The organism is Dactylosporangium sp. NPDC049140, from assembly GCF_040648435.1.
This window is the reverse complement of record NZ_JBEZDS010000050.1, coordinates 1-56,220: the sequence shown is the minus strand read 5'-3', so window position 1 is coordinate 56,220 and position 56,220 is coordinate 1. Positions and strand designations below refer to the sequence as shown.

General features: G+C 73.8%; 54 protein-coding genes and 1 pseudogene (1 of these 55 only partly in view). 16 read left to right on the top strand and 39 right to left on the bottom strand.

All coding sequences use genetic code 11. The features are described 5' to 3' along the window. Positions 1-2,164: the 3' portion of a glycoside hydrolase family 3 C-terminal domain-containing protein gene (locus tag AB0B76_RS47485; RefSeq protein ID WP_360389170.1), read on the top strand. The gene continues 1,166 nt to the left of window position 1, outside the view; only the last 2,164 of its 3,330 coding nucleotides appear in the window; the start codon falls outside the window, past its left edge; its stop codon occupies positions 2,162-2,164. Here the strand turns inward: AB0B76_RS47485 and AB0B76_RS47480 are convergent, their stop codons facing one another. From AB0B76_RS47480 to AB0B76_RS47445, 8 genes are all read right to left on the bottom strand, one after another. Continuing rightward, entirely contained in the window at positions 2,165-2,794 is a 630-nt protein-coding gene (locus AB0B76_RS47480; protein WP_360389167.1) for a hypothetical protein, read from the bottom strand. It lies immediately after the preceding gene. Position 2,795: 1 nt separating this feature from the next. Continuing rightward, positions 2,796-4,649 (bottom strand): ThiF family adenylyltransferase, encoded by a 1,854-nt coding sequence (locus AB0B76_RS47475; protein WP_360389164.1) that lies wholly within the window; start codon positions 4,647-4,649, stop codon positions 2,796-2,798. Between the two features lie 2 nt (positions 4,650-4,651). Beyond that, positions 4,652-5,206, bottom strand: a complete 555-nt coding sequence (locus AB0B76_RS47470; protein WP_360389161.1) for a hypothetical protein — start codon at positions 5,204-5,206, stop codon at positions 4,652-4,654. Positions 5,207-5,228: 22 nt separating this feature from the next. After that, complete coding sequence (locus tag AB0B76_RS47465) at positions 5,229-6,038, bottom strand: hypothetical protein (RefSeq protein WP_360389158.1); 810 nt, start codon at positions 6,036-6,038, stop codon at positions 5,229-5,231. Positions 6,039-6,132: 94 nt separating this feature from the next. Then, complete coding sequence (locus AB0B76_RS47460; protein ID WP_360389156.1) at positions 6,133-7,878, bottom strand: Hsp70 family protein; 1,746 nt, start codon at positions 7,876-7,878, stop codon at positions 6,133-6,135. A gap of 5 nt (positions 7,879-7,883) precedes the next feature. Further along, the gene (locus AB0B76_RS47455; protein WP_360389153.1) at positions 7,884-9,107 is read right to left on the bottom strand and encodes a hypothetical protein; all 1,224 of its coding nucleotides are present in this window, start codon (positions 9,105-9,107) and stop codon (positions 7,884-7,886) included. 153 nt (positions 9,108-9,260) lie between these two features. Then, the gene (locus AB0B76_RS47450) at positions 9,261-9,821 is read right to left on the bottom strand and encodes an isochorismatase family cysteine hydrolase (RefSeq protein WP_360389150.1); all 561 of its coding nucleotides are present in this window, start codon (positions 9,819-9,821) and stop codon (positions 9,261-9,263) included. Positions 9,822-9,849: 28 nt separating this feature from the next. After that, entirely contained in the window at positions 9,850-10,281 is a 432-nt protein-coding gene (locus tag AB0B76_RS47445; protein WP_360389148.1) for a MarR family transcriptional regulator, read from the bottom strand. A 115-nt stretch (positions 10,282-10,396) separates the two neighbouring features. Between AB0B76_RS47445 and AB0B76_RS47440 the strand changes: the two genes are divergently transcribed. Continuing rightward, entirely contained in the window at positions 10,397-11,848 is a 1,452-nt protein-coding gene (locus tag AB0B76_RS47440) for an MFS transporter (protein ID WP_360389146.1), read from the top strand. Between the two features lie 10 nt (positions 11,849-11,858). Here the strand turns inward: AB0B76_RS47440 and AB0B76_RS47435 are convergent, their stop codons facing one another. Beyond that, positions 11,859-12,674 carry a transglutaminase-like domain-containing protein gene (locus AB0B76_RS47435; RefSeq protein WP_360389143.1) on the bottom strand — a complete coding sequence of 272 codons (816 nt, stop codon included), beginning with the start codon at positions 12,672-12,674 and terminating at the stop codon, positions 11,859-11,861. A gap of 31 nt (positions 12,675-12,705) precedes the next feature. After that, positions 12,706-15,864 (bottom strand): NACHT domain-containing protein, encoded by a 3,159-nt coding sequence (locus tag AB0B76_RS47430; RefSeq protein ID WP_360389140.1) that lies wholly within the window; start codon positions 15,862-15,864, stop codon positions 12,706-12,708. Between the two features lie 112 nt (positions 15,865-15,976). On the opposite strand from AB0B76_RS47430, the gene AB0B76_RS47425 reads away from it, so the two are divergent. Next, complete coding sequence (locus AB0B76_RS47425) at positions 15,977-16,831, top strand: MoxR family ATPase (protein ID WP_360389137.1); 855 nt, start codon at positions 15,977-15,979, stop codon at positions 16,829-16,831. Between the two features lie 3 nt (positions 16,832-16,834). Here the strand turns inward: AB0B76_RS47425 and AB0B76_RS47420 are convergent, their stop codons facing one another. From AB0B76_RS47420 to AB0B76_RS47405, 4 genes are all read right to left on the bottom strand, one after another. Next, positions 16,835-18,538, bottom strand: coding sequence for a glycoside hydrolase family 13 protein (locus tag AB0B76_RS47420; RefSeq protein ID WP_360389134.1), 1,704 nt, complete (start codon positions 18,536-18,538; stop codon positions 16,835-16,837). After that, on the bottom strand, positions 18,535-19,380 hold the full coding sequence (locus AB0B76_RS47415; protein ID WP_360389131.1) for a sugar ABC transporter permease: 846 nt from the start codon (positions 19,378-19,380) through the stop codon (positions 18,535-18,537). Before AB0B76_RS47415 ends, AB0B76_RS47420 begins: the two co-directional genes overlap by 4 nt. Continuing rightward, positions 19,377-20,861, bottom strand: a complete 1,485-nt coding sequence (locus tag AB0B76_RS47410; protein WP_360389128.1) for an ABC transporter permease subunit — start codon at positions 20,859-20,861, stop codon at positions 19,377-19,379. Before AB0B76_RS47410 ends, AB0B76_RS47415 begins: the two co-directional genes overlap by 4 nt. 85 nt (positions 20,862-20,946) lie before the next feature. Further along, entirely contained in the window at positions 20,947-22,182 is a 1,236-nt protein-coding gene (locus tag AB0B76_RS47405; protein ID WP_360389258.1) for a maltose ABC transporter substrate-binding protein, read from the bottom strand. A 207-nt stretch (positions 22,183-22,389) separates the two neighbouring features. On the opposite strand from AB0B76_RS47405, the gene AB0B76_RS47400 reads away from it, so the two are divergent. From AB0B76_RS47400 to AB0B76_RS47390, 3 genes are all read left to right on the top strand, one after another. After that, positions 22,390-23,397 (top strand): LacI family DNA-binding transcriptional regulator, encoded by a 1,008-nt coding sequence (locus tag AB0B76_RS47400; protein ID WP_360389255.1) that lies wholly within the window; start codon positions 22,390-22,392, stop codon positions 23,395-23,397. Positions 23,398-23,730: 333 nt separating this feature from the next. Further along, entirely contained in the window at positions 23,731-25,287 is a 1,557-nt protein-coding gene (locus tag AB0B76_RS47395; RefSeq protein ID WP_360389126.1) for a glycoside hydrolase family 13 protein, read from the top strand. A 145-nt stretch (positions 25,288-25,432) separates the two neighbouring features. Continuing rightward, positions 25,433-27,523: a carbohydrate-binding module family 20 domain-containing protein gene (locus AB0B76_RS47390; RefSeq protein ID WP_360389123.1), complete on the top strand. Its 2,091-nt coding sequence runs from the start codon at positions 25,433-25,435 to the stop codon at positions 27,521-27,523. Between the two features lie 58 nt (positions 27,524-27,581). Here AB0B76_RS47390 and AB0B76_RS47385 read toward each other — a convergent pair whose 3' ends face one another. Beyond that, positions 27,582-28,076, bottom strand: coding sequence for a MarR family transcriptional regulator (locus AB0B76_RS47385; protein WP_360389121.1), 495 nt, complete (start codon positions 28,074-28,076; stop codon positions 27,582-27,584). A gap of 57 nt (positions 28,077-28,133) precedes the next feature. On the opposite strand from AB0B76_RS47385, the gene AB0B76_RS47380 reads away from it, so the two are divergent. Genes AB0B76_RS47380 through AB0B76_RS47370 form a run of 3 tightly spaced genes read left to right on the top strand, consistent with a single transcriptional unit; the run spans position 28,134 to position 29,712 of the window. After that, positions 28,134-28,919, top strand: coding sequence for a hypothetical protein (locus AB0B76_RS47380; protein ID WP_360389118.1), 786 nt, complete (start codon positions 28,134-28,136; stop codon positions 28,917-28,919). Between the two features lie 34 nt (positions 28,920-28,953). Then, the gene (locus AB0B76_RS47375) at positions 28,954-29,283 is read left to right on the top strand and encodes a nuclear transport factor 2 family protein (protein WP_360389116.1); all 330 of its coding nucleotides are present in this window, start codon (positions 28,954-28,956) and stop codon (positions 29,281-29,283) included. A 9-nt stretch (positions 29,284-29,292) separates the two neighbouring features. Then, the gene (locus AB0B76_RS47370; RefSeq protein ID WP_360389113.1) at positions 29,293-29,712 is read left to right on the top strand and encodes a DUF1810 domain-containing protein; all 420 of its coding nucleotides are present in this window, start codon (positions 29,293-29,295) and stop codon (positions 29,710-29,712) included. Here AB0B76_RS47370 and AB0B76_RS47365 read toward each other — a convergent pair. Genes AB0B76_RS47365 through AB0B76_RS47355 form a run of 3 tightly spaced genes read right to left on the bottom strand, consistent with a single transcriptional unit; the run spans position 29,709 to position 31,249 of the window. Then, positions 29,709-30,368, bottom strand: a complete 660-nt coding sequence (locus AB0B76_RS47365; protein WP_360389111.1) for a lysophospholipid acyltransferase family protein — start codon at positions 30,366-30,368, stop codon at positions 29,709-29,711. The two genes, AB0B76_RS47370 and AB0B76_RS47365, sit on opposite strands and share 4 nt — an antisense overlap. Next, positions 30,365-30,937 carry a TetR/AcrR family transcriptional regulator gene (locus tag AB0B76_RS47360; RefSeq protein WP_360389108.1) on the bottom strand — a complete coding sequence of 191 codons (573 nt, stop codon included), beginning with the start codon at positions 30,935-30,937 and terminating at the stop codon, positions 30,365-30,367. The genes AB0B76_RS47365 and AB0B76_RS47360 overlap by 4 nt, the downstream gene beginning before the upstream one ends. Before the next feature lie 9 nt (positions 30,938-30,946). Next, positions 30,947-31,249, bottom strand: a complete 303-nt coding sequence (locus AB0B76_RS47355) for a hypothetical protein (RefSeq protein WP_360389106.1) — start codon at positions 31,247-31,249, stop codon at positions 30,947-30,949. A 212-nt stretch (positions 31,250-31,461) separates the two neighbouring features. Here AB0B76_RS47355 and AB0B76_RS47350 point away from each other — a divergent pair, with 212 nt between their 5' ends. Further along, positions 31,462-31,881, top strand: coding sequence for a TetR/AcrR family transcriptional regulator (locus AB0B76_RS47350; protein WP_360389103.1), 420 nt, complete (start codon positions 31,462-31,464; stop codon positions 31,879-31,881). Positions 31,882-31,886: 5 nt separating this feature from the next. Then, entirely contained in the window at positions 31,887-32,240 is a 354-nt protein-coding gene (locus AB0B76_RS47345) for a hypothetical protein (RefSeq protein ID WP_360389100.1), read from the top strand. Between the two features lie 3 nt (positions 32,241-32,243). On the opposite strand, the gene AB0B76_RS47340 is transcribed toward AB0B76_RS47345, so the two are convergent. After that, positions 32,244-33,035, bottom strand: a complete 792-nt coding sequence (locus tag AB0B76_RS47340) for an expansin EXLX1 family cellulose-binding protein (protein ID WP_360389098.1) — start codon at positions 33,033-33,035, stop codon at positions 32,244-32,246. A gap of 33 nt (positions 33,036-33,068) precedes the next feature. On the opposite strand from AB0B76_RS47340, the gene AB0B76_RS47335 reads away from it, so the two are divergent. Further along, a complete protein-coding gene (locus AB0B76_RS47335; RefSeq protein WP_360389095.1) occupies positions 33,069-33,779 on the top strand; it encodes an HD domain-containing protein in 711 nt (236 codons plus the stop codon). A gap of 19 nt (positions 33,780-33,798) precedes the next feature. After that, entirely contained in the window at positions 33,799-34,113 is a 315-nt protein-coding gene (locus AB0B76_RS47330; RefSeq protein ID WP_360389092.1) for a hypothetical protein, read from the top strand. Here the strand turns inward: AB0B76_RS47330 and AB0B76_RS47325 are convergent. Together AB0B76_RS47325 and AB0B76_RS47320 are read right to left on the bottom strand one after the other, a co-directional pair. After that, entirely contained in the window at positions 34,091-35,410 is a 1,320-nt protein-coding gene (locus tag AB0B76_RS47325) for a hypothetical protein (RefSeq protein WP_360389089.1), read from the bottom strand. The genes AB0B76_RS47330 and AB0B76_RS47325 overlap by 23 nt on opposite strands. Before the next feature lie 45 nt (positions 35,411-35,455). Continuing rightward, positions 35,456-37,045 carry a HEAT repeat domain-containing protein gene (locus tag AB0B76_RS47320; RefSeq protein ID WP_360389087.1) on the bottom strand — a complete coding sequence of 530 codons (1,590 nt, stop codon included), beginning with the start codon at positions 37,043-37,045 and terminating at the stop codon, positions 35,456-35,458. Between the two features lie 19 nt (positions 37,046-37,064). Here AB0B76_RS47320 and AB0B76_RS47315 point away from each other — a divergent pair, with 19 nt between their 5' ends. Then, positions 37,065-37,346: a hypothetical protein gene (locus AB0B76_RS47315; RefSeq protein ID WP_360389085.1), complete on the top strand. Its 282-nt coding sequence runs from the start codon at positions 37,065-37,067 to the stop codon at positions 37,344-37,346. A 6-nt stretch (positions 37,347-37,352) separates the two neighbouring features. On the opposite strand, the gene AB0B76_RS47310 is transcribed toward AB0B76_RS47315, so the two are convergent. From AB0B76_RS47310 to AB0B76_RS47235, 16 genes are all read right to left on the bottom strand, one after another. Then, positions 37,353-39,125 carry an FtsX-like permease family protein gene (locus AB0B76_RS47310; protein WP_360389082.1) on the bottom strand — a complete coding sequence of 591 codons (1,773 nt, stop codon included), beginning with the start codon at positions 39,123-39,125 and terminating at the stop codon, positions 37,353-37,355. Beyond that, positions 39,122-39,781, bottom strand: a complete 660-nt coding sequence (locus AB0B76_RS47305; protein ID WP_360389079.1) for an ABC transporter ATP-binding protein — start codon at positions 39,779-39,781, stop codon at positions 39,122-39,124. Before AB0B76_RS47305 ends, AB0B76_RS47310 begins: the two co-directional genes overlap by 4 nt. After that, positions 39,756-40,304: a PadR family transcriptional regulator gene (locus tag AB0B76_RS47300; protein ID WP_360389076.1), complete on the bottom strand. Its 549-nt coding sequence runs from the start codon at positions 40,302-40,304 to the stop codon at positions 39,756-39,758. The genes AB0B76_RS47305 and AB0B76_RS47300 overlap by 26 nt, the downstream gene beginning before the upstream one ends. Before the next feature lie 39 nt (positions 40,305-40,343). Further along, positions 40,344-41,636 (bottom strand): hypothetical protein, encoded by a 1,293-nt coding sequence (locus tag AB0B76_RS47295; RefSeq protein WP_360389074.1) that lies wholly within the window; start codon positions 41,634-41,636, stop codon positions 40,344-40,346. Positions 41,637-41,654: 18 nt separating this feature from the next. Further along, positions 41,655-42,671 carry an NAD-dependent epimerase/dehydratase family protein gene (locus AB0B76_RS47290; RefSeq protein ID WP_360389071.1) on the bottom strand — a complete coding sequence of 339 codons (1,017 nt, stop codon included), beginning with the start codon at positions 42,669-42,671 and terminating at the stop codon, positions 41,655-41,657. Continuing rightward, positions 42,671-44,116, bottom strand: a complete 1,446-nt coding sequence (locus tag AB0B76_RS47285) for a cation:proton antiporter (RefSeq protein ID WP_360389068.1) — start codon at positions 44,114-44,116, stop codon at positions 42,671-42,673. The genes AB0B76_RS47290 and AB0B76_RS47285 overlap by 1 nt, the downstream gene beginning before the upstream one ends. Further along, positions 44,113-45,381 (bottom strand): hypothetical protein, encoded by a 1,269-nt coding sequence (locus tag AB0B76_RS47280; protein ID WP_360389066.1) that lies wholly within the window; start codon positions 45,379-45,381, stop codon positions 44,113-44,115. Before AB0B76_RS47280 ends, AB0B76_RS47285 begins: the two co-directional genes overlap by 4 nt. After that, positions 45,371-46,648, bottom strand: a complete 1,278-nt coding sequence (locus AB0B76_RS47275) for a hypothetical protein (protein ID WP_360389063.1) — start codon at positions 46,646-46,648, stop codon at positions 45,371-45,373. The genes AB0B76_RS47280 and AB0B76_RS47275 overlap by 11 nt, the downstream gene beginning before the upstream one ends. Before the next feature lie 10 nt (positions 46,649-46,658). Continuing rightward, positions 46,659-47,363, bottom strand: coding sequence for a hypothetical protein (locus AB0B76_RS47270; protein WP_360389060.1), 705 nt, complete (start codon positions 47,361-47,363; stop codon positions 46,659-46,661). Further along, positions 47,360-48,586, bottom strand: coding sequence for an ATP-grasp domain-containing protein (locus tag AB0B76_RS47265; protein WP_360389058.1), 1,227 nt, complete (start codon positions 48,584-48,586; stop codon positions 47,360-47,362). Before AB0B76_RS47265 ends, AB0B76_RS47270 begins: the two co-directional genes overlap by 4 nt. Then, positions 48,583-49,665 (bottom strand): glycosyltransferase family 2 protein, encoded by a 1,083-nt coding sequence (locus tag AB0B76_RS47260; protein ID WP_360389055.1) that lies wholly within the window; start codon positions 49,663-49,665, stop codon positions 48,583-48,585. Before AB0B76_RS47260 ends, AB0B76_RS47265 begins: the two co-directional genes overlap by 4 nt. 30 nt (positions 49,666-49,695) lie before the next feature. Next, complete coding sequence (locus AB0B76_RS47255; protein WP_360389052.1) at positions 49,696-50,451, bottom strand: hypothetical protein; 756 nt, start codon at positions 50,449-50,451, stop codon at positions 49,696-49,698. A gap of 72 nt (positions 50,452-50,523) precedes the next feature. Beyond that, positions 50,524-51,324 carry a hypothetical protein gene (locus tag AB0B76_RS47250; protein WP_360389049.1) on the bottom strand — a complete coding sequence of 267 codons (801 nt, stop codon included), beginning with the start codon at positions 51,322-51,324 and terminating at the stop codon, positions 50,524-50,526. 3 nt (positions 51,325-51,327) lie between these two features. Further along, positions 51,328-51,690, bottom strand: coding sequence for an SgcJ/EcaC family oxidoreductase (locus tag AB0B76_RS47245; protein WP_360389046.1), 363 nt, complete (start codon positions 51,688-51,690; stop codon positions 51,328-51,330). A 32-nt stretch (positions 51,691-51,722) separates the two neighbouring features. After that, the gene (locus tag AB0B76_RS47240; protein ID WP_360389043.1) at positions 51,723-52,730 is read right to left on the bottom strand and encodes a hypothetical protein; all 1,008 of its coding nucleotides are present in this window, start codon (positions 52,728-52,730) and stop codon (positions 51,723-51,725) included. Further along, positions 52,720-54,273, bottom strand: a complete 1,554-nt coding sequence (locus tag AB0B76_RS47235) for a hypothetical protein (RefSeq protein ID WP_360389041.1) — start codon at positions 54,271-54,273, stop codon at positions 52,720-52,722. Before AB0B76_RS47235 ends, AB0B76_RS47240 begins: the two co-directional genes overlap by 11 nt. A gap of 20 nt (positions 54,274-54,293) precedes the next feature. Between AB0B76_RS47235 and AB0B76_RS47230 the strand changes: the two genes are divergently transcribed. Next, the gene (locus AB0B76_RS47230; protein ID WP_360389038.1) at positions 54,294-54,512 is read left to right on the top strand and encodes a hypothetical protein; all 219 of its coding nucleotides are present in this window, start codon (positions 54,294-54,296) and stop codon (positions 54,510-54,512) included. 2 nt (positions 54,513-54,514) lie between these two features. Here AB0B76_RS47230 and AB0B76_RS47225 read toward each other — a convergent pair whose 3' ends face one another. After that, the gene (locus AB0B76_RS47225; protein WP_360389036.1) at positions 54,515-55,096 is read right to left on the bottom strand and encodes a response regulator transcription factor; all 582 of its coding nucleotides are present in this window, start codon (positions 55,094-55,096) and stop codon (positions 54,515-54,517) included. Between the two features lie 15 nt (positions 55,097-55,111). Continuing rightward, the gene (locus tag AB0B76_RS47220) at positions 55,112-55,432 is read right to left on the bottom strand and encodes a hypothetical protein (protein ID WP_360389033.1); all 321 of its coding nucleotides are present in this window, start codon (positions 55,430-55,432) and stop codon (positions 55,112-55,114) included. A gap of 457 nt (positions 55,433-55,889) precedes the next feature. On the opposite strand from AB0B76_RS47220, the pseudogene AB0B76_RS47215 reads away from it, so the two are divergent. Further along, a pseudogene (locus AB0B76_RS47215) lies at positions 55,890-56,220 on the top strand (hypothetical protein); the annotation flags it as partial.

Genomic DNA, 56,220 nt, shown 5'->3' with positions numbered 1-56,220 from the left:
CGGCGGCAGCGCGGCGGTCAACGCGCCCTACCTCGTCACGCCCTACGACGCGATCCACGCCCGCACCGCCTCCGCCGTCTACGCGCCCGGCATCGCGGCCGCCGACGGCGCCCTCCCCCCGGTGCCGGCGAGCGCGTTCACCGGGCTGACGGCGGCGTACTACAACAGCACCGACCTCTCCGGCGCCGCGGTGCTCACCCGCGCCGAGAGCACGATCGACAAGGTGTGGGGCGGCGCCTCCCCGGCCCCGGGCGTCGCGGCGACGAACTGGTCGGCGCGGTACACCGCGACCCTCCACCCGACGGTGAGCGGCACGTATCAGTTCTCCCTGACCAGCGACGACGGCAGCCGGCTGCTCGTGAACGGCCAGCAGGTGATCAACAACTGGTTCAACCAGGGCAGCACCACCCGCACCGGCTCGGTCGCCCTCACCGCCGGGCAGAACGTCGGCGTCGAGGTCGACTACTTCCAGGGCGGCGGCGCGAGCAACCTGACCCTGGGCTGGTCCGCGCCCGGCCAGTCGGTGCACGACCAGGCGATCGCGGCCGCCCGCGGCGCCGCCACCGCCGTGGTCTTCGTCGACAACTTCGAGTCGGAGGGCTCCGACCTGGCCGGCATCGACCTGGCCGCGGCCCAGAACCAGCTCGTCGCCGACGTGGCCGCGGCCAACCCGAACACCGTCGTGGTGGTCAACAGCGGCTCCGCGGTCACCATGCCGTGGGTGAACAGCGTGAAGTCGGTCGTCGAGGCATGGTACCCGGGCCAGGAGGACGGCAACGCCCTCGCCGCCCTGCTCTACGGCGACACGGACTTCACCGGCCGCCTCCCGGTCACGTTCCCGGCCCGCCTGGCCGACGTCCCGGCGAGCACGGCGGCGCAATGGCCCGGGCAGAACGGCCAGGTCCAGTACTCCGAGGGCCTGAAGGTCGGCTACCGGTGGTACGACGCCCAGAACTTGGCGCCGCTCTTCCCGTTCGGCCACGGCCTGTCGTACACCTCGTTCGCCTATGCCGGCCTGTCCGTCGGCACCCCGGACGCGAACGGCCGCGTGGCGGTCGCGTTCGACGTCACCAACACGGGTCCGCGGGCCGGCTCCGAGGTGCCGCAGGTGTACGTCGGGCCGCCCGCCGCCACCGGCGAGCCCCCGAAGAACCTGCGCGGCTTCGCCCGGGTCACCTTGAGCCCGGGCCAGACCCAGCGCGTGACGATGACCCTTGACGCGCGCAGCTTCCAGTACTGGGGCACCGGCTGGACCACGGCCGCCGGCACCCACCAGGTCTACGTCGGCGCCTCTTCGCGCGACATCCGCCTGACCGGCCAGGCGACCATCGGCGGCACGACACCCACCGAGACGCCGCTGCCCCGCACGGAGTGGACCGTCACCGCCTCGTCCTCGGCCGGCGCGGACGTCCCGGCCCGGACCGTCGACGGCAACGCGGCCACCCGCTGGTCGACCGGCACCCCGATGGCCAACGGCCAGTGGCTGCAGGCCGACCTCGGCTCGGCCCAGACCTTCGACCGCCTGCGTATGGACTCGGCGGGCAGCGCGGCCGACTACGCTCGCGGCTACCAGATCCTGGTCTCGTCGAACGGGACCGCCTGGAGCGCCCCGGTCGCCACGGGCACGGGCACCGGCGCGCTGGTCACGGCCACGTTCCCGGCCCAGACGGCCCGCTACGTCCGCATCGTGCAGACGGGCACGTCGACGAGCTGGTGGTCGGTGGCCGAGCTGAACCTGGACACGTCCGGCACCGTCCCCCCGGCCGGTGGCGTCCTGCCCCGCACGGGCTGGACGGCCACGGCCTCGGCCACGGGCGGCACCGACGTCCCGGCCCGCGTCCTGGACGGCGACGCGGCCACCCGCTGGTCGACGGGCACCCCGATGACCGGCGGCCAGTGGCTCCAGCTGGACCTGGGCGCGGCGCGGACGTTCAAGGAGCTGCGCATGGACTCGGCGGGCAGCGCGGCCGACTACGCCCGCGGGTACCAGATCCAGACCTCGGCCGACGGGGTCACCTGGGGCGCGCCGATCGCCACGGGGGCGGGATCGGCGGCCCTGGTGACCGCGACGTTCCCGGCCACGACGGCGCGCTACGTGCGAGTGGTCCAGACCGGCACGTCGACGAGCTGGTGGTCGATCGCGGAGGTGAACCTGTACGCGTGATCAGCGCCGGCGGACGGCCTGGACCATGGTGAGCAGGATGAGCACCGGGTACAGGCCGTACGCGACCAGGCGCAGGCGCTCGCCGTACCAGCCGCCGAGGTCCAGCAGCGCCGAGGCGCACCAGCCCGGCACGTGCCGCGCGCTCCACTCCCCCAGCGGGTCCGGCACCCACTCGGGGAAGCGGGCCACGACGGCGGCCGCGAGCACCCCGAGCCAGGCGCCCAGGCGCCCCAGGACCATCGTCAGGGCGAACGCGGCGACCAGGCACAGCAGCGCCAGCGCGGCCTGGGCCCGGGCGGCGTACCGGCCGACGTCGTGGCCCTCGTCCGGCTCGTACCCGTGGCCGAACCAGGTCTGCCACACCACCCCCACGAGCCAGATGACCAGCAGCATGGTCAGCAGCGTCCAGCCGCCGCGCTGCAGGCGGATCCCGAACTGCCCGCCGCCCGCGGGGCGTTGGGCGGCGCGCGGGGCCGGGCGCGGGGTGGAGCGGGGCGGCGGCGCCACCTGGGAGTCGCTCGGCGGGCGCGGGGCCGGGGCCGGGGCCGGGGCCGGTGGCGGCGGTCCGGGTGCGTCGCCCCGGGCGCGCCGGGCCGCGTCGCGGATCTTGTTCAGGTCGTCGTTCGTCATGTCAGTCGGCGCCGGCCGGGTTCAGGGTCGGCTGCTCGGCCGGGGGCCGCTGGGTGACCAGGCCGAACTGGGCGGCCTGGTCGGGCGTGAGGTGGCGCAGCAGGGTTTCGGTGCTCGGCGGGGCCGGGGCGGCGAGGGGGGTGCTGCGCCCGGCCGGCTCGCCGCAGACCGGGCACTCCGGCTGCGGCTGGGCCGACATCCAGATGCTCTGGAACGCGTACTGGCCCGGGACGCGGCCGAGGACGCGGTGGAACAGCTCGTAGCGCGGGACCATCGCGAAGGCCACGGTCGCCATGTGCCGCTGCCGGGGCTCCTCGAGGAAGGCCCGCAGGCCGCCGCCGTCCCCGTCGCCGTGCAGCAGGGCCAGGCCGAGCTTGGCGCCGGCCGCGCTGACGAAGTGGATGTCGGTGAGCAGGCCCGGCTCGGCCTCCAGCCGCCCGGTCGCGTAGTCGGTGCCGCGGCGTACGCCGGGCGCGCGGTCGATGCGCGCGTTGCCGGTGCTGCACTGCCAGCAGGGGCCGCCGGGGTAGGTGACGATCACCTCGCCGCCGGCCGCGCGGGCGTACAGGCCGATGAAGACGGCCGGCGTGCCCGACCAGTAGGCCAGGTGGTTGAGGCGCTGCTGGGCGTGGTTGTCGTCGGTCGCGGCGACCACGAGGCCGGCGCCCTGGACCTCGGCCAGGAGCGCCGCCCGGTCGAGGTCGTCGACGGCGGCGGCGTGCCGGTCGACCCGCACGGCCGGATTGATCGCCCGGAGCCGCCCGGCGAGAGCGTCGACCTTGGGCCGGCCGACGTCGGCGGTGAGGTACCCGGAGCGGCCGAGGTTCTCCGGCTCGACCCGGTCCGGGTCGACAAGCGTGAACGCGCCGACGCCGGAGCGGGCGAGGACCTCGGCGACGTACGAGCCGACGGAGCCGGCCCCGACGACCAGCGCCCGCCGCTCGCGCAGCCGGGTGGACAGGATGCCCCCGGTCCGGGCGAACAGGGGCGGTTCGGCCGCGGCGGTCACGTCCGGTTCGGGCGCAGGCGGCGGTACAGGCGCCGGATCGACCCCGGCGGGTCCGGCGGCGGGGCGGTGCGGCGCGGAGCGAAACCGGCGGTAGTCGCGTGCGGCCTCCAGGGCCCGCGTCAGCCGGTCGACGGGGCGCACCCGCAGGTCCCAGGCCAGCGGCTCCTCCTGCGCGGCGCCGGCGAAGTCGAGCAGCAGCGGCGGTACCGCCGGGAAGTCCGTGCTGAACAGCAGCGAAGCGTCGTCGTAGCCGGCCCCCTCGACCTGCCCGCAGATCATCGGGGTGCCGTCGATGTCGACGAGCACCGGCTCACCCTCGGTGAAGCGCAGCCCGGCCCGGCGGACCGCCTCCATAATCGGGATCTGCCGCGGGCGCAGCCGGACCAGCCCGACGCCGTCGCGGCCGGAGCGGGCCCCGAAGCAGGAGACCCGGGCGTTGCCGTCGACGATCACCTCGTGGGCCTCCGGCGGCCGGCTCGTGCCGAAGGTGACGATGACGGCCAGGTACTGCGACATCCCCGGGTTGAGAACCAGGCTGCGGCCGTACTCGTACAGGTCCTGCGACGACGGGTGCGGCATGCCCCGCGGGTGCGAGTGCACGATGCCCTTGAACCGGGCCTCGGTCTCGGTCTCGATCTGGAGGATCTGCCGGCCGAGCGCGTCGGTGTTGTGGTACTCCACGGCGGTGACCGGCGCGTCGACGTCGTGCAGGAAGGTCGTCACGACGTCGGCGCCGCGGATGCCCAGCAGCGCGCCGCCCTGCTCGGGCGCGCGGGACCCGAGCGCCTCGACGAGCGACTGCAGGGCGTAGTCGGTGATGCGCAGGGTCGGCAGGGAGGCGGCCACGGCTAGTCGTTCTCGTTGTTGATGGAGAACGGGAACGTGAACCCCTCGCGGACGTAGCTGACGCCCAGGGCCCACAGCACCGACTTGGAGAAGGCCTCCTCCAGGGTCGCCTGGCCGGAGCCCTTGCGCTCGTCGAGGCAGATGAGGCCGCTGCCGTAGAGGTGGGCGCCGTGGGCCGGCAGCTTGCCCTCCAGCTCCGGCGCCACGAGCTTGACCTTGTAGTCCGTGCCGTCGAAGTAGGCGAAGAGGGTGTACTCGTGGCCGAGCTCGGTGGTGATGGAGTACAGCCAGCCGGAGACGTCGGTCTCGTTGATGAACACGGTGTTGCGCGGCAGCTTGTTCCGCGCGGTCTGCTGGTCGCGCACCATCCGGTCGAGCGCCGCGAACGTGGCCTGGTGCACGACCGACACCGGCTCGCCGGCCGACTGGTCGCCGAGCCGGATCGTTCCCTCGCGGTCGACGACCACGCGATCGGCGGGGTCGGGCGGGTACGGCGTACCGCGGCGCTGGGCGCGCTTGATGCGGTCGCGGACCTCGTTCAGGTCGATGTCTGACATCTCCGGCGCTCCCTTACGGACGTCAATGGCTGTGTGTCGTGACGCGTTGCGGCTCGTAGACCCGCCCGGCGACCACGTAGGCGGGCGCGACCACCCCGGCGACATTGCCGTCGGGCCGGTACTCGCCCCAGACCCGCTGGGACTGCGCGTCGGCCGGCTGACCCGGCTTGGCCTCGAAGTCCCAGGTGCCCTCCGGGCTCGCGGCCCGGGCCCGCCACCGCAGCTCGGCGCCCGTGGCGGCCAGCCGGACCGGCCAGTCCGGCGCCTCCTCGAGCAGCCCCCGCAGCCGCGCCTCGTCGATGTCGGGGCCGCCGAACATCGCGCGGCACAGCTCGGCGAGCCGCTCGGCGATCTGCTCCTGGTCGGGCTCCGGGCGGCGCAGGGCGCGGCGCCTCTTCGCCAGCACCGCGGCCCGCGCGGCGCTGGTCATCTCCTGGTCGATGAAGGTGCGGAACCGCTCGGCGATCTCCTGGTGCTCGACGTGGCGCGCGGTCGCCGCGGCGCCCGGCGCGGCCGTCGCGCGGGCCGCGAGGACCTGCGTGAACCGCCCGTCGAGGTCGTCGTGCTCCTCGGTCAGCGCGGCGATCTCCAGGCTCAGCCGGTTGATCTCGGCCTCGAGCGCGGCGGTCGCGCCGTCGGCCCCGTCGCGGCGGATCTCCAGCCGCGCGACCGCCTCCTGCACCTCCCGCAGCGACGCGGCCACCTGCTTCACCGACTGGCCCAGCTCGGTGAGCCGGGCCCCGTGGTGCTCCGTGGTCTGCCGCAGCGACAGCAGCCAGTGGTAGGCGTCGGCCAGGCCGAACGGCTCGTTCCGGCGCGATGCGTTGCTCATCCCGTCACCTCCGCCTCGCATCGACAACGGCGCCGGCCTGAGCCGGAACAGCTGTATCGGTTGATCGCGGCCCATCCGCTCCGCTCCGGACCGCTCATGCCCCGCCCCTGCCCATGCTCGCGAAGGTGATCCGGTGTTGCAGCGTGTGCCCGCTCGTCGCGTCGACGGCGGTGACCGCGATCTCGGTACCGCCGAACGCCAGGGTCAGCACCACGCCCCGGTCGGCGGCGGCGCGCCCGTTCGCCGGGCCGATCGGCACGTTGACCGTCCCCAGCACGTGCACCTGCGGCTCGTCGGCGTAGCGCGGCACCCCGGCGGCCTCGGCACCGAGCATCACCAGCTCCAGCTCGGTCTCGGTGTCGCTGACCGGGAACAGCGTGATCTTGCGCTCGGTGTCGACCGGCAGCAGGTCGTCGCGCTGCACGATCGCCTCGAACCGGTCCATGCACAGCCGCTGGCCGTTGCCGTTGCCCGGCAGCAGCCGGTCGGGCGGGTCCACCGCGTCCTCGAACGGCAGGTTGGTGGCGATGCCGTAGGTGCGCGGGCTCTTGCGGGCGATGACGACGTCGGGGTCGAGGGCGAAGTGCACGGCGCCGGCCAGCACGGCCGAGGCCGGGTTGGGCGGCACCTGTACGGCCGCGCGCCCGGCGAGGTGCTGGGTCAGGCGGCTGCGCAGGTACGGCGACTGGGCGAACCCGCCGACCAGGAACACGTGGTCGAGCTGGCCGGCCACGCGGACCAGGTGCTCGTCGACGAGGGCGAGGATCGGCTCCACGACCTCGTCGAAGGCGGCCTTGACCTCGGCGTTGCTCAGGACGATCGGCTCCTCGATGCCCTGCTGGGAGGCCGCGAACCGGGACAGGCGGCCCTCCTGGGACAGCAGCTGGTACAGCTTCACGGGCAGCGGCAGGTTGAACGGCGCACCGCGGGAGGGGTCGAAGAATCGCTTGTCGCGCTCCCAGTTGTCCAGGATCTCCAGCACCGCGGCCGGGAGGTCGACCTGCAGGCGCTGCAGCAGGTCCCCGCCGATCCGCTTGGCCAGCACGTTGACCAGGAACGCCCGGTCGACGAAGGTGCCGCCGTGCGGGCCGCCGGACGCGTGCCCGAGCTCGGTGAGCGAACCGCGATCGTCGATCCGGAACGAGCTCAGGTCGACGGTGCCGCCGCCGGCGTCGATCACCAGCATGCTCCAGTCGCCGGCCTCGTCCGGTTCGTCGTCCGCGGTGGCGAGCTGCAGATGCCCCTGGCAGTACTGCGTGGCGACCTCGGGCTCGACCGCGATCAGCAGCCGCCGCACGTCGTCGGGCATCCCGGCGGCCACCGCGGCCCGGCGCATCAGGTGCCGCTCGCGGTCGCGCCAGATCGCCGGGACGGTGACGCACCAGCGGATCTCCTCCTCGCGGACCTGGGCCTCGCCCGTGATGCGTTCCACGGCGTACCGGTACAACTCCTGCAGGTATCCGGTGACGAGCTCGACCGCGGCCGGGTCACCGTCGGGCAGCCGCATCTTGAAGCCGTGCTCGAGGGCGATGGCGGCGCCGCCGCGGGACTCGAGCTTGTAGCGCCGGGCGGCGGCGAAGCCCCAGTCGAGGATCGCGCCGCCGCCGTCGACGAGCAGGGCGCTGCGCGTCTTGACGTACGGCGCCGGCTGGTCGATCCACTCCATGTGGAAGGTGAGCCGGCGCTCGGCGATCGGGCGCTGCTCCTCGCTCGTGAAGGCCCAGGCGAAGCCGCTGCCGTGCGTGCCGAAGTCGATGGCGGCGGCCACGCGCGGGCGGGCGTGGCGGGGGAAGCGGCGGGCCCGCTGGGGCGGCTGCGTCTGTGGGCGGTGGTTGGTCATCGCGGCTACCCCAGGAAGAAGTCGGCGGCTCGTTCCGCCTTCTTGCGGTCGGTTTCGGCGGCGCCGGTGGGTGGCTGAAACGGATCGCGGCCGGTTTCAGCGGACGGGCGGTGCGGGTCGCGGGCCGTTTCGGCCGGGGCGCTGGGTGGCAGGTGCAGGTCGTGGCCGGTCAGCTCCTCGATGCCGGCCCACCCTTCGCGCAGCGCCCGGTTGCCGGCGATGGCCGCCCGCGGTACGGCGCCGGCCAGCGCGGCCGCGGCGTGGCCCAGGCCGCTCTCGGCCAGCACGCGGGCCTGCCCGAGGCTGGCCTCCTCCTGCCCGAGCCGGCCCTTCGCCGCGGCGACGTCGTAGGCGCCGGCCAGCGCGGCGCCCAGGCTCCGGCGCACCGCCTCGTCGCGGCACTGCCGGTGCACCTGCGGCGGGCGGCCGCTGCGCAGCAGGTGGTACCAGTCGCCGAACACGCCGGCCACCGTGCCGCACAGCTCGGACAGCTGGTCCTGGAACGCGAGCAGCTCGTCGCCGCCGGCCGCGGTCTCCGGCAGGTGCAGCTTCGGCAGGTTGACCTTCAGCAGGTCGTCGGGGCCGCCCGAGATCAGCCCGAAGCCCAGCAGCGACGTCCACACGCGCCGCCCGGCCTGGATGTCACCGTGGATGAGCACCGCGGGCCGCCCCTGCAAGGCGTCGCCGATCATCATGAGGTCGACGTCGGCCTGCTGCAGCGGCCGCCGGAACAGCCCGGCCAGGCTCGTCAGGTTGTCCGACCACGGCAGCGACTCCCAGGTGCGCCGCAGCGCCACGTCGAACTGCGGCCCGCTGCGCGCGTCGTCGAAGAACGGCGCGATGAGCAGCACGGGCGGCCCGGCGCGCAGCTTCTCGTCGAGCACGCGGCGGACCTCGGCGCGGTCGAACTGGAACGGCGTCTGCGCCTCGCGCATGGCCGCCCGCTGCTGCTGCAGCGACGCCAGCGCCTCGAACTTCACCAGCTCCACCGCGCGCCCGTGGTCGCGGCGGGCCTGCCGCTCGGTCAGCATGCCCTGGACCTCGCGCTCGGCCCGGCGCTGCTCGCTCTGCAGCTTCTGTTCCTCGCGGCGCAGCGTGCTGAGCAGCTGCTGCCGCTCGGCGAATCCCCGGCGGTCGTCGCGCTGGCGCAGCATGTCCCGGGCCCGCCCGATGATGCCTTGCGCCAGTCCGCCGAGGACGGCGACGAGCAGCGAATCGAGCCCGAACACATAGGCCTCACAGGACATCGGGGACCGGCTGCCCCAAGTTCTAGCAACCGGGCGCCGGGCGCCTCAATGTCCGCGCGAAGGTCCGATCCCTACAGGTACCGCGGCCTGTCCGTCCGGTGTCGGGCCCCGGCGGATGGTGTGATCCATTCCGGCTCAGCGCGCCTTGATCCACTCGTCGACCGTCGCCACCGCGGCCTGGCGGGGGAAGATCTTCCCGGTCAGGACGCGGTGGACCTCCTCGTCGCGGTCGGCGCACGCGTCGGACAGGACGGTCAGGGCGTAGTCCAGGTCGGCGGCCTGGCGCACGGTCGACAGGACCACGCCGCTCGTGGAGATGCCCGCCAGGACCAGGTCGGTCGCGCCGGCCGCGCGCAGCAGGACGTCGAGGTCGCTGCCGGCGAAGGCGCTCACCCGGCGCTTGAGGATCACCGGCTCGCCCGGGCGCACCGGCAGGGCGGCGTGCAGCTGGGTCGCCGGGTGGTCCTGGGTCATGGCGTCGCCGGACCGATGGATGGCGCCGAAGACCGGGTTGGCCGGGGCGGCCTCGGGGTAGCCGGGGCGGAAGGCGACGCGGACGTACATGACGGGGATGGCGGCGGCGCGGGCGGCCTCGATCGCGCGGCTCACGGCGGCGAGGGCGGCGCCACCGCCGGCCCGGTCGACGATGTCCTGCTGGAAGTCCATGGCGAGCAGCACGAGGCGGCGTTCGGACATGCGGTAGGCCTCTTTCGGGGTGCGTGGTTCAGGACTTGTCGCCCAGGCGGGCCAGCAGGGCCAGGGCCTCGTTGATCGTGGCCAGTTCGGTCCCGGTGTAGCGCCGGCCCAGCTCGTGGGCCAGCCAGGCGTTGCGGCCCTGCTTGTCGGCGAGGGCCCGGGCCCGGCCGGCCTCGCTCAGGGTGATGATGTGCCGCCGGCCGTCCTCCGGGTCGGGCGCGCGCTCGATCAGGCCGAGCTCGTCGAGGGCGTTGAGGGTGGCCGTCATCGACTGCGAGCGGACGCCCTCGGCCAGCGCCAGCACCGTCGTCGACGAGGCGCCGTCGCGGTGCAGGCGCAGCACGACCGCGGCCTGGGACGGGGTCAGGCCGCCCGACGGCACCTGGCGCAGCCGGGCCCGCAGCCGCCGGAACAGCTCCACCAGGTCCCGGGCCGCCGCGGCCGCCGATGGCTCGTCCACCCACACCCCCCAGATTCGGTAGTTAGCCTACACAGTTTGCCTACCAATACCGCGATGGGATCTCGGACACACGAAATGCCGTTGCGCGGAGGCTTGCCTCCGGTAATGTGGAGGCATGCCTCAAGTTTCTCGGTCCTCGCACCGGCTGACGTTCGGCGTCCTCGCCGCGTCCACGGCAGCGTTCTCGATGTTGCAGTCGCTGGTCAGTCCCGTACTGCCCGTCATGCAGCGGGACCTGCACACGTCGGCAGGCACCGTGACGTGGGTGCTGACCGCGTGGCTGCTCGCCGCGTCCGTCGCCACGCCGCTCATGGGCCGCATCGGCGACATGATCGGCAAGGAGCGCACGCTGCTGGCCGCGCTCGCCGCCATCGCGGTCGGCTGCCTGCTCGCCGCGCTCGCCCCCAACGTCGGCGTGCTCATCGTGGCCCGCGTTATCCAGGGCCTCGGCGGCGCGCTGTTCCCGCTGTCGTTCGGCATCATCCGCGACGAGTTCCCGCCGGCCCGGGTCATCTCCGCGGTCGGGGCGATGTCGGCGGTGATCGCGCTCGGCGGCGGCCTGGGCATCGTGCTCGCCGGCCCGGTCGTGGCCGCGCTCAACTGGCGCTGGCTGTTCTGGATCCCGCTCGGCGTGGTCGTTGTGACCGGCCTGCTGGCCTGGCGGTTCGTGCCGCCGTCGCCGTCACGCTCGCGGGGCCGCGTGAACTGGCTCGCCGCCGTGCTGCTGTCGGCCTGGCTCGTGGCGCTGCTGCTGCCGCTGAGCAAGGGCAACACCTGGGGCTGGACGTCGCCGCGCACCATCGGCCTGCTCGCGGCGGCCGCGGTGCTGGCCGCCGGGTGGGTCGCGGTCGAGGTGCGCTCGGGCAACCCGCTCATCGACATGCGCATGATGCGCCGGCCGGCCGTGTGGACCACGAACATCGTGGCGCTGCTCTTCGGCGCCGGCATGTTCGGCGTGTACGCCTTCCTGCCCCAGTTCATGCAGGTGCCGAGCTCCACCGGCTACGGCTTCGGCTCCACCGTCGGCCAGGCCGGCCTGCTCATGGTGCCGATGCTGGCCACGATGGCGGTCGCCGGCATGCTCAGCGGCCCGATGGCGGCCTGGTTCGGCAGCCGCGCGCAGGTGATCGCCGGCTCGCTGCTGGCCACCGCGGCGAGCGCCGCGTTCGCCTTCGCCCACACCCACCCGTGGGAGGTCGCCACCGCCGCCGCGGTCTTCGGGGTCGGCATCGGCCTCGCCTACGCCTCGATGACCTCCCTCATCGTCCACAGCGTCCCGATGGCCCAGACGGGCGCGGCCAGCGGCATGAACGCGAACATCCGCACCATCGGCGCCTCGATCGGCACCGCCGTGGTCAGCTCGATCGTCACCAGCGACCTGAGCGCCGACGGCCTGCCGACCGAGTCGGCCTACACCACGGCGTTCATCGCCCTGGGCGCCGCCGCGGCCCTGTCCGTCGCCGTCGCCCTGCTCATCCCCCGCCCCCGCCGCACCGAGACCCCGGCGAGCGAGCAGCGCGAGCACTTCGAGGCGGACGAGCCCGACCTCACGCCGGTGGCCGGCTGAGCTCCGATGATCAGCTGAGCGCCGACGGCCGGCTGAGCTCCGGCGGAGCCGGCAACCGCGGGTCCAGCCCGGCGGTCTCCTGCGCCACCCGCAGGGGGCCGCCCGCCGCGCTCACCGGCGCCACGGCGTCCAGCAGCGCCACGTCGGCCTGCGGCAGCTCGTCGAAGTGCACCGGGATCAGCCCCCACGCGTCCCACGGCAGCACCTCGACCCCGTTGAGCGCGGAGAGGTCCCGCACCACGTTGCCCTGGATCTCCCAGAACCCCGTCAGCCCGGCCGCGCTCGTGCCGACCGTCCGCGGATCGCGCACCCCGGACCGGCACTCCATCCAGGCCTGCCCGCCCACCAGGAACGCGTCGCGGGGCACGTCGAGCGGGTCGAGGTCCTTGGTGCCGTAGACCCCGGGCTCGCCGCTGGCGACCTGCGCGTCGACGAGGTGCCAGCCCCGCCCCTCGGCCCACGTCTCGACCACCCAGTGGTCGTCGTAGAAGCCCTCGGCGAAGTATCCGGCGAACCCGGCCCGGGCCCGCGCCGGCACCCCGCCCGCACGCAGCAGCGCGACGAGCAGCACCGTGAAGTCGCGGCAGGTGACGGCCAGCCGCCGCTCCGACGGCCGCTCGTCGAGCGAGCCGAGGCGGTCGAGCATCGCCGAGACGAACCGGAGGTCGGCGTCCTCGCGGCGGACCGGGTGCGGGGCCCAGTCGCGGTGGACGAGCACGCCCCCGACGACCTTCGCCAGGTCGGCCACGCCGGCGGGCAGACCGGTCAGCGGCCGCCCGGGATCGGTGATCGCACTCTGCTGGAGGGAGAACTCAACCTCGTCCATGCCGGCACGTTATCGGCGGGGTACGACAGTTTCAGGCCCGGACGACGAAAACGCCCTCGAGAAATTCGGGAACGTCCTGGCGCAGCCGGATCAGCATCGCCCCCAGCGCGACGCTGTGCAGCTCCCCGGCGACGAACTTGCGCCCCTCCTCCAGCGCGGCCCCCGCGAGCAGCAGCGCCGCCAGCCGGATCTCGCCGAGCGCGGCCGACTCCGGCCCGATCGGCCGGCTCAGCAGCATGGTGGAGCTGCTCAACGCGGAGGCGAGCCGGGCTTCGGCCAGGCTCAGCGCGCACTCCGCGGCGACTCCCGCCGCCGCCCGGCGGATCAGCTCGACCACCGCCTCGCTGTCCGGCGGCGACGGCCGGCCTTCCTCGATGTCGCCGACCAGGCGCACGAGGGACTCGATGAGGTCCTTTTCCCAATGGACACCCGGTGACGGCTTCTCGAGGCGCGCGACCAGGCGTTCGGCCAGCACCGCCCCGATGGCGGCGAACAGCTGGGAGCCCTCTGGCCGGGCCGGGGCCTGCTCCGGGGCGAGCGCGAGATCGAGATCGACGCGCAGGTCGGCACGGTCGGTGTGGGTGGCGGTGCGCGCCCGCAGCTCCTCCCGGAACCGCTGCGGGTCCCCGGCCAGGCTCGGGTCCATCACCGGGCCGATCAGCCCGCGGTCGTCGATGAAGTCGTCGGTGTCGTCGTCGACGTCGGCCGTGAGGTCCTCGTCGGTCAGGGCGACCCGCCGGACCGTTTCCCGGGCGATACCGGAGATGTGGCGGTGGGTGACCGCGAGCGCCAGGTCGAGGTCGCGGTCCTGATCGAGCAGGCGCGAGTCCTCGCGGGTGAGGCGCACCGGCCCGTCGATGTGCTCGTGCACGAACCGCAGAAAGCCGCGCCGGGCGTCGTCCGCGTCCCGCAGACGGCTGCCGCCCTTGCTGGTCCACAGCGCCGAGCGCCGCGCATCGCCGAACGCGCGCAGCCCGCTGGTCAGCCAGATGCCGTCGGCACACCAGCGCGCCACGTCGGCGACGACCCCCGCGACGATCTCCTCCCGCAGCGTGAACCGTGGCACGGCCACGGCCGGGTTCGTCACCAGCCGCGGCACGTCCCGGGGCGACGCCGGCAGCGCCCACGCCGATGCGACCGGGGCGGGCGTCCCGAGCTCGGCCTGCTGCCGGAAGAACTCCCGGAGCTCGGTTTCGTCCGGCAGGCGGTAGCCCAGCCCGCCGCCGGTCGCGACGATCTCGTCGAGCCACTCCGGAAGCTTCAGGATGTCGACGCCGTGCACACCGCGGACCGGTTCCGGCCGCCGGCCGTCGGCCGGGCACGGCGCGTCCGGTGCGGATACCTCGGCCTCCCGGCAGTACAGCCACCAGATGCTGGTGGGGACCGGCGCGAGGCAGAACATGGTGCCGGACGGGATCTGCGCCGTCGTGCCCAGATGGCGGCCGATCAGCACGCCCGCGACCAGACGCTGCTCGGCGGGGCCGGCCTTGTCGCGGAACGCGCGGTCGACGACCGCCTCCAGCTCGTCGCGCAGCTCCTCCGACAGATCGGCGTCCGTCGCGGCGCAGTCGAACGCCAGCGTCAGCGATGGCACGGTGTTGTGGTCCAGGCACGCCCGCACCACCTCGTCGGCGTTGCCGTCGGCGACGGAGAACACGATGACCTCGCGCCACCAGGGGTCGGCCACGGAGTCGACCGCGACCTGGAGGCGGTTCTGGTCGCGGAGGTACCGCGCCGCGAGGTACTCCTGGAAGGTCAGGTGCGCGAAGGCGAACTCGTCGCGCTCACGCTCCACCAGCAGGCCGTTGGCGGTGAAGTCGGCCAGCAGCTCGGCCGGGCCGACCGAGCCCTTCCCCCGGCGGTGCGCGTCACGCAGGACGGCGGTCACCCGGTCGCGGTGGAGATACGCCACACGGCGGTCCATCATGGCGAACGCGACCGCGGCCAGCAGGCGGAGCTTCGCCGGGCCCGTCAGCATCACCGCCTGCCGCCGGGCCTCCTGCCGGCGCCAGAGCATCACCTGGCAGATCTCGGAGTACAGGTCCGCGCGCGAGCCGGGCAGGGCGCCCCGGTAGCGGTGCACGTTGCACATCATCGTCAGCAGCAGCGGGTTGGCGGTGAGCTGGTACAACGCCGGGTTGCCCGCGAGGCGCGCGAGGAGGTCCACGGCGTCGGCCGTGGCGAGGCGCTCGATCTCGTCGGCGGTGACCGGCTCGGTCGCCGAGAAGGTGGCCGCCCGGATCGCGGCGCGGTACCACTGCTGCAGGAAGCGCCGGACCTGCTCGCGCGTCAGTGGCCGCACGTGCAGCAGCCGGGCCCCGGTGACCTGGGCGTTCTCGTAGCCCTGCGGCCGCGAGGTGATCACGAAGTCGTTGTCGGGGTACGCGGCCAGCTGATCCTCGATCCAACGGCCGGCGGCGCCGCGAACCTTGTCGGTGGCCACCTCGTCGAGACCGTCGAGCAGGACGACGCACCGGCCCCGGCGCAGCTGGGCCTCCCACCAGCCGGCCGGGGCCGGACCGACGAGATCGGCCATCACCTGCTCCAGCAGCTCGGGCAGCGTCGGCCGGGCCTCGAGCCGGCCGCCGACGTCACGCAGCTCCAGGAATACCGGGACCGGCCGGGGCAGGTGCTGCGCCCGGGCCGTGCCGCGCGCGACGAAGTGCAGCAGGGTCGTCTTGCCGCTGCCGGGACCGCCGACGACCGCCAGCACGCTGCCGTACGACTGCTGCAACAGCTCCTGGATCGCCATACGGCGCTCGGTGTCGTCCGGCGGCGAGCCGACGACGCCGGTACCGACCTGGTGCAACGGGCGCGGCGTCAGCCCGACGTCGACGTAGACCTGGTCGAGCTCCAGGGTGAAATCGCCCGCGGTGGCGAGGCCCTTGCCGTCGACGAAGCGCACCCGGGACAGGACGTAGCGGCGGTACCGCTGCTCGTACCGCGACAGCCGCTGCCCGGACCACCGCTCGAAGGCGTCACTGATCTGCCTGACCCACGACTCCCGCGCCGCCCGGGTGACCCGCTCCAGGCCGGCCACGAGCAGCACCCCGGCCTCCCAGGCCAGCGCGCCGGCGACGGCGAGCAGGGGATGCCGGAGGGCCCAGTCCTTCACCGCCGGGACCACCACCACCGCCGGGACGGCGACCGTGGCGACCGCCCAGCGCAGAACACGGCCGAAGCGGACCATGTTTACCTCTCGTCGACCCATCGCTTGCGCCCTGGCCGGGGAGTGCGGCAACATCCGGACACATCGAACGAACTCGCGGCGACAAGCATCGTAGCCGGGGAGGGCAACTGTCATGCACGTCCATGAGTTCATGACCACCTTCCAGCGGCTGGCCGGCAGCATCGGGCAGCAGACCGGCGATCAGGAGGCCGCCCGCAACGCGCTGGTCTGTCTCATCGCCGGCGGGCACCTGCTGCTCCAGGGCGGCGAGGAGGAGAGCCGTCACCTGGCCCGCACCCTGGCCCGGGCCGTCGACGGCGCCCGGGACGACGAGATCCGCTTCGGACCCGACGCCAAGGACCTTCACCTGAACGAGCCCGGCGGTCCTCTCTTCACGAACGTCCTGCACGTATCGGGCTTCCCGCTCGCCCGGCCCGAGGCTCAGTGGCAGCTGCTCACGGCGATGGAGCGGCGCGCCGTCGAGCTCGACAGCGTGGAGACGCCGCTGCCCTCGCCGTTCGTGTCCATCACCGCCCTGCCGCGCGGCCACGTCCAGCGGCTCGGTCTGTCGCGGCGGATGCTGGATCGCTGGACGCTGCACTGCGGCATCCGGCCGAGGGTGCCGCCGGCCCCGCCCGAGGTCTTCGTGCGGCCCACGATCACGCCGGCGGACCTCGCCCGGATGGGCGAGGTCGCGGGCGCGGTCGAGGTCCCGGACGCCGTTCGCTGGCACATCGTCGACATCGGGGTGGCCACCCGCGCGCTGCCGTCCGTCCTCGTCGGCACCAGCGGGCGCGGGCTCGTCGCGCTCGCGGCCGCGGCGCGGGTCGTCGCCGCGGCCGACGGCCGGGACGTCGTCTCCGTCCAGGACGTCGACGCCGTCGCCCGGCCGGCGCTCGCCCACCGCCTGCACATGAGCGACCCGCAGCCGCGGGATGCCGACCTGGCCGTCGACGAGATCGTCGCGGCTCTGCGACCGGTGGGCTGACGGTCAGGCCGGGACGGACCAGATCTGCAGGGCCGGGCCGTCGCCGGGCAGCGATCCGGTCCAGGCCGCGCCGCCGTAGAGGTTCGTGGCCTCGGGGACGCCGGCCAGCTCCACCGGCGCGCCCGGTGCGCGGCGGGCCAGGATCAGCAGGCGCTCGTCGTGGGTCTCGCGCCAGAAGGCGATCGCGTCCGCGTCCACGTGGGCGAAGCGCAGGCCGCCGCCGCGCAGCGACGGGTGCTTGCGGCGCAGGGCGAGCAGCCGGCCGTACCAAGGCAGCACCGAAGTCCCGGTGCGCCAGGGCATCGGGGTGCGCGAGGCCTCGCCGGTGGTGCCGGTCAGGCCGAACTCGTCGCCCGCGAAGACCATCGGCACGCCCGGCAGGGTCGCCAGCAGGCCGGCCGCCACCTCCATGCGCTCCAGGGAGCCGACCACCGTGCGGATGCGGGCGGTGTCGTGGCTGCCGAGCAGGTTCCACGAGTGCGTCCACGAACGCCAGGACATGGTGGCCATCATCGCGAGCATCGTGGCCACGAACGCGTGGCCGTCGCGGCTGGGGACCGGGCCGGGCACGCCCAGGAAGTCCTCCGACGGCAGCGGGTCGCCGCGCAGCCACGTCCACAGTGGACGGGTGAAGCCGGCGTAGTTCATGGTGCCCTGCCAGCCGCCCGCGTCGAGGTCGCCGCCGGCGCCGTGGGCGTGCTCGGCGACCAGGAGGGCGTCGGGGCGGGCGCCGCGCACGGCGTCGGCGATGAGGCGGGAGACCTCGAGCGTCAGGTCGTCGCCGGCGCGCCGGCCGGTCATGTTGGCCACGTCGACGCGCCAGCCGTCGAGGTACCGCAGCCACCGCCGCACGATCGAGTCCGGGTCGGTGACGAACCGCTCGCGCAGCCGGGCCGAGTGCCAGTTCAGCTTCGGCAGCGACGGTACCCCGAGCCAGGACTCGTAGCCGCCGTCGGCGCTCATGTAGTACAGGTCCGGCTGGTCGAACCACGGGTGCTCGACCCCGGTGTGGTTCGTGGTCAGGTCGCCGACGAGCCGCATGCCCCGGGTGTGCAGGGCGTCGGCGAGCCGGCGCAGGGCCCGGTCCCCGCCCAGCAGCGGGTCGACGCGGTCGAAGGCGACGGCGTCGTAGCGGTGGCTGGAGCGGGCCGGGCAGAACGGGGTGAGGTACACGGTGTCGGCGCCGAGGTCCTGGATGTGGTCCAGGCGCCGGGCGATGCCGTCGAGGTCGCCGCCGTACCACTGCCGGGACGCGGCGGCCACGTCGACCGGCTCGTCCCACTCGCAGCGCACCGCCCAGTCGGGGGTGGCCGGCGCCGTGGCGGAGCGGGCGAAGCGGTCCGGGAAGATCTGGTACACGATCGCCTCGCGGGTCCACGGGGCCGGGCCCGGGTGCGCGACGAGCCGGAAGTCGGTGTCGTCGGCCACGTCGTGGCCGAAGCGGCCGAGCACGGTGTACCAGTCGCCGTCGACGAGGAACCGGTACCGCGTGACGGGATTGCGCACCAGCACCGAGGCCCGCCACCACAGCTCGCCGCCCCGCCGGTCGCGGACGGCGGCCGTGAAGCGCGGCTCGCCGTCCTCGATGGACCGCACGTGTACGGAACGCACGTCCGCCGACGCCCGCAGCCAGACGTCCACATTGGAGCCGAGCCGCGGGTGCTGGTCCGGCACGTAGAGGGCCGAGCCGTCGTGGTGGACGCTCATCCCTTCACCGCCCCGGTGGTGAGGCCCGACACGATGTACCGCTGCAGCACCTGGAACACCACGACCGTGGGCACCGCGGTGAGCAGCGAGCCGGCGCAGAACATGCCGAAGTTGGCGTTGCGCTGCTCGGCGACCATGCCGTAGAGGCCCACGGCCAGGGTCTTGGCGTCGTCGCTGTGCAGGAAGACGTTGGCCAGCAGCACCTCGTTGATGGTGCCGATGAAGCCGAGCAGCGCGGTGACCGCGAGGATCGGCGTGACCAGCGGCAGGGTGACCCGGAAGAAGATCTGGGCATGGCTGGCCCCGTCGATGACCGCGGACTCGTCGAGCTCCTTGGGCACGGTGTCCAGGAAGCCCTTCATGAGCCAGGTGTTCACGCCGAGGGCGCCGCCGAGGTACAGCAGCATCAGGCCCCACGGCCGGTCGAGCCCGATCGCCGGGTAGTAGTCGCCCACCGCGGCGAAGATGAGGTAGATGGTCACGACCGACAGGAACTGCGGGAACATCTGGATCAGCAGCAGCGAGACGAGCCCGACCCGGCGGCCCTTGAACCGCATCCGGGAGAACGCGTACGCGGCCAGGATCGACAGGAACACCCCGGCCACGGCGGCGATCCCGGCGATGAGGATCGAGTTGAGGTACCAGTGCGGGAAGGCGGTCTTCGAGAACAGGTCCTTCAGGTTGCCCAGCCCCGCGGCCTGCGGGATGAGCTGCGTCGAGCTCAGCGAGCCCAGCGGGTTGAGGGCCGCGGAGACGACGAAGACGATGGGGAAGAGCGAGAAGGCGACGGCGAGCAGCCCGGCCGCGTGCCGCCAGCCCGTCCTACGGGCCCAGGCGATCACGAGTAGACCTCCTCCTGCTTGCGGCTGCGACGGAAGCCGATGACCGAGATGACGGCCACGATCGTGAAGATGTACACCGAGATGGCCGCCGCGAAGCCGAGCTGCGCTCCGGAGCCGCCGAACGCGAGCCGGTACGTGTAGGTGATGAGCAGGTCGGTCGCGCCGATGCTCGAGTTGCCGGCCGGGAACGGCGCGCCCTCGGTGGTGAGGTAGATGGCGTTGAAGTTGTTGAAGTTGAACGCGAACGACGAGATCAGCAGGGGGGTGAGGGCGACCAGCAGCAGCGGCAGGGTGACCCGCCGGAAGCGCTGGGCCGCGGTGGCGCCGTCGATCGCGGCCGCCTCCGACATCTCCCGCGGGATGGCCTGCAGGGCGCCGGTGGCGACCAGGAACATGTACGGGTAGCCCATCCACAGCTGCACCAGGATCACCGCCAGCCGGGCCGTCCACGGGGAGCCGAACCAGTCCACGTGCAGGCCGGTGAGCCGGTTGATGAGCCCGAAGTCCTGGTTGAACAGGTCCCGCCAGACGAGCAGCATCGCGAACGAGGGCATCGCATACGGCAGCACGAGCAGCACGCGGTACCAGGTCCGCCCGCGCATTTTCGCGTTCAGCGCGAGCGCGCAGGCGAGCCCGAGGCCGAACGTCACCAGCACCGACCCGACCGCGAACGCGAGGTTCCACACGAGGGTCCGCAGGAACGGGCCCGCGATGCGCTCGTCGGTGACGACCCGGGCGAAGTTGCTGAAGCCGACGTTGACCTTCCAGCCCTGGGCGAGGTGCTCGCCGTCGTCGGCCACGAACGCGCCGGAGTCCTCGTCGGCCTTCCACTGCCGGCCGGTGCCGCGGTCGGTGATGCAGTCGCAGCCGGCCTCGTAGTAGCGGGTGGCCTGGCCGGTGTAGGCGCGGGTCAGGCCCGAGGCCCGGATCGCGCCGCCGGTCGTCGGCACGGTGAACGCGAGGATCTCGTCGTTGCGCTGGGTGGCCTGGCCGAGGTCGAGCAGCTGGTACCCGTCGGCCGCGGTGATGCGCCCGGCCGCGACGGTGGCGCCGGCGAGCGGGTGCAGGCCGTCGGCGTCGCCGGTGTAGGTCCTGCCGTCGGACGACAGCAGCAGGAACTTGAGGCCGCCGTCGTCGACCGCGACCGACAGGGCGTACTCGACCGAGCCCGGCACCTGCTGCACGGAGGCGCTCTGGATCGCGGTGACCGCCTCCTGCTTGCTGCCCCGGTGCCCGTCGCCGTAGTTGGTGAAGGCGGTGGCGACGGTGTACAGCACCGGGATGATCTGGAAGGCCAGGAGGAACAGCACCCCCGGGACGAGGTACTTCGCCGGGATGGCCCGCGGCGACAGGTAGATCGCGAAGATCAGGCCGGTCACGACGACGAGGACCGTGAGCCATCCCCACGCGTGGGCGTCGGCGAGCGGGAAGGCGGCGTAGACCGCCAGCGCCAGGGCGAGCCCGAGGACCGCGATCTTCACGACGATGCCCCACTGCCAAGTCTGGCTCGGCGCGGCTTCGCGAGGCCGACCCAGACCCGGCAGGGGGTGCGTGTTCCTCATGGCGCTACTTGGCGATCGCGTCGGAGATGGTCTTCGACGCCCCCGCGAGGGTGGACGGCACGTCCGCGCCGCCGACGATCGCCGACTCCGCCTTGCCGAACGGGTCCCAGACCGCGGCCATCGCCGGGATGGCCGGCAGCACGGCGCCGCCCTTGCCCGCCGCGAGCCACTTCTCGATGTCCGGGTCGGTGCCCTTGACCTGGTCCATCGCCGCGTTCAGGGCCGGCGGGCGGGGGTTGGCCTGGTACAGCGCGACCTGCAGTTCCGGCTTGGTGAGGTAGTTCGTGATGAACTCGTTGGCGAGGGCCTTGCTCTTGCCCTTGCTGGCCACGTAGAAGGCCTGCACGCCGACGAACGGTGTCGCGGCCTTGCCGCCGGCGAAGCCGGGCACGGGCGTGATGTCGTACTTGAGGCCGGCCTTCTTGATGTCGGCCACGGCCCACGGCCCGGAGATCAGGAACGGGGTCTTGCCGCCGGTGAAGGTCGGGATCGCGTTGTCGCTGTTGACCGAGCGCGTCAGCGCGCCGGAGCCCTTCTCCCCGAGCGCGGCGATCTTCTTGAACGCCTCCACCGACGCGGGCTTGCCCACGCCGAGGTCCGCCGGGTCGTAGTCGCCGTTGGCCTTGGTACCGAACAGATAGCCGCCGGCCGAGGCGAACAGCGGATAGACGTGGTAGGCGTCCCCGTTCTGCCCCACCTGCAGCGACATGATGTTGGTGACCTTGCCGGCGTCCTTGAGCGCCTTCCCGGCCGCCACGAGGTCCTCGATCGTGGCCGGGGCGGTGGGGGCCAGGTCCGTGTTGCGGATCAGGGCCAGGTTCTCGATGGCGTACGGCACGCCGTAGACCTGGCCGTTGAAGGTCACGGCCTTCATCGCCACGTCGGCGAAGCCGGACTTCTGCGAGTCGGAGAGCTGGATCGGGTCGATGGTGCCGTTCTGCACCAGGTTGCCGATCCAGTCGTGGGCGCCGACGACGATGTCCGGGCCCTTGCCCGACTGCGCGGCGGTGACGAAGTTGGTCTGCAGGTCCTTGGAGACCGCCTGGACCTGTACGTCCACGTGGTTGGCCTTGCCGAACTGCTCGGCGAACGGCTTGAGCGCGGCCGCGCGCTGATCGTCCGCCCAGATGGCGAGCGTCGCGGTCGGCGCCGTGGAAGCGCTTTCGGAGGGTTTCGACGACCCGCAGGCCGTGAGGGTCAACGCGGCGAGGGCGAACACGCCGACGGCGCGCAGGGGCATGCGCATGGGTGCTCCTGTTCAGGGTGCAGCGCGCGCCGGCCGGTGGAGGGCAGGCACGGAGCTTGCGGAAATGGGTGACGGCAAAGGTCCAAGGGGTGTCGATCGATTGCCGGTGGCGCAGACCGTAGCAAGGACTTGCATAGAATGAAAGCCCATCCAAGCGACTTTCAATTTCGCCGCCGCGCCGCTTACTCTCGTCGCATGGCCATGGACGCTCCCCGAGCCCGCCTTGCCGACATCGCCAAGCAGGCGGAGGTCAGCGAGGCCACCGTCTCGCGGGTGCTCAACGACCGGCCCGGGGTCAGCGCCGACACCCGGCACGCCGTGCTCACCGCGCTCGACGTGCTCGGTTACGAGCGACCCGAACGGCTCCGCAAGCGCAGCGCCGGCCTCGTCGGCCTCGTGACGCCGGAGCTGGAAAACCCGATCTTCCCGTTGTTCGCGCAGGTCATCGAGTCGGCGCTGTCCCGGCACGGCTTCACGCCGGTGCTGTGCACGCAGACGCCGGGCGGGGTGACCGAGGACGAGTACATCGAGATGCTGCTCGACCGCGCGGTCGCCGGCATCATCTTCGTCTCCGGCCTGCACGCGGACACGACGGCCGACCACGACCGCTACCGCAAGCTGATCGACCGGCCCCTGCCGATCGTGATGATCACCGGGAACGTCCCCGGCCTCGACGCGCCGTGCATCTCCTGCGACGACGCCCGGGCCAGCGAGCTGGCGGTGGACCATCTCGCCTCGCTGGGGCACACCCGCATCGGCTTCATCTCGGGCCCCGAGCGCTTCACCCCGGTGCAGCGCAAGATCCTCGGGTACCGCGACGCGATGCGGCGCCAGGGCCTCGACGAGGAGATCGAGCTCTCGCTCTTCGGCGTCGAGGGCGGCGCGGCGGCGGCCGGGCGGCTGCTCGACCGCGGCGTGACCGGGCTGGTCTGCGGTTCGGACCTCATGGCGCTCGGCGCCGTGCGGGCCGCGCGGCTGCGCGGGCTGACGGTGCCCGGGGACGTGTCGGTGGTCGGGTACGACGACTCGCCGCTCATCGCGTTCACCGACCCGCCGCTGACCACGCTGCGCCAGCCGGTGCTGGCGATGTCGAACGCGGCGGCGCAGTCGCTGATCGATGCGATAAACGGGCAGCCGTCGCCGCACTCGGAGTTCCTCTTCGCGCCGGAGCTGGTGGTGCGCAGCTCCACCGGGATCGCACCCCGGTAGCCGGCGACGCCGGGCTGCACCCCCGGTAGCAGGCGACGCCGGGTTGCTTCCCGGCCACGCCGCGCGGCCCCTGCGGGGTCGCGTCCCGGCCCACGCCGCGCTGGTGGAACGCGGCCGAAGCCGGGGTCACACCCGGCCGGTGCCGCGCCGGTCCAACGAGGCCGGACCAGCACCGGCGAACGCGGCCCATCGGGTCGCGCTCCGGTCGGCGCCGCGGCGGTGGAACGCGGCCCGACCGGATCGTGCACCCGTGGACGCCGCGCCGGCTCCAACTGCGCCGCGACCCGGGAAGCGGCGCCCCTCCCCCTCTTCCAGCCTCCTGAAGGGCTTCCCATGCCGGATATTTCGGATTTGTCAGGACCGTGGTGGCGCACCGCCGCCATCTACGAGGTGTACGTCCGCAGCTTCGCCGACGGCAACGGCGACGGCGTCGGCGACCTCATCGGCCTGCGCGAACGCCTCCCCCACCTGCGCGACCTCGGCGTCGACGCGGTCTGGCTGACCCCGTTCTTCCGCTCCCCCATGGTCGACGGCGGCTACGACGTGTCCGACTACCGCGACGTCGACCCGAGCTTCGGCACCCTCGCCGACTTCGACGCCATGCTGGCCGCCGCGCACGACCTCGGCCTGCGGGTGATCATCGACGTGGTGCCGAACCACACCTCGAGCGCTCACGCCTGGTTCACGCAAGCCTTGCAAGATCTTCCAGACGGACCGGCCCGCGCGCGGTACCACTTCCGCCCCGCGACCGCCGACGGCACGCCCCCGAACGACTGGGAGTCCGTGTTCGGCGGGCCGGCCTGGACGCAGGCGCCGGACGGCGAGTGGTACCTGCACCTGTTCGACCCGGCCCAGCCGGACCTGAACTGGGACAACGCGGACGTGCGGGTCGAGTTCGAAGGTGTGCTGCGCTTCTGGCTCGACCGCGGCGTCGACGGCTTCCGCATCGACGTGGCGCACGGGATGGTCAAGGCGGCCGGGTACCCCGCGGCCGGGCTGACCGGCCAGATCGGGCTGCTCGGGCGGCGCGTGCTGCCCTACTTCGACCAGGACGGGGTGCACGAGATCCACAAGGCCTGGCGCAAGATCCTGGACTCGTACCCGGGGCAGCGCATGGCCGTCGCCGAGGCATGGGCCTCCACCCCGCAGCGCCTCGCGCAGTACACCGCCCCGGACGAGCTGCACCAGGCGTTCAACTTCGAGTTCCTGCAGGCCGACTGGGACGATCCCAGAGCGGTGCGGGCGAGCATCGACTCGTGCATCCACGCCGCCGGGTCGGTGGGCGCGCCGACGACGTGGGTGCTGTCCAATCACGACGTGCGGCGGCACGCGACCCGCCTCGGCTCCCTCGAGCGGGCCAACGCCGCCGCGCTGCTCATGCTGGCCCTGCCCGGTTCGGTGTACCTCTACCAGGGCGAGGAGCTCGGCCTGCCCGAGGTGCTCGACCTGCCCGCGCAGGCCCGCCAGGACCCGGTGTGGTTCCGGTCCGGCGGCAGCGACCCGGGGCGCGACGGCTGCCGCGTGCCGCTGCCGTGGCAGGCCGGGGCGCCCGCCTTCGGCTTCTCGGCCACCGGCGAGTCCTGGCTGCCGCAGCCGCCGGAGTGGGCCGCGCTCGCCGCCGACCGGTCGTCCACAGTGGAGCTGTACCGCGCCGCGCTGTCGCTGCGCCGCTCGCTCACCGGCGCGCTGCGCTGGCACGAGAGCGCCCCGGGCGTGCTGGACTTCGCCCGCGGCGGGCTGCGCTGCGTCGTGAACCTTTCGGACGGTCCGGTCGCGCTGCCCGAAGTACCCGGTTCCGAGGTCGTCCTGGCGAGCCAACCCATTGACGGCGGTACACTTCCGGCCGACACAGCAGTCTGGATCTTTGCAAGAACTCTCAGCATTTCCTGAGCGTTTCTGCTGGTCAATGACCTTGCGAGAACTGCTCGCGGGCAATTCTTGCAAGGTCCTTGACAGCGGTTTCCGCTGGGCCGAAGCTCAGCGTCACACCCTTCCCGCCGGCTCCGCTACCGCCATTCCGGAGGCCCTCGTGCGCGTGTCCCTCAAACGAACCCTGGCCGCTGTCGGCGGCCTCCTACTGTGTGCGGCGCTGACCGTGCCGCTGCTCACCGGCGACCGCAAGGCCGAGGCCGCCGTCGGCTCCAACGACGTCATCGCCAACCTGTGGCTGTGGCCGTGGACGTCCATCGCCACCGAGTGCACCAACGTGCTCGGCCCGGCCGGCTACGGCGCGGTGCAGGTCGCCCCGCCCGAGGACTCGATCAGCGTCTCCGGCCACCCGTGGTGGGACATCTACCAGCCCGCCGGCTACGACATCAACGGCCGCATGGGCACCCGGACCCAGTTCCAGAGCATGGTGAACGCCTGCCACACCGCCGGCGTCAAGGTCTACGTCGACGCCGTCATCAACCACATGACCGGCGCGAACCAGTCCAGCACGACCGCGTACGGCGGGGCCAGCTTCACCAACAACTACAGCTACCCCAGCGCCGGCTACAGCTCGTCGGACTTCCACTTCTACCCGGCCGACTGCCCGCAGTCGGACAACCAGATCCACGACTACAACAACCAGACCGAGGTCTGGAACTGCCAGCTGGTCGGGCTGTCGGACCTCAAGACCGGCACCGACTACGTGCGCACGAAGATCGCCGGGTACCTCAACGACCTCATCTCGATCGGGGTCGACGGGTTCCGGGTCGACGCGGCCAAGCACATGGCCCAGGCCGACCTCTCGGCGATCAAGGGCAAGCTGACGAACCAGAGTGTGTACTGGGCGCAGGAGGTCATCCCCGGCAGCCCCGGGAACCTGACGCCGGCCGCGTACGAGGGCATCGGCGGCGTGCTCGAGTTCACCTACGCCACCAGCCTCAAGAACCAGTTCAACGGCAGCATCGCCAACCTGCAGACGTTCGGGCCCAGCTGGGGCCTGGAGCCCAGCGCCAAGTCGACCGTGTTCGTGTCCAACCACGACACCGAGCGCAACGGCTCGACGCTGAACTACAAGGCCGGCACCACCGACACCCTCGCCAACGTGTTCATGCTCGCCTGGAACTTCGGCACCCCGAACGTCATGAGCTCGTTCAGCTTCTCCAACAACGACGCCTCGCCGCCGGCCGACGCCAGCGGGTACGTCACCGCCGTCACCTGCGGCAGCGGCTGGGAGTGCCAGCACCGGCAGCGCGCGATCAAGAACATGGTGGGCTTCCACAACGCGACGCGCGCCGACACGACGGTGGGCAACTGGTGGTCGGACGGGTCGAACGCGATCGCCTTCTCCCGCGGTACCAACGGCTGGATCGCCATCGACAACGGCGGCGCCGTCGGGTCGCGCACCTTCAGCACCGGGCTGCCGGCCGGCGTCTACTGCGACGTCATCCACGGCGACTACAACGCCGCGGCGTCGACCTGTTCGGGCCCGACGGTCACGGTGAACGGCAGCGGCCAGGCCACCGTCGGCGTCGCGGCCAAGGACGCGGTCGCCATCCACGTCGGCGCGCGGGTCACCGGCGGCTCGACCGCGACCCCGACGCCGACCGGGACCACCTCCGGCGTCTCCTTCACCGTCGCCGGGGCTCCGACCGGCAACCCGGTCTACCTGGTGGGCTCGGTGTCGCAGCTGGGCGCCTGGAACACCGCGAACGCGATCCCGATGACGGCCAGCGGCGCGAACTGGACGGCGACGGTGCCGCTGCCGGCGAGCACGGCGGTCGAGTACAAGTTCATCACGAAGACCAGCTCGGGCACGGTCACCTGGGAGCCGGGCAGCAACCACACGTACACGGTGCCCGCCTCCGGCACCGGGACCGTCAGCACGACGTGGAACGGCTCCTCGACCACCAGCCCGGCGGTGACGTTCAACGCCAACGTCACCACGACGTTCGGGCAGAACGTGTTCGTGGTCGGCTCGATCCCGGAGCTGGGCTCGTGGAACACCGCGAACGCGATCGCGCTGTCCCCGGCGAACTACCCGATCTGGTCGGCGACGGTGACCCTGCCGGCCAGCACGGCGGTGGAGTACAAGTTCATCAAGAAGAACCCCGACGGCTCGGTCACGTGGGAGAGCGGCGCGAACCGCACCCTGAACACGGGCACGGCGGCGCAGACCGTGAACGCCACCTGGAAGTAGGGACCCGTCCACCGTGGACGGCGGCGGGCTCTCTCCCCGCGCCGTCCACGGTGGACGTTCACGGCTGGTCCTCCGCCGCGAGCACCATCCGGCGCAGCAGCTCCGCCAGGGTCCGCCGGTCCCGTTCGTCCAGCCCCGCCAGCAGCACCCGCTCCCCGCGCGACTCGCCGCCCAGATGCCGCACCAGCGTGTCGTGCCCGGCCGCGGTGAGCCGCACGTGCACCCGGCGCCGGTCGGCCGCGTCGCTCTCGCGCACGATCCAGCCCGCGTCCTCGATGGCGGCGAGCCGCGCCGACAACGCCCCGCGGGTGAGGCCGAGCCGGTCGGCGAGCTGCGACGGGCTGGCCGTGTACGGGGGCCCGTTGCGGCGCAGCATCAGCAGCACCTTGAACTGCCAGTGCTGCAGCCCGCCCGCCTCGAGCACGTCGCGGCGCAGCTGGGCCTGGTGCCGCCCGAGCATGTGCAGGCGCATGAAGATGGCCTCGGCGACCGGGTCGAACCCCGGCAGCTCGCGGGCCCAGACGTCCACGAGCCGGTCGGCATCGTCCTCCACGGCGGCCTCCAAGTAGTTTTCTTGTGGATAGTTTTCCTGATTACTACCGTCGGCGCCATGACAGCAACCGCAACGATCGCCCTCGACGAGCTGCTCGCGGCCGCCCGGGGGCTCGCCCTGGCCGCGCGGTGGGAGCAGGCCACGGGGCTGCTCGACGCCGCGGCCGCCGGGCTGCCGCCGTCCGCCGCCGGCCGCTCCGCGAACGCGCAGCTCGCCCTGGCGGCGGCCGAGATCGCGGTGGACTCCGCGTGGTACAACGGCAACGACGACGGCGCCGCCCTCCTGTCCAAGGTGGACTCCGCGGCCCTCGACCCGCCGCACCGGTGGGACCTCGGCTTCGCGGGGCTGCGGTGCGAGTACCGCAGCCGCCTCGGCCGCCCCGATCCGGCCCTGCGCGAGCGGGGCGAGGGCTTCGTGGCCACGGCGCCGGACGGCAACCGGCGCGGCTGGGCGCACATGTACCTCGGCCTCATCCACGACAACGTGCTCGGGGACCCGGCGGGCGCGCCGCCCCACTACGAGCGGGCCCTGGCCGACTCGGCCGGCGACGACCTGCTGCGGCGCGAGGCGCAGCGGCACCTCGGCGGCCACGCCCGCGAGGCCGGCGACCACGCCGGCGCGCTCCTGCGCTGGCGGGAGGCGACCGCCCTGGGCGCCCGGGCCGGGATGTCCGCGGGCACCCTGTCGCAGCAGATCCTGCTGGCCGTGCTGGCCCGCGACGCCGGCGACGAGCCCGGGGCGGTGGCGCTGGCCACGGAGGTGCTGCGCTGGGCCGAGGCCATCGGCGCGTCGGCGATCGCCGCCCGGGCCGACGGCTTCCTGCGCGGCGCCGAGGTCGGTTAGTGACATCGGTCGATGCCGGTGGTACACCTTCGGAATGGCAGAGCGAGTGCAGGACCAGTGCCGGCTGTTCAACGAGGGCGTCCGCACCGGCGACTGGGGCGCCTACCTGGACCGGTTCGGCGACAACGCCACCCTGCGCATCGAGGGTGACCCCGGCAGCCCGTACACCGGCCGGGACGCGATCGCGGCCGCCTACGCCGCGGCCCCGCCCGAGGACACCCTGAGCGTCACCTCGGTCGAGTCCGACGGCGACCGGGACGTGGCCCGGGTGACCTGGTCGGCCGGGGGCGGCGGCACCCTGCGCGTGCGCTGGTCGGCGGGGCGGATCGCCGAGCTCACGGCGGAGTTCGACGGCCCCGTTTAGGCTGGGTTGATGGAGGATCCGTACCAGCTGTCCCGGTTCGTCGAGGCGCAGGAGCACGTCTACGACCACGCCATCGGCGAGCTCAAGGACGGCAACAAGCGCAGCCACTGGATGTGGTTCGTCTTCCCGCAGATCGAGGGCCTGGGCCGCAGCTCGATGGCGCAGCGGTACGCCCTGGGCTCACTCGACGAGGCGAGGGCGTACCTGCAGCATCCGGTGCTGGGCCCGCGCCTGCTCGAGTGCGCGGACGCGCTGCTGGGCGACGCCGAGCACACCGCCGTGAGCATCTTCGGCGAGCTGGACGCCATGAAGCTGCGCTCGTCGATGACCCTGTTCGCGCACGCCGAGCCGGCCGAGAACCGCTTCGCCCGGGTCCTGGACCGATACTTCGCGGGCGCCGAGGACGCCGAGACGGTGCGCCGCCTCTAGGTTCGGTTCCGGCCCAGGCGCAGCAGCGGCGCGTAGGCGGGCACGTACTCCTGCCCGCTGAGCCCGGCGATGCGGGCCATCACCTCGTCGGTGGCGGCCCGCACCGAGCCGCCGGCCACGTCGACCGGGCGGCCGAAGCGGTACCCGACCCGGCCCTCCGGCACCCGGCGCGGCCAGCGGGCGTCGATCGGCTGCACGGCGTCGGTGCCGACCACCCCGAACGGCACGATCGGCACCCCGGCCTGCCGGGCGAGGCGGACGGCGCCGGTGCGCCCGCGGTACAGCCGCCCGTCGGGCGAGCGGGTCCCCTCGGGGAACACCGCCACCAGCCCCCCGGCGCGCAGCACCGGCACGGCCGCGTCGAACGCGGTGAGCACGGCCCGCCCGCCGGCCCGCTCGACCGGGATCGCCCCGAGCCCGCGGACGAGCACCCGGGCGAGGCGGCGGCCGCGGAAGTACTCGGCCTTGGCCCAGAACGCGATGTGCCGCGGCACGACGGCCCCGAGGAACAGCTGGTCGGCGACGCTGAGGTGGTTGCCGGCGAGGATCGCGCCGCCGGCGGGGAGGTGCTCCAGCCCGTGGACCTCGGGCCGCCACCCGGCGCGCAGGACGCGCCCGGCGGTGGCGCGGGTGAGGCGGTACAGCACGGGGGTCACGCGGCCCCCGGCCCGGCGTAGGCGTCCAGGGCCACGTCGACCAGGTCGGTGACGTCGGCCGCCCCGGTGGCGAGCGGGAGGCTCCCCCACCGCCACAGCTGCACGATGCCGTGCAGGTTCGCCCAGAGCGCCCCGGCCGCCGCCCGCTGGTCGCCCTTCCCCGCCCCGGTCGCCGCGAGGAGCTCGGCCAGCAGCCCGAACAGCGGCAGGCTGGTCTCACGCAGCCCGAGGCGGTCGGAGCGGAGCAGGTCGTGGCGGAACATCAGCTCGTACATGCCGCGGTGCTCCTGGGCGAACGCGACGTAGGCCCGCGCCAGGCCGCCGAGCCGCTCGCGGGGTGAGCCCCCGGCGGGGACCGCCACCAGGCGGGCGGTCAGGCCGGCGAAGCCCTCCCGGGCGATCGCGGACAGCAGCTCGACGTGCGTCGGGAAGTACCGCCGCGGCGCCCCGTGCGAAACCCCGGCCCGGCGGGCGATCTCCCGCAGCGATACGGCCGCCGAGCCCTCCTGCGCCACCAGCTCCACCCCGGCCCGCACCAGCCGTTCACGGAGCCCCTCGTCATCGTGCATAGACACTGTCTACACGATCGCGTAGACAGTGTCTACGGCGCCCCGGTGGCCCGGGCCTCGAGCAGCAGCGCGGTGAACGCCCCGGGCCGCTCGAGGTTCCACAGGTGTCCGGCGCCGGGAATGATGCGCAGCCTTGCCGACGGAGCGCATGTCGGCCGCGCCGTCCGGGCCCTGCTGGGCGCCGGCGATCCGGGCCAGGACGGCCAAGGGCAGCACGGTGGAGATCGCCCGCTGGACCGCGAGGGCCAGCGGCGGGTGGGCCACGCCGCCGGAGAGGATCAGGCGGCGAACGCGGCCGGGTGAGCCCGGCACCCGCGGTTGGTAGAAGCCCCGGCCGGACCCGTGAAAGTTTGGGCAGCTGGCCGGTGAACCGACCGGGGCGTATCGCGGTGCTGGGAAGAGCGTGCCAACCGGTCCTGACGTGGCGCTGAAACGAGCCTGAAGCGGGGCGGCAAATGTGAGCCGCGTCATTCGGGAACGTTCGTTCTTGACCGATCGTTCCTCAAAGCACTACCGTCGTACGCATGGGACGACCGCGGGGATTCGACGAAGAGGCGGTCACCCGCGAGGCGGTGGCGTTGTTCTCCGGGCGGGCCTACGACGGGCTTTCGGTGGACGACCTCGTCACCGGGCTCGGGGTCCACCGCAACAGCCTCTACAAGACCTTCGGCAGCAAGCGCGGGCTGTACCTCACCGCGCTGCGCTGGTACCTGCGCAACGAACTGGAGCCGTTGCTCGTCGCCGGGGCCACGACCGAGGGGCTGCGGACGAGCGACAAGCTCGACCTGCTGCTGCTCGCCGCGGCCGAGCAGGCGCCGCTCGACGGCGAGGTCGGGGCGCTGGTCGGCGGGGCGTTGCGGCGCCTCGACGACGTGCTGGGGCCGGATGCGGCAAACCTGCTACTGGGCCTGCGCCTGCGGGCCCGGATCGACACCGGGGAGTAGACACCATGGCAACCGTGAACATCGACGGCGACACGCTCGTCGTGGAGATCGAGGGGCTCGACAAGCTCTGGGCCCTCAAGAGCCGGCTGGCGATCCCGCTGGCCAACGTGCGCGGCGCGACCGCCGACCCCGGCATCGCCCGCGAGCCCAGGGGCATCCGCGCGCCCGGCGCGTACATCCCGAACGTCATCACCGCCGGCACCTTTCACCTCGACGGCGAGAAGGTGTTCTGGGACGTGCACGACGCGCGCAAGGCCGTCGTCATCGAGCTCGCCGACGAGCGGTACGCGCGGCTGGTCATCGAGGTCGAGGACCCGCGCGCGGTCGTGGCGCTGGTCGAGAAGGCGGTCAGCCGCTAGGGGCTAGCACTTCACCGGCGGCGCCGTGGTCCCGACGCCGGCCGGGACGGCCGAGGGCGACGGCGACGGCGACGGGGACTCCACAGTGGATGGCGACGGCGCCGGCGACGGGCCGCCGTACAGGTGCTGGGTCGTCTGCTGGAAGTCGCTCTGGCCGAACGCCAGGCCGGAGACGAGCGCCTGATGGCCGTACACGTCGGAGATCCGCAGCGCGACCGCCCCGTCGAGGCCGGACGGGCCCGTCCAGGTGTTGTCCTCGCCGTGGCTCAGGGCCGTGAACCCGGCGCCCTGCTGCAGCTCCACAGTGGACAGCGGGTTGCCGTGGTTGTCGACGACCACGCTCAGCGACGAGTACCCCTTGCCGCCCTTGATCTTCACCCGCAGCGGGCCCACCGCGGGGTCGCGGGCGGTCGCGTAGGTGACCGGGATGACCCCGGCGCCCAGCGACCCGATCTTCGCGAACGCGCCCTTGCCCAGGTCGATCTTCCCGGCCGGGCAGCCCGGGCACAGGTCGACCACCTGGACGCGGGTGGTGCCGTTCGGCCCGGTCACGTCGAGCAGGGTGCCGCAGCCCTTCCCGCCGGCGTACTCGGCGCGCCCGACCGCCGCGTAGGCGCCGTCGGCGGGCGTGCCGAGGTTGCACATGCCGTTGCGCCCGGCGGTGTAGTACGACGCGGAGCCACCGGCCGCGCACGCCGCGCTGCCGCCGGCCTGGGTCACCAGCACCACGGCGACGACCGAGGCGACGACGACGGTGGCGGCGGGCACGACCCAGCGAAGGTGACGGCGGTTCACGTTGCGGATCGTACCGTCTGATAATCCATATCCATGGAGTTCCCGTCGTACCTCGGCACGATGCCGATGCACGCGATCACCGAAGTCTATGGCGAGGCCGGGCTGCGCGAGCGGTACCACCTGGAGATCCAGCGCTTCGCCCCGCCCGACCGTGAACGTCTCGCCGCGGCGCTGCGGCTGGCGAGCGAGCTGCACCGCGACGACCGGCGGGTGCGGGAGCCGTACGTCAACCACCTGCTGCGCGTCTCGATCCGCATCATGCACCACTACGAGGTCTCCGACGTCGACGTGATCGCGGCGGCCGTCCTGCACGACACCGCCGAGGACCACCCCGACGAGCTCGCCGGCCACCCGGGCGCGACGAGCGAGCAGGCGGTCGCGGCGCTCGCCGGCCGGTTCGGCGACCGGGTCGCCGGGCTCGTCGCCGCCGTCACCAACCCCGTGTACGACCCGTCATTCGACCGGTACGAGCAGTACCGGGAGCACGTCAGAGCCAGTCTCGAGCGCGAGCCGTGGGCGCGGGTCATCAAGGTCTCCGACTTCACCGACAACGGCGTCGGTGTGATCCACACCACGGGCCCGAAGGTCGAGCGGTCGGCGACGAAATATCGCCCCATGGTCCCCGTGCTGCGCGAACTCGTCGCGCGCCCCGACACCCCGCTGTCCCGGCTCGTGAAGCAGCACATCTTCCGCCAGCTCGACCTCGCCGAGGAGCGCTTCGCGGCCATTCTTGACGGGCGGTGAATGTGCGATGGTATGCACCGTGACGATGGTGGAACTCGCGGTGGGCTGGCTGGCGTCGCACCTGTTCGACCGGGGCCAGGCCCAGGAGGCCGAGCCCGCGGTCGAGGAGCAGCTGCGCGGGCTGGCCGGGCTCGTGCGGGCGAAGCTCGACGACGACCCGGCGCTGCGCACCCTGGAGCGGGAGGCCGCGGCGTCGCCGACGCCGAGCGTGGGCACGCGCCGCCGGGTCATCCAGGCCCTCGAGGACGCCGTCTGGACCGACCCGCACTTCGGCGAGGCCCTCGCCGCCACCGTCCAGCGCCTCCGCCCGGTCATGCCCCGTCCGGCCGACTGACCAGGCCGGACAGCAGCTCCTCCAGGCCCGCCAGGTCCACCGTGGACCGTCCCTTGTAGACCAGCCCGAGCCGGCGCAGCTCCAGCCGGACCGGCCGGGGCAGGAAGCCGTCCCCGGTGGACCGCGGCGGCTCGGCGGCCGCACCGGCCGGGCCGAGCGCCGTCACGTCGTCGAGCAGCTCGCGGTAGGAGCGGTACACCGGCTCCCCCAGCGCGGGCGGCTCCCCGCCGGCCCGCACCGCCGGGAACGGGCTCGGCCGCCCGGCCAGCGCCGCCGCGACCCGCGCCGGGTCCAGCGCCACGATCCGCCCGGCGTCGTCGGTGCGCACCGCGAGCACCTCGGGGCCGTCGGCGCGGCCGATCACCAGGTACCCCAGCGCGAGCAGCACGTCGTCCGGGGCCGGCGGGGCCGGGGCGAGCCCGACCCGCCACGTGCGGCCCGGGAACCGGCCCAGGCACAGCCCCGGCGCGGTCCGCAGGAGCAGCCAGCGCGCGAGCTTCGGGCGCAGCAGGAACGGGGCGGGCACCAGGCCGCGATAGGCGGCCGCGACGGCGTCGAGCACCGGGCGCGGATCGGTGCGGAGCCGGGCCCGCGGGTACCGCTGGGCGAAGCGCTCCACCCCGAGCCGGTCGTCCGGCCAGAGCTCGGCCGCGGCCGCCCACCGCCGCAGCCGGGCACCCGGCGGGTCGGCGACCAGGGCGAGCAGCGCGGGGAGGCCGGCCGGCCCGGGCGCGTACCGCCGGAACATCGAAGGCAGCGAGAACCCGGGCGCGTCGAGCTCCCGCTCCAGGTCCGCGGCCGAGAGCCGCACGGCCCCGAAGTCCGGCCCGGGCCGCACCAGCAGCCCGGCGCCGAAGACCGCCCCGGTGCGCTCCCACAGCCGCACGCACTGCCGCCGCTCGTACTCCGAGACGTCCGCCGCGAGCTCGGCGCGGTACCCGGCGACCGAGCGGGAGTGCGGCACCCCGGCGACGAGCCCGGCCCCGGCCACCCGCAGCACCTCGTCGTCGTTGGCGGGCAGGTCGGCGGCGGCGCTGAAGAGCAGGTCGCGGCGCGCACCGGCGAGCGGCCCGAGGATCCGGCAGCCGACCAGGCGCAGGTGCTCGAGCCCGGGCAGCGGCGGCAGCGCGACGTCGGCGCCGACGAGGGTGAGGCGCCGCAGGCCGGTGCAGCGGGCCAGGGGCCCCAGGTCGCCGGGGCGCACGACCGTCAGCTCGGCGACCGCGGCCAGCTCCGCGTCCGTGGGCGGCCCCACGTGCCCGACGGCCGCGCCCAGGGCCGCCTCCAGGGGTGTCATCGCCGCAGGGTGCCACCGCACCCTGACGGCGCACTGAAATCGGGCTCAGTGGTAGCCGGTGCTGCGCCGGCCCTCCGCGGCCGTGACCGCCAGGTCGAGGTGCCAGTCGCTGACCTGGTCCTCCGGCGGCGGGGTCTTCGGGTAGGCCGCGTGCAGGGCCTCCAGGTACCAGGCCTCGTCGGCCGGGCGCATCAGCAGCCGCAGCCAGGTCACGTTGCGGGCGCGGCGGCACTCCTCGATCGACAGCACCGAGCGCAGCGCCTCGATCGAGTCCTCGCCGGGCAGCACCAGCCGCTGGATCGGGGCGGCCGGCGGCGGCTCGGCCCCGGCGGTGAGCAGCCGCGCGGTGAGCACGTGCGCGACCCGGGTCAGCTCCAGGGCGCGGCGGGCGGCCGTGGTCGGGCCGCGGACCGGGTCCGGGCCGGCGTGCGCGGGGTCGGCGAGGGCCGCGGTGTAGGCGGCGTTCTCCCCCGCGGTCAGCGCCCGCTCGGTGTCCAGCGCCGACCAGGCCTGCACGCACTCGTCGACCACGGGCGGGCCGAGCGGCACCGGGCGGCCGGGGTCGTCGAGCCAGTCGCGCAGCGGCCCCGAGCCGAGCGCGTCCGCGGCCTGGCGCAGGACCGCGCGCAGCAGGCGGCCGTCGGCCGGGTACGCGGCGGCCGGGGCGGCCTTGAGCCGGGCGTTGAGCAATGCGCCGAGTGCGCGGCGGTCGTCGTCGAAGTTGGCGTACCGCTGCAGGCGCTCGATCAGCGGCCGCAGCTCCGGGGCGTCCTCGAGCAGGCCCCGGTAGCGCAGCAGCTCGCCCAGCACGCCGTCGTCGGGCTCGGCCAGGATCCGCAGGCCGATCGCCGCGCCCGCGACCGGGTCGGTGGCGTCGCGCAGCGCCTCGGCGGCCGCGCGCCGCACGGCCAGGGCCGGGTCGCCGAGCAGCGCGGCGACGGCCCGCACGGCCTCCGGATCGCGGCGGCGGTGGGCCAGGCAGGCGACGAGGGCGGCCCGGACTCCGGAATCCGGCTCCTCCCGGGCGGCCGCGGCGAACGGCTCGACCCCGGCGGCGGTGAACCGCAGCAGCATGGCGGCCTCGGCGCGCACCCGCGGGTCGTGGTCGATGCGCATGAGCCGCAGGCAGACGGCGTCGTCGCGGACGTGGGCGGGCACCTGCAGGCCCTCCAGCCGCAGCAGCGGCGAGGGGTCGTTCAGCAGCCGCGCGGCGAACGCGGCGGTGCGGTTGAAGGACAGCACGGCCCGGGCCGCCCGCAGCCGGATCCGGGGCTGCTCGTGGCGTTCGAGGCGCTGGCGCAGCGGCTCGTAGCGGGGGCCGAGGTAGTACAGCAGGGTCGCGATCCGGTCGTCGTCGCAGTTGAGGTCCTCGGCGGCCAGCGCGATCCGCGCGTCGATGCCGTTGCGGCGCGCGAGGATCTCGCCGAGGGCGACAGCGGCGGCGTCGCCGACGTGCTCGACGGTCTCGCCGAGCCCGCCCGCCACCCGGACCTCGGCCGTGTCGCGCAAGGCCACCTCGAGCAGCGGCTCGACCAGCCGGTGGTCCCCGGAGCCGGCGGCCGCGCGCGCCGCGTCGAGCCGGACCACGGCGTTCGGATCGCGCAGCGCGTCGCGCAGCCGGTCATTCAGCGCCATCGTGGTACACCATAGTGGGATGCACCAGCTCCGCATCCGCACCGCCGTGGCCGTGCTGGTCCTCGCCGTCCTGCCCGCGACCGGCTGCAACGGCCGTGAGCGGGTGTGCCGGTCACAGGAGTACCCGGTCAAGGCGGTCGGGAATCGGACAGGCGCCGCGTGCGTGGCCAAGGGCCAGGAGCCGCCGGCCGGGTACGTGCGCTACCCCGCCGGCCAGGAGCCGGTCCACGTGGGCGACGAGTGGTACCGGTACTGGCAGACGAAGGTCGTGGACGAGCACGGCACCATCGTGCCCGAGTGACGCCGCTCAGGCATCGCGGACGGTGTCCGGGCGGGTGGTCCGGCGCAGCACGGGCAGCGCGAGGGCGGTGCACAGCAGCGCGGCCAGGACCCCGCCGCCGGCGACCGCGTAGAGCTCGGCCGGGGGCCACCGCCAGCCGGAGCCCGACCGGCGGGCCGCCACGACCGCGAGCAGCAGGCCGGCCCCGAGCCCGGCGGCCGTGGACGCCGTCATGGTCGCGGCGGTCTCCAGCAGCACCGCGCGCCGCAGCTCCGGCCAGCGCACCCCGGCGGCGCGCAGGAGCGTGAACGGGCGCCGCCGCTCCAGCAGCCCGCCGGCCGTGCCGGCCGCGACCCCGACGGCCCCGGTGACGACCACGAACAGCGCGGCCAGGGCGGCCAGGCGGCCCAGGCCGGCGAAGTACGTCTCCAGGTTGCGGTCGACGGGGTCCCGGTCGCTGTTGATGATCGCGTTCGGCACCAGGTTGGCGACGCGGGTGCGGACGCGGTTCTCGGCGGCCAGGGACCCGTCGGTGGCGATCAGCACGAGGCCGTCGGCCCGGAAGACCGCGCCCGCCGACTGCAGGGGCCCGACCGCCTCCGCCGGCACCCCGCCCGTCACGACCGTGACGACCCCGCTGGGCGGCGTCCGCGGCGGCGGGGCGGCGCACGCGAGGTACGCCAGGCCGGCGGCGGCCAGCCCGGCCACCGCCGCCGAGGAGAACGCGGCCCCCGGGTTGTGCGCGATGCGGCGGACGGCCAGCAGGGTGGCCACGCCCAGCGGCAGCCGCTGCAGCACCCGGCCGACCGCCGCGCCGAGCCGTCGCGCCGGCCGCCGGAGCCGGCGCAGCGACGCGACGCTCGTCAGCATCGCCAGCACCGGCAGGCCGAGCAGCGCGGCGGCGAGCCCCGGCCCCGGCACGGCCAGGTCGCCGAGCCAGAAGTGGCCACCCTGGAACACGACGGTCGCGGCCACCACCCGCCGCCCGGCCTCGTAGAGCCCGAGGCCCAGGACGCTGCCCGCGGCCGCCGCGATCCCGGCCTCGGCGGCGGCGATGCCCGCGACCTGGGCCCGGGTGGCCCCGGCGAGCCGGATCGCGGCGAGGAGCCGCTCCCGCGGCCGCCCGGCGGCCCGGGTGACGATGACGACGAGGAGCACGACGGGCGCGGCGACGAACATCGCGCCGCTCAGCGTGACCCAGGTCAGCGCGGCGGTGATCGCCCAGCCGGTCGGGCGCACCCCGGTGAAGCCGTGCACCCGGCCGACCGAGCGGACCCCGTCGAGCTGCTGCGGGGTGCGGCCGATGATGCCGACGAGCTCGTTGTCATGGGCCAGGCCCGCGGGGCCGATGGTCATCGTGACCCGGCCCGGGAAACGGTCGCCGAGCTCGTCGGCGGCGGTCTCGGCCAGCAGCCGCCGCAGCGCCGGGGACGCGGCGACCTCGCCGGGGCCGGGCGCGCGGTCCAGGCCGGGCGGCACGGGCGGATCGGCGCCGAGCGCGGCGTAGTAGACCCGGGTCATGCGGACGCCGTCGTGGTAGTCGGTGACGGCCAGGAACAGGGCGCCGTCGGCGGACTCGGCGGCCGGGTCGTCGCCGGTCTCCCCGCTCAGCGCGGAGTAGGCGGCGTCGTGCCAGGCGATGCGGTCGTAGCGGGCCTGCAGGGCCGGCGCGGCCGCGAGGCTGAGCAGCAGCAGCGCCAGGCCGAGGCCGGTCCCGGCGGCCGTGAAGGCGAGGCGCGCCAGGCCCTCCCGGCCGCCGTGCAGCGCGATCCGGGCCCCGAGCCGCAGTGCGTTGATCATCGCGTGTCCCCGTCGCGCAGCAGGATCGGGCGGTCCGCGAAGCCGGCGACCCGCGGCTCGTGCGTGACGATCACGACGGCGGTGCCGAGCTCCCGGGCCGTGGCGACGAGGACCTCCATCACGTCGTCGGCGCCGGCGGAGTCCAGCGCGCCGGTGGGCTCGTCGGCGAAGACCAGCCGCGGCCGGGCGACCAGGGCCCGGGCCAGCGCGACCCGCTGGGCCTGGCCGCCGGAGAGCTCGCCGGGCCGGCGCTGCTCCAGCCCGGCGAGGCCGAGACGGTCGAGCCAGGCGCGGGCCTGGGCCAGCGCGGCGGGCCACGGGCGGCCGGCCAGCAGCAGCGGCAGGGCCACGTTCTCCCCCACGGGCAGCTCCGGCACCAGCTGGCCGAACTGGTACACCAGCCCGAACGCGGTGCGCCGCAGCTCGACCCGGCGCCGGTCGCTCAGGCGGTCGAGGCGGGCGCCGGCGAAGTACACCTCGCCGCGGTCGGGGGTGAGCACGCCCGCAAGGCAGTGCAGCAGGGTCGACTTGCCGGACCCGCTCGGCCCCATGACGGCGACGATCTCGCCCTCGGCGACCTCCACGGCGGCGCCGCGCAGCGCGGGCGTCAGCCCGTAGGACTTGTGCAGGTCACGACCGACCAGTATCGGACTCATCGCGGCACTCCTCGGCCAGCGTGGGCAGGCGCGACTCGGCGTGGTCCAGCCACCGCAGGTCCGCCTCGACATGGAAGAGCTGGTAGTCGATGAGCATGGCGTCGCGGGCGGACGCCGCCGTGCGCCGGGCGGCGGTGAGCCGCTGCATCACGGCCAGGTGCCGGGTCCGCTGGGCGTCGAGGTACGCGCCCGCGGGCCGGCCGGACATCAGGGCGAGGGTGACCTTGGTGAACAGGACGGTCTGCAGCTGCGGCTGCGGGTCCTCCGGCTCGGCGAGCCAGGCGCCGAGCCCGGTCACGCCCTCCGGGGTGATCGCGTAGCGGCGGCGTTCGGGCCCGCCCCCGGCCTCGACGCCGAGGGCCGTGACGCGGCCGTCGCGCTCCAGCTGGGCCAGGGTGCGGTACACCTGGCCGAACCGGACCGGCCGCGCGCCGCCGAAGCGCCGGTCGTAGGAATGCTTCAGGTCGTAGCCGTGCCGGCTCGCCCCTTCGAGCAGGCCCAGCAACGCATAGGCGATGGTCACCGCTCAACTATGCACGGTGGGTATACTCGATCGCAATAGTCAGCCGGCCGCGGGTACCGCCTTGACCAGCTTGATCTTGCCGTTGGCCTCCGGGACGATGTGGTCCACCGGCCGGACCTCCACCGTGTAGGCCGGCAGCGCCCCGGCGACCGCGGCCTGGATCCGGGTCGTGAGGTCGTCGGGCACGACCCCGGTCAGCACGACGTGCACGTCGAGGGTCCCGGGCCGCCGTTGCAAGAGCTGCATCCGGTGTACCGCGGGAAAGCGCTCGACCACCTTGGTCAGGAAGTCCGCGTGCAGGCTGCGCCCGTCCGGGCCGACCAGCCGGTCCTCGCTGCGGCCCTGCACCGCGCTCACGATCGGGGTGTGCGCGACGCCGCACGGGCAGTCGTTGGGCCGGATGGTCACGCGGTCGCCGAGGCGGTACCGGATGAGCGGCATGGCCTCGCTGCGCAGCCGGGTGACCAGGACCTCGCCCTCGCCGTCCTCGACCGAGACGGTGCCGTCGTCGTGCTCGACCTCGAGCACGACGTTGCCGGTGCGCAGGTGCAGCGACCCGCGCGGGCAGGTGCGGGCGGCGGTGAACATCTCCACCGAGGCGTACACCTCGTGGCCCTGCGCGCCGAAGTAGCCGAGCACGTTCGCCCGCGCCGCCGGGGTGAGCCGCTCGCCGCCGAAGACGACGGTGTGCACGTGCGGGTACTCGACCCCGCGCCGCTGCAGCTCCTCGACCAGGGTCGCGATCACGTTCGGGAAGCCGAACAGGAACGTCGGGCGGGCGGCGAGGAAGGTCTCCACCTGCTGGTCGAGGCCCCGGGAGGTGTCGATGTGCAGGTTGCGCACGATACCGAGGCGCTCCAGCGGGTGGCGCAGGAACGCGGCGGTGCGGAAGTACCCGATCCGGTCGGTCAGCCGCAGCCCGGAGGCGAGCATGTCCTGCAGGTAGGTGGCCCGCAGGTAGCCCAGGTCCCGCTCGGAGTTGCGGAACGTCACCGGGATGCCCGACGAGCCGCTGGTGCGGGCCGCGCGGGTGTTCGCCGCGGTGAAGCCGTCCGCGAGCAGGTCGGTCTCCGGCAGCTCGTGCACCAGCCGGCGGTCCAGCACCGGCAGCGCGGCCAGGTCCGCCGCCGAGCGGACCCCGTCGACCTGGTCCGGGGTCAGCGCGCGGCGGTAGTGCGGCACGCGCTCGAACGCGTGCCGCACGAGCGTGCGCAGCTGGCGGCTCTGCAGCTCGTGCAGCGCGGCCGCGGGCCGGCGCTCCCGGTTACGGGCGAGCACCAGGTTGGCCGCGACCGGCGCGAGACTGATCGAGGAACGCAGGGCAGACGGCATCAGAACCCCTTCACGAATTCAGCCGCGCAGGACCGCGAGCCAGGACGGCGGCAGGTTGCGGCGCACCTCGACCGCGTCGAAGACCGACGGCTCCTGCGGGCCGCGGGCACGGACCCAGGCCGCCATGAGCGCCAGCCCCTCGGCCAGCGGCACCGGCTCCCCGGTCAGCTCGAAGATCTTGCGGGCCTTGTCATGGCTGGCGTACGCGTCGTGGACCTCCTGCCGCGCGGGCAGGTGCTGCACCGACAGCTCCACGCCCATGGCCGCGGCGGTCTCTCTGGTCAGGGTGTTGACGGTGTACGCGGTGTCGCCGCCGATGTTGAACGTCTCGTTGTAGGCCGCGGGCACCTCGACCGAGCGCGCGATGGCCGGGGCCACGTCGCCGATGTAGCTGAACGCGCGGGTCTGCTCGCCGTCGCCGAACACGGTGAACGGCTCGCCCCGCAGCGCCTGGTTCATGAAGATGCCGATGACGTTGCGGTACCGGTCCCCGATGTTCTGGAACTCGCCGTAGACGTTGTGCGGCCGGAAGACGATATAGGGCAGGCCGAACATCTCGTACGTGACGCGCAGCTCCTGCTCCACGGCGTACTTCGCGATGCCGTAGGGGTCCTCCGGCGCCGGGGTCAGGTCCTCGGTCATCGGCAGCCGGCCCGCGCCGTACACCGCGATCGACGAGGTGAACACGAAGCAGCGCACGGTGCCGGCGTTGACCGCGGCGTTGATCAGGTTGATGCTGCCCAGCACGTTGTTGGTGTAGTTGAACCGCTTGATGAAGTGGCTGAGGCCCTCGGCGGCGTAGGCGGCGAGGTGGAACACGTAGTCGAAGCGGTGCTCGGCGAAGAGCGCGTCGACCAGCGCGGGGTCGCAGATGTTGCCGTGGCGGAACTCCGCGCCGCCGGGCACGTTCTCGCGCACGCCGCCACTGAGGTCGTCGAGCACGACGACGCGGTGGTCGCGGCGCAACAGCTCCCGGGCGAGGTTCGCGCCGATGAAACCGGCGCCGCCGGTGACGAGGGACGTCGGCTGAGCCATTACCGAGCCAACCTTTCCTGGGTAGGAGCGGACCCGCCGGGGCGTACAAGGCCCAGCAGACGGAGCAACGGCATCGTCATCACCGTGGTGACGAGCGCCATGAACACCAGGACCGTGAAGGCCCGCTCGTTGATGACCCCGATCGCGAGGCCGGTCTGCAGCACCACGATCTCGGTGATGCCGCGGGCGTTGAGCAGCACGCCGAGCCCGGCCGACGCCCGCCACGACAGGCCGCCGGCCCGGGCGCACAGCGCGGCGCTGCCGAGCTTGCCGCCGATCGCGACCAGGATGGTGACCGCGCCGGCCACCAGCAGCCCCGCGTCGCCCACGGCGCTGACCACGTCGACCTGCAGCCCGATGGAGGCGAAGAAGACCGGCAGCAGCAGCGCCCGGTTGAGGGTGCCGAGCCGCTCGGGCACGCCGGCGAGGAACCGGGAGCCGCGCGGCAGTACGATCCCGGCCAGGAAGGCGCCGAAGATCGCGTGCACGCCGATGCGGTCGGTCAGCCCGGCGAGGGTGAACACCAGGCACAGCACCGCGACGAGCGGCACGGCGACGGGCGCGCGCACGTCCCGCAGCCGGTCGGCTCCCCGGGCCAGCAGCGGCCGGAGCACCAGCAGCACCAGCAGCGCGAACCCGAGGGCCAGCGGCAGCGCGACGAGCGCGCCGAAGGGGCTGCCGGCCTGGATGACCGCGAGCACGACGGCCAGGGCCGACCAGGCCAGCACGTCGTCGATGCCGGCGCAGACCATGGCCAGCGAGCCCAGCGGCGTCCCGGCCAGCCCGGCATCCTCCACGATGCGCGCCAGCACAGGAAACGCGGTGATGCTGATCGCGGTGCCGAGGAAGATCGCGAACGGGGCCTCACCAATCCCGGCCCCGGCGAAATGCGGGAAGACCGCCGGCACGAGCAGCAGTCCGAGCACGAAGGGGACGGTCATGGTGGCCTGGCTGAGCATGCCGATCGCGGTGCCCTGCCGGCGCAGGATGGCGGTGTCGAACTCGGCGCCGACGGAGAACATGAACAGCACCAGCCCGACCTGGGCCAGCACGGCCAGGTGGCCGCGGACATCGGTGGGCAGCAGCGCGGCCGTCACACCGGGCAGAAACCGGCCCAGCAGCGACGGGCCGATGAGCAGCCCGGCGACGATCTCGCCGACGACGCCGGGCTGGCCCAGGCGCCGCGCCACCCAGCCGCCGGCGTGCGCCAGACCGCCGATGGCCAGCACCGCGAAGAAGAGCCGCAGGTACACCGGCAGCGCCGGATGCCCGCCGCCCTTCGCGGCGCCGCCCCGGCCGTCGCCGAAGCCGTGGTTGTGCCACAGCACGATGGCCAGCGCCGCCACGGGCACGAGGCACACGGCGAGGGACACCACGAGGATGCGCCGTGGATGCCGCACGAGCGGCGCCGGCTCCGCGACGGCCTCGCGCAGTGTGGCGCTCATGCGGACCTCCGGGGCAGGATCAGCAGCAGGACGGCCGCGTGGACGAGGTCGCCGGTCGCCATCGCGGCGATCGCGCCGGGCGCGCCCAGCCACGGCACGAGCACCAGCGCGGCCAGCACGGCCCCGGCCAGCCCGGTCGCCGAGCCGATGGCGGTGCGCCGCAGGGTGTGCCGGTCGCCGTTCTCCAGCAGGAAGTTGACGCTGCCGAGGCCGAAGAAGACCGGCAGGCACGCGAGGTACAGGCCGCCGAGCACCACCGCCGGGCCGCGGTCGTAGCCCCATGCGGCGGTGGCGGTCGCGGCGACCACCCAGGGCGGCCCGGCCAGCGCGAGCAGGCGCAGCCCCCGGGCCGCGCGCCGGGCGGCCGGGCGCTCGGCCCGGGAGCGGTGCAGGGCCAGCGAGACGTGCGGCTGCACGATCCGCAGCAGGTACCCGAACGCGTTGGCCAGCAGGGCCGAGGCGCTCACGGCGAGGTACAGGGGGCCGCTCTGGCCCGCCCGCCCCGTGTGGTCGAGGACGAGGAAGACCGCGCTGACCGTGCCGGCCGCCGCGAGCTCGCCGGCCGACATGAGCACCGCGGTGCCGGCGGCCGGGCGCAGCATGGCCGGCCGGCGCAGGCCGCGCGGTCGGGCCGCGAGGCCGGGCAGCAGCGCGAGGTCGAGGACGGCGACCGCGGTGAGCAGGACGGCGAGCACGCCGGTGGGGCCGAGCCCGAGCAGCGCCCCGCCGGTGGCGGCGGCGACGGCCGCGACGAGCACGCCGTGGTTGGCCACGTCCCGCCAGGGCCGCCCGAGCGCCCGGTGCAGGCCGACGAGCACCTGGTTGAGGCCGAGTCCGACGGCGAGCGCCCCGGCCAGCAGCCACATCGGGGGCTTGCCGGTGGCCAGGCCGTAGCCGCCGATCCCGATCAGGGCGAGCAGGCCGGGCCCGGCGGAGAGCGCCACGAAGACGGCGGTGAGCTCGCCGCGGACCCGCCGCACCCGGGGCAGCAGGGTCAGGGCGCTCTTCTCCACGCCGAACGCGGTGAGGTACAGCACCGCCGTGAAGCCGCCCATGACCAGCGCGTAGCCGGCGAACCCGGCCTCGCCCCAGGCGGCGAGCAGCAGCACGTTGGACAGCACGGTGGCGACCCGGTAGCCGCCCCGCCCGGCCAGCAGCGAGAGGATCAGGCGGCCCCGGATGGCGCCGCGCGGCAGCAGTGACGAGGACGCCGGTGGGGGCCCGGTGGCGGCCGGCGCGCCGGCCGCCGCGAGCTCAGGCCCCAACGGTGTACTCCGACGTGATGAACTTGCCCTTGCCGCCCGCGGTGAGCGGCAGCCGCTCGGCGCGCACGACGTCGAGCTCGAACGGGCCGCCGGCGACGCGGTACATCTCCGCGCGCACGCTGTCGAAGACCGGCTGGAGATCCTCGGTCCCGGCCGAGACGATGTTGATCCGCACCCGGCCCCGCGCGTCCTGCTCGACGAAGCACTCGGCGATGTCGGGGTGGATGGCGGCGAACCAGACGAACGTGTCCGGGTAGAGCCGCCGGCCGTCGGGCAGGATGACGTAGTCGTTGGACCGGCCCTTGGTCAGCCGCATGGTGCGGAACGCGCGCCCGCACCGGCACGGCTTCGGGTCCAGCACCCCGATGTCGCCGAGCTCGTAGCGGATCAGCGGCATGGCCCGCTCCATGTACGGCGTGATGACCAGCCGCCCCTCGGTGCCCGCCGGCACTGGCCGCCCGGCGTCGTCGACGACCTCCACGTGGATGCGGTCCTCGGCCACGTGACGGCCGCCGTGCGGGCACTCGAAGTAGATGTTGAGGATCTCGAAGGCCGAGTACTCGTCGAAGACGGGCACCCCGTAGCCGTCCACGAGCAGCGCCCGGTGCTCGTCGGTGAGCAGCTCCGACTCGGTGAGCACCATCTTGAGCGTGCGGCGCAGGACGGCCATCTCGTCCGGCTCCAGCGCCCGCAGCACCTCGCGCATGTGCACCGGCTGCCCGGCCAGCACGTGCGGGCGGTTGGCCAGCAGCTCGGCCTTGATCTCGGCCATCGGCCGGTGCGACAGGATCGTGTGCCGGCGGAACAGCTTGAGCTTCTCGAAGCCGCGGGTCGGGGCGACGTACGGGCGCACGTGGGTGAGCCGGTCCGTCGGGCGGTACCGGCCGGTCGCCGCGAAGCGCCGGAAGCACGCCGCCATGTGGTAGTCGTGGGTGCGCTGGTCGTGCCGGACGGTCACCCGCTGCCCGGTGCTGCCGCTGGTCTGGAACTGCCGGAAGGGCCGGTCCTGCGACCCCGCGGCCAGCAGGTCGGCAAGCGGCCGCTCGCGCAGCGTCGGCTTGGCGAGCACGGGCAGGTCGGCCAGCTCCGCGAGGTCCCGCAGCGGCGCGTGCTCGTAGCGGGCGTCGTCGCGGTAGTACGGCACGTGCGCCCGGCTGAACGCCAGCATCTCGTTGATCCAGCGCAGCTTGCGCCGGTCGACGGCGGCCCGGGAGGCGTGCTGGCGCACGAGCGTGACCGGGATGTACAGCGCCTCGCGAAGGAACACGGCCGGCGCCTCAGACCTCGACCGAGTCGCGGTCGGCCCGGCCGGCGGGCACGGCCTCGGCCGCGGGGCGCCGGTTGCGCCACGGGTTGAGCCGCTCGAACCAGCGGGTCGGCGCGAGCAGGACGAACAGCACGATCACGACGTGCACCGCGATGAAGACGTACGCCTCGTACTTCGTCGGGTAGTGGCCGAGGAAGACCTTGATGTGCGAGGCCCAGTTCCAGCGCTCCGGGACGGTCGCCCACTCCGGGTCGGTGTGGTGGTTGACCTTCAGGAACGCGAGGTCCTCGGCGCCGGAGACCATGAGCAGCAGCATTGCGTAGGAGACGCGGCGCACGTTGCCGGGCGTGCCGCCGCCGAGCCGGTAGGCGGTGGTCAGCGCGAGGATCAGGAACGGGGTCAGGACCAGGATGTGGTAGTACAGCGTCGGGTGGTCCTCGGCGTAGAAGAAGATCTTCGGCACGAAGAACAGGAAGTACACCGCGAACGAGGCGGGCACGATCAGGCGCACGAGGTTCCGCCGGGCGAACCACTCCACCGGCATGCGGGACACCGCCTCGGTGGCCAGCACGAACGGCAGCAGCTTGAACAGGAAGATGCCGAGGTTCTTGACCTCCCGGTCGTGCGGCAGCACGAACCAGATGATCGCGGCGAGCACGGCCGCCAGGCCGGCCAGCACGATGGCGGCGGCGTTGCGGCGCAGCGCGGAATTCATGACGTGATCTCCTGTGGTGTCTCGTCCGGCTCGATGTCGATGCGCAGTGTCGTGAGCGCGGTGTCGAGGGTGCGCTGCAGCGACTCGCGGGTGTCCGCGGCGACGATGAGGTAGCCGAGCTTGTGCGCGGCCTGGGTGTACGGGTGCACCCGCTGGCCCGGCTCCTTGAACAGCTCGAGCGCGGCGACGTCGGGCAGGGCCCGGACCGCGTCGGCGCCGGCGATGCCGGTCACCACGCCCTCGGTGTCGGCGGTCAGGATGCGCAGCATCACGACCCGCGGCTCGGCGTGCGTGGTGAGCTCCGGCGGGCGGCCGGCGGCGAGGCGGATCGCGGCGGCGACGGTGTTGACGCCGTAGGCGTGGGCGGCCAGCCGGGGCATGCCGTTGCCGCCGAGGCGGGCGCCCAGCTCGACGAAGTACAGCTTCTCGTCCTCGCCGGCGATCACGTCGAGGTTGACCGGGCCGTTGCGGTGCCCGAGCTCGGCCAGCACGGCGGTCACCATGTCCTGCAGCCGGGCCCGCACCCCGCAGGACAGCGACGCCGGCACCAGGTGCGAGACGCTGATCATGTGCGGCATCGGGGTGAGGGTCCGCTCGGTGACGATCGTGAGCTCGGGGCGGCCGTCGCGGGCGAAGCACTCGACGGAGTAGTGGGTCCCGGTGACGAACTCCTCGACGACGATCTCGCCGCTGAACGAGTGCTTGCGGGCGGTGCTGATCGCGCCCGGCAGGTCGGCCGGGTCGGTCACGCAGCGCAGGCCCTTGCTGCCGGAGGCGTCGGCGGGCTTCACCACGAGCGGGTAGCGCATGCCGGCGGCGGCGCGCGCGAGGGCGTCGGGGTCGCTGTCGTGCACGCTGCGGTACCGCGGCAGGCCCAGCTTCTCCACCACGGAAAGGAAGTAGGCCTTGTCCTCGGAGGCGCGCACCGCGTCGGGGGCGGGCTGGAAGGCGGTGCCGTAGTGCCGGCTCAGCGCGGCGACCGAGGCCTGCGCGGCGTCGCTGGCGGGCGAGATCACCGCGGCCACGTCGATGGCGCCGAGCCGCCGGGCGATCGCCTCGGGCTCGCGGGTGGTCAGGCAGAGGAACTCGTCGGCCAGGGGCGCGCCGAGCGCGTCGGGCTTCTGGTCGACGCCGATGATCCGGTACCCGAGGCGGCGGCCCTCGACGTACGCCGGGACCTGGTCCTCCCCGGCCCCCAGGATGATGAGGTTCGCTGTGCTCACAGGTTCGCTCCAGAGGTCAGTCCGTCCCTGGCGCGCTCGCTGCCGTACAGGTCGTCGGCCGGGTCGATCGGGATGTTGCTCTCGCGGACGGTGTATTGCGGCAGCTCGCTGCGCACCCGCAGCGCCGGGATCATGTACCGGGTCAGCAGGCCGAGCCCGGCGAACGCGGCCGTGCCCAGCAGCAGCGACGCCACCGCCAGGCCGGTCGGCCCGATCCAGCCCAGGGCGAGCGCGACCAGCAGGACCGGGGTCGCCACGGCGAACAGCAGCGCGCCGAGGTGCACGATCGCGAGCGGCCGGATCGAGAAGCCGACCCACAGGTCCATGGCGTGCGACACGAGCCGGGCGAGGTTCCACTTCGCGACGCCGGCCGTGCGGGGCTGGTGCGCCGTCGCCACGGCGGTGTAGCGGGCGCCGATGAGCGGGGCGGTGGCGATGAAGTACGGCGAGCGCAGCCGGGTCTCGACGATGCGCCGGGCCACGGAGGTGCGCACGACCCGGAACACGGAGGCGCGCATCGGCACGTGGATGCCGAGGACGCGCTGGGCGACGAGCTGCATGCCGAGCGAGCCCGTCCGGCGCAGCCACGGGTCGCGGCGGTCGACGCGGATGCCGAAGACGATGTCGTACCCCTCGAGGGCCTTCGCGACCAGCGTGTGGATCTCGGCCGGCGGGGACTGCAGGTCGGCGTCGAGCTGGACGGTCCAGCGCTTGGAGGCGTACTTGAACCCGGCCGAGAAGGCGGCCTCGAGGCCGAAGTTGCGGGCGAAGGAGATGTACCGCACGCGCGGGTCGGCGGCGGCGAACGCCTTGATCTTGTCCAGGGTGCCGTCGCGGCTACCGTCGTCGACGAAGAGCATCTCGGCGTCGGGGTAGGCGGCGAGCTCGGCGGCGATCTCGCGGTACGCCCGGTCGATGCACTCCTCCTCGTTGTAACAGGGGATCATCGCCGTGAGCGCACACTGAAAGTCACCCGCCTCGCCGGTGGAGACCGGGACGGCGGCCAGCTCGGTGCCGTTGGACATCATCCGCCTTTCGCTCGCCGGGGTCTGGTGCTGCGCCGGCGCCGCGCCCCGCATCGGGGTCACGGCGCCGGCCGGGAGCGGCGGTCAGTCGAACATCGCTTCCATGGTCTCGTGGGTCTGCGCGGTCAGGTGGGCCGTGGAGGGCCCGCCCCAGCAGGTGTTGAGGATGATGCGGGTCCGGTCCGCGCTGAGCGGGATGGTGCGGTGCAGCGTGGTGTCCGACCGCAGGAAGTACAGCTCGCCGGTCGAGTGCGGCCACGTCTTGATGACGTTGTTGACCAGGTACTCGGTCACCCGCGGGTCGTCCTTGTTCCAGTCGGTGTGTGGCACGGTCTGCAGCATGCCGCCGACCTCCGACTCGGGCGCCTCGATGATCCAGATGACCGTGAAGGGGAAGTCGCCCCAGTGCCAGCCGTGGGTGTCGCCGACCTTGTGCTGGCGGATGATGATGTACTTCTCGCCCTCCCACGGGCAGTCCATGACCTCCTGGGTCGCGATGCGCGACAGGAAGGCCTTCAGCGCCGGGGACTCGTAGATCGCCGGGATCAGCTGGGCGTCCTTGCGGATCGCGGCCTGCCCGACGGTGCTCATGAAGCGCGGCGAGTTGCCGGTCTCCTTCATGTGGATGTCGATGCGCTTCGCGTGGTTGTCCAGGATCTCGTGGACTTCCGTGGTCACCGCGGCGAAGATGTCGCGCGAGACCAGGTTGGCCAGCTTGACGTAGCCCTCGCGGCGGAAGTGCTGGGACAGGGAGCGCACCTTGTTGTCGTCGCCGAACTCATCGGCCAGGTGCTTCTCGATCAGCTCTTCGACGTTGGACGGGGTGACCTCGGTAGTCATCTGCGTTCCTCTCCGGCGCGTCTGCGCTTTGCTTCCGTACGCACCTTGGCAGTCCCGGGGCCCGGGAACATGTCACGTGTTCGGGGGGCACTCCCCCGCCGGGCCCACGACGGGCGTGCCGTGGCGCGGGCACGCGGCCACGCCGAGGCCCGCGGTGCCGTCCGGGCGGACGTCGACGAGCGTCGGGCGCCGCCGGTGCAGCCGGGTCAGGAGCAGCCCCTCGGGCGTGCCGCCGGCGAACAGCGCCCGCCAGCTCAGGTGGGCCCGCCCGCACTCGGCGGACCAGGCCCCGGCCCAGCCCAGGTGCTCGTCGTACAGCAGCGCGGGCCGGCCCGGGTCCGCCCGCGCGGCCGCGAGCGGCAGCACCGGCAGGACCAGCGCGCCCGCCGTGTCCACCGCGCCGGCCAGGCGGGCCAGGTCGTCCGGCGGGCCGAGCAGCGTCGCGGGGCGGGTCGCCGCGAACGCCGCCCGCTGCGGCGGGCGCGGGTCGGGCGCGGTCGGGTCGACGTCGGCCGCCGCGGTGAGCAGCACCCGGTAGGGGCCGCCGGGCAGCCGCAGGTCGAGCAGCGCCGGGCGCAGCTCGAACACGGGCGTGCCGGGCCGGTGCCGGCCGGTGAGGGCGAGCGCGGCGGCCAGGTCGGCGCCGTCCGGCAGCCACGCCGGCGGGTCGGGCTCCCCGCGCCAGGGCGCCCCGAGCGGGAACAGCTCGTGGTAGTGGCGGTCGAGGCGGTCCGCGGGCAGCGGGGCGGCGGTGTCCGGCGCGCCGGCCCGGGCGTCGCGCTCGCGGTAGTAGGGCACCTCGGCGTGGGCGCGGGCGGCGGCCGCGGCGTAGGCGGCGGCGTGCGTGGGGGCGGAGTAGCGGGTCGCGGCCACGGCTCAGCAGAAGGTGTTCTGGTCGTGCAGCAGCCGCCAGCGGCCGCCGGTGCGGGCGAAGACCAGGCTCAGCAGGTACGCCTTCTCGTACGGGACGCCCGCGGCGTCGACGTCGTGGTAGCCGACGCGCAGCACCACGGCCCCGGTGTCGCCGGCCTCGGCGGTGCTGACGACCTCGGTCTCCATGCGCCAGTCCGGGTCGGCGAACCAGTCGCGGTGGAACGCGGCCACGTCCTCCCGCCCGCGCAGCAGCCGGCCGTTGGGCAGCACCACGGTCACGTCGTCGTGCACCGTGTCCAGGTAGGCGGCGAGGTCGCGGCCGCGCACCGCCGCCAGGTGCGCCGTGGTGGCGTCGTCGAGATCCATGCCCCGGTTCCTCTCGGGTGGTCGGTGGTTGGCTACAGCGGCGCCGCGACCGCGTACTGCGGCACGGTGACGCAGCCGAAACGGGCCTTGAGCTCGACGAGCCCCTTGCCGAACTCCAGCCGCGGCACGCCCCGCTCGATCGCGTACTCGATCTCGCGCAGGTACAGGTCCCAGTACAGGCCGCGGCCCGTCGCCGCGCCCGCGGCCGAGCCGGTGACGGTGGTGACGAGGCCGGCGGCGTGCTCGAACGACAGGTCGAAGGACAGCAGCGCGCCGGTGGCCGGGTCGGTGTGCACGAAGTAGCGCACGCCGTCGCGGTGGTTGAGGCGCTCGAAGTACAGCGACGGCAGCGGGACCAGAACCTCGCCCGGCGACAGGTGCTTGAGCCGGGTCAGCTGCTCCAGCCGGGCCGCCTCGACCGGGTCGACGGCCGGCACCCCCGCGCCCACCCGCAGGCCGGAATCCGCGTCGACGTCGGCGTACGTGCGCCGCAGCCGCCGGCGCCGGTCCCGCGGCAGGCCGGCGAAGTACTCCTCCATGCTCTGCCACCGGTTGACCAGGACCGTGTTCGGCGACACGGGCCGGCACAGGCGGGCGGCGGTGCGCATCACCGGCAGGGCCGCGGCCGACACGTTCTGGTACACGACGCCGAGGCAGCGCCGGCCCAGGCGCGCCTTCAGCGCCCGCTCGAACGCGCGGCGGGCCGCGACCCGCCCGGCGTGGTCCAGGTGCGTCGCGAAGAGGAAGCCCTCGTCGAAGCCCATGAGGATGCGGGAGAAGTACACGCCGGGCCGGCCCGGGCCGCCGACCGGGCTGTAGACCGGGTTGCGGCGGCGTGGCGAGCCGAAGTCGCCGCAGAACAGCGCGACCGCCTGGCCGCCGTCGGCGACCACGCCGAGCAGCACCGTGCGCAGCGACGTCCAGGCGACCGCGGCCAGGGCGCCGGCGTCCCAGGCGGCCGGGGCGCCCTCGTCGCGCAGGAACTTGTCCCACTCGGCCGGCACCGCCTCGGTGCGCGGGTCGAACAGCTCAGCCCGCACGCCGCGCCCCGGCCTCGTCGAGGCGCGCGAGCGCCAGGTCCCGCAGCGGGCGTCGGCCGGTGCGGGCGTGCTCGCCCACCGCGGCGACGAGCGCGTCCGCGCCGAACTGGGCGAGCAGGCGGCGCAGGGGCGGGCCGTCGGGCACGGCGAACAGCGCCCGGAGCAGAGCCGCGTGCCGGGCCCGGTCCCAGTTCCCGCCGAGCCCGCCGTCGCGCAAGGGATCCGCGCCGGGTGGGTCCGGGTCGGCGCGCAGCAGCCAGCTCGTGTCGCGGCCCGGCCCGGAGAGCCACGCCAGCGCGTGCCCGACGCGTTCGGCGACCGCGGCCCGGTCCCGGCCGGCGGCCAGCTCGCGGGTCACGAGCTCGGCGTCGTAGCAGGCGGTGTGGAGCCGGCCCAGCACCGTGCGCATCCGCGGCAGCGGCGGCCCGGCGGGCGGCGGGTCGTCAGTGAGCAGCGCCCACAGCGCCCGGCCGCGCACCGAGGCGGGCAGGCCGGCCACGAACCGGTCCCAGCCGTCGTAGGCGGCCAGCAGCGCGGCCCGGTCGAGGCCGACGCGCATGTCGGAGCGGCAGTTCGGCCGGGCGTACAGCCACAGGATCAGCACCGGGGGCAGGGCGCGCAGCAGGTCCCGGGGCAGCAGGCCGCCGGCCCGGGAGCCGGAGATCTTGTGCCGCTGGCCGGACTGGCGCACGAGGCCGTAGGGCACGATGACGGGCTGGCGGGTGCCGAGGAAGCGGTGGTACACGGCGCGGGTGCGGTCCATCGTGCTGCCCGCGCTGCAGTGGTCCTGGCCGGCGGGCTCGCAGTCGATGTGCTCGTGGGTGACGCGCAGCGTCCAGTCCACGGCCCAGGCGGGCTTGACGCACTCCATCGCGCCGGTGGTGACGCAGGCGCCGCACGAGCGGCAGTCGTAGCGGACCCGGCCCGGGTGCAGCTCGTGCAGCACGGTGGTGTTGCGGCCGCACTGCTGGCAGTACACCGCGAAGAGCTTGCGGGGGCCGGAGACGCCGAGGATCGTGGCCAGGCGGGCGGCGCGGCGGATGTAGCGGCGCTGGATGTGCCGGTACTCGCCGCCGGTGTACCGCTCCCACTGGTAGTGCGTGAGCCAGGCCGAGCCGGCCGGGGTGCGCCCGTCGGCGTCGGCCTCCGGCGGGCAGATGCCCAGGTCCTTGAGCTCGCGCAGGTAGGCCCGGCAGATCGCGGTCGAGCGCTCCCGGGCCACCGCGAGGGGGCGCGAGCCGTACCGGGCCAGGACGGGGTCGGCCGCGGCCTGCCGGGGGCGGAACGGGTCGAAGTCGTCGAAGCTGAGCAGGATCGCCGAGCGGCGGCCGGAGCGGACCAGGGCCCGGTGCACGAGGTGCGCGCAGACCGTGTCGCGCAGGTTGCCGATGTGGAACGGGCCGGTCGGCGACATGCTGGTCTGGATCAGGATCCGGTGACCGTGCCGGTGGCGGGCGGCGAGCCGGGCCGCGTAGTCGTAGGCCCAGTGCGGCGCGGTGCGGTCCTGGGTGAAGAGGTCGGCGTACCCGCCGCGCGCAGTCACCGGCGGCCTACACTGCGCCGATGGGCGCCGCACACGGATTCGAGTTCGAGCACCGTGCCGACGGCACCGTCGTGATCACCCACCACGGGCGCGTGGCCGCGACGCTGCGCGGGGCCCGGGCGGCGCGGTTCCTCGACGAGGTCGGCGCCGGCGACGCCCAGCTGGCGATGGCCCGCTGGACCGGCAACTACCGGCACGGCAACGAGCGGGCGGCGAAGCGCCATCCGCGCAACCGCTGAGCTCACACCGCCACCGCCGCGGGCGGGCGGGCGGCCAGCGCGGCCCGGGTCAGCTCGGCCTTGTTGCCCAGGTTCAGCTTGGCCCGGATGCGCTTGAGGTACGTGTCCACGGTGTGCTTGCTGATGCCGAGCCGCCGGGCGATCTGCTCGTGGGTCAGGCCGGCCGCGACGTTGTCCAGCACCGTCTGCTCGCGCGGGGAGAGCCCGGGCTGCACGACCTGCGGCGCGGGCGGCGCCCCGCCGGCGGCGACGAGCCGGACGGCCTCGACGAAGAGGTGCGGCTGGCTGCTCTTGGGCACGAACGCCCGGGCGCCGGCGGCCATGCACCGGGCGATGTCCGAGCGGCGCTCGTCGCCGGCGGTCAGCACGACCTTGCAGTGCGCGGCCGCGGTGGCGACCTCGGGCACGCAGGGCCCGTCGCCGGTCAGGTGCATGTCCAGCACGAGGACGTCCATCGCGGCCGGGTCGACGTGCCCGGGGGCGGTGGCCGCGGCCACCACGGCGATGTCGCCGGCGGACTCGAAGGCGCCGCGCAGGCCTAACAGGATGATGGGATGGTCGTCGACGATGCCGACACGGATCACTACGGACCTCTTTCGTCAGGGTTCTTCGCTGGAAAAGGGGCCGATCCCGGTCAGATCCACCGCGTGCAGCCCGTCGGGCGGCTGGCCCGTCCAGGGCCCGAGTACCGGCGACATCGCCACGGCCCGCCGCAGCAGGTCGCGCACCGTCGCCAGGGCCTCCTCGACCGCCGGGCTGCGCACGTAGAAGCCGAGATCGATGCGGCCCGGGCCCGCCCTGACGCAGAGGTGCTCGAGCCCGTCGCCGGGCCGCACCACCGACCAGAACACGTCACCCAGGAAGTCGCCGATCGGTTCGCCCGACGACCGCACACCGGAAACCACCAGGGTGAGGGCCACGAGCCGCATCACCCTCGCGGTCTCGTCAGTCCCAACCGAACCCGGACGTCGCGTGGCAGCCATCGCGCCGCACCGCTTTCCAGTCAGTCCTCGAAAAGGTCATCATGGTTCCCCCGTCTTGGTCTTGTCCGTGCGCCGGCATACGCCCGGTCTGGTGACCGAGGGGCCGTGCACGCTGCGGTAGGAGGTGTCTACCAGGGCGGCGGATCTCGCTGGAACACATTGACGCTGGACTGAACCGGCCACGGCCGGAACCGGACACCACCGGCCTGCCGCACATTGATTGCCGCGCATCCATACAGCGCGTTGTGGCAGAACGTATTCCCGCAGGTTTCCATCGTCGGCGGGCGATCCCGCCACAGAATCGCGCGCATTGAATGCGAGTGGACAGCATCTGCCATTATCTTTGCCGATGCCGGGCGGGCGGGCCCGGCGGGCGCGGGAGGCGGCGGGGAACATGCTGGAGGCGTTGGGGCTCGACATGCGGGCGGAGCAGGTCTACCGGGCCATCCTGGCCAACCCGGGGTGGGGCGTGGACGAGCTCGGCCGGCATCTGGTGCTGTCGGAGCAGGAGGTGCGCGACGCGCTCGACCGGCTCTTCGAGCTGACCCTGCTGAGCCCGTCCCGGGAGGAGCCGGGGGCACTGCGGCCGGTGAGCCCCGACGTCGGCCTGACCGCGTTACTGGCCCGGGGGCGGCCGCGGAGGACCCGGCCGCCGGGGGTGGTTGATTGCCGACCGCATGGGGAAAAGACGGCGTCAAAAACATATCAACATAATAAACACCAAG

Bases quoted from the DNA above. Each gene is read 5' to 3' on its own strand.
- AB0B76_RS47480 (WP_360389167.1), bottom strand. From the start codon at position 2,794: ATGACGAACGACGACCTGAACAAGATCCGCGACGCGGCCCGGCGCGCC.
- AB0B76_RS47470 (WP_360389161.1), bottom strand. From the start codon at position 5,206: ATGTCAGACATCGACCTGAACGAGGTCCGCGACCGCATCAAGCGCGCC.
- AB0B76_RS47465 (WP_360389158.1), bottom strand. From the start codon at position 6,038: ATGAGCAACGCATCGCGCCGGAACGAGCCGTTCGGCCTGGCCGACGCC.
- AB0B76_RS47460 (WP_360389156.1), bottom strand. From the start codon at position 7,878: ATGACCAACCACCGCCCACAGACGCAGCCGCCCCAGCGGGCCCGCCGC.
- AB0B76_RS47450 (WP_360389150.1), bottom strand. From the start codon at position 9,821: ATGTCCGAACGCCGCCTCGTGCTGCTCGCCATGGACTTCCAGCAGGAC.
- AB0B76_RS47440 (WP_360389146.1), top strand. From the start codon at position 10,397: ATGCCTCAAGTTTCTCGGTCCTCGCACCGGCTGACGTTCGGCGTCCTC.
- AB0B76_RS47435 (WP_360389143.1), bottom strand. From the start codon at position 12,674: ATGGACGAGGTTGAGTTCTCCCTCCAGCAGAGTGCGATCACCGATCCC.
- AB0B76_RS47430 (WP_360389140.1), bottom strand. From the start codon at position 15,864: ATGGTCCGCTTCGGCCGTGTTCTGCGCTGGGCGGTCGCCACGGTCGCC.
- AB0B76_RS47425 (WP_360389137.1), top strand. From the start codon at position 15,977: ATGCACGTCCATGAGTTCATGACCACCTTCCAGCGGCTGGCCGGCAGC.
- AB0B76_RS47420 (WP_360389134.1), bottom strand. From the start codon at position 18,538: ATGAGCGTCCACCACGACGGCTCGGCCCTCTACGTGCCGGACCAGCAC.
- AB0B76_RS47405 (WP_360389258.1), bottom strand. From the start codon at position 22,182: ATGCCCCTGCGCGCCGTCGGCGTGTTCGCCCTCGCCGCGTTGACCCTC.
- AB0B76_RS47400 (WP_360389255.1), top strand. From the start codon at position 22,390: ATGGACGCTCCCCGAGCCCGCCTTGCCGACATCGCCAAGCAGGCGGAG.
- AB0B76_RS47395 (WP_360389126.1), top strand. From the start codon at position 23,731: ATGCCGGATATTTCGGATTTGTCAGGACCGTGGTGGCGCACCGCCGCC.
- AB0B76_RS47380 (WP_360389118.1), top strand. From the start codon at position 28,134: ATGACAGCAACCGCAACGATCGCCCTCGACGAGCTGCTCGCGGCCGCC.
- AB0B76_RS47375 (WP_360389116.1), top strand. From the start codon at position 28,954: ATGGCAGAGCGAGTGCAGGACCAGTGCCGGCTGTTCAACGAGGGCGTC.
- AB0B76_RS47370 (WP_360389113.1), top strand. From the start codon at position 29,293: ATGGAGGATCCGTACCAGCTGTCCCGGTTCGTCGAGGCGCAGGAGCAC.
- AB0B76_RS47360 (WP_360389108.1), bottom strand. From the start codon at position 30,937: ATGCACGATGACGAGGGGCTCCGTGAACGGCTGGTGCGGGCCGGGGTG.
- AB0B76_RS47350 (WP_360389103.1), top strand. From the start codon at position 31,462: ATGGGACGACCGCGGGGATTCGACGAAGAGGCGGTCACCCGCGAGGCG.
- AB0B76_RS47345 (WP_360389100.1), top strand. From the start codon at position 31,887: ATGGCAACCGTGAACATCGACGGCGACACGCTCGTCGTGGAGATCGAG.
- AB0B76_RS47335 (WP_360389095.1), top strand. From the start codon at position 33,069: ATGGAGTTCCCGTCGTACCTCGGCACGATGCCGATGCACGCGATCACC.
- AB0B76_RS47325 (WP_360389089.1), bottom strand. From the start codon at position 35,410: ATGACACCCCTGGAGGCGGCCCTGGGCGCGGCCGTCGGGCACGTGGGG.
- AB0B76_RS47320 (WP_360389087.1), bottom strand. From the start codon at position 37,045: ATGGCGCTGAATGACCGGCTGCGCGACGCGCTGCGCGATCCGAACGCC.
- AB0B76_RS47315 (WP_360389085.1), top strand. From the start codon at position 37,065: ATGCACCAGCTCCGCATCCGCACCGCCGTGGCCGTGCTGGTCCTCGCC.
- AB0B76_RS47310 (WP_360389082.1), bottom strand. From the start codon at position 39,125: ATGATCAACGCACTGCGGCTCGGGGCCCGGATCGCGCTGCACGGCGGC.
- AB0B76_RS47305 (WP_360389079.1), bottom strand. From the start codon at position 39,781: ATGAGTCCGATACTGGTCGGTCGTGACCTGCACAAGTCCTACGGGCTG.
- AB0B76_RS47295 (WP_360389074.1), bottom strand. From the start codon at position 41,636: ATGCCGTCTGCCCTGCGTTCCTCGATCAGTCTCGCGCCGGTCGCGGCC.
- AB0B76_RS47290 (WP_360389071.1), bottom strand. From the start codon at position 42,671: ATGGCTCAGCCGACGTCCCTCGTCACCGGCGGCGCCGGTTTCATCGGC.
- AB0B76_RS47285 (WP_360389068.1), bottom strand. From the start codon at position 44,116: ATGAGCGCCACACTGCGCGAGGCCGTCGCGGAGCCGGCGCCGCTCGTG.
- AB0B76_RS47270 (WP_360389060.1), bottom strand. From the start codon at position 47,363: ATGAATTCCGCGCTGCGCCGCAACGCCGCCGCCATCGTGCTGGCCGGC.
- AB0B76_RS47260 (WP_360389055.1), bottom strand. From the start codon at position 49,665: ATGCGGGGCGCGGCGCCGGCGCAGCACCAGACCCCGGCGAGCGAAAGG.
- AB0B76_RS47255 (WP_360389052.1), bottom strand. From the start codon at position 50,451: ATGACTACCGAGGTCACCCCGTCCAACGTCGAAGAGCTGATCGAGAAG.
- AB0B76_RS47245 (WP_360389046.1), bottom strand. From the start codon at position 51,690: ATGGATCTCGACGACGCCACCACGGCGCACCTGGCGGCGGTGCGCGGC.
- AB0B76_RS47230 (WP_360389038.1), top strand. From the start codon at position 54,294: ATGGGCGCCGCACACGGATTCGAGTTCGAGCACCGTGCCGACGGCACC.